This window comes from Oscillospiraceae bacterium (assembly GCA_034925865.1).
Classification (GTDB): Bacteria; Bacillota; Clostridia; order Oscillospirales; family SIG627; genus SIG704.
In genome coordinates, this window is record JAYFRN010000024.1 from 1 (window position 1) to 49,161 (window position 49,161).

The window sequence follows — 49,161 nt, forward strand, 5'->3', positions numbered from 1 at the left end:
GCTGTATTTATACATCTCGTCGCCCCCAAGTGCAAGCTTTTTAACATGTTTCGGCCATTTTCCTTGCACTTATTATACCATAATTCTTGCGATTTGTCTTGCCTTGCTGTATATTTTCTTTTGTTCAGCGGGCATTAAGTAGCAATTGCTCTGCATAAACTGTGAAAACCGGCGTCCGTTTGGGCGCCGGTTTTCTGCATGCTATGAATTCTTTATTTATTCTCTATATGGCTCAATGTAAGCTCGACTATGCTTTCTATATCAACAATATCAACACCGAAAATCGTCGTTTTAAGCTTTCCGCCTATCGGCTTTGTCCATACATCCGGAATCGCGTCGCATCCCTTAAGCATACCTAATATCGACCCTGCAGTGGCGCCGTTGCAGTCAGTGTCAAAGCCTTGCTGAACTGCCAAACACACTGTTTTACCGTAATCGCCTCCGCCGTATAAAAGCGATGAAACCACGATTTCTGCATTTGATATCGTATGACACCAGTCATGCATTTTATAATTGTCATATCGATTTGCAATATCCGTAAATCTTTCGTCGACGCTCATGCCGTTTTCATATGCGCACAATATCTCATTTAATCGAGCGTATAACCTGGATGTCGATGGAATCTGAGACAAACCACACCGTATAACATCCTTAATGTCATCATATACAGCCGCGCCGGCAATTGAAGCCGCCACGAACATCTCGCCATAAATACCGTTTTTAACATGAGATATACTGGCGTCGCGCCAAGCCATATCAGAGGCGTTCTGCGGATCTCCCGGATTAATATAACCGAAATAATCTCCTCTTATCTGCGCTCCTATCCATTCGCGGCATGGATTCTTATAAGATGCGGAATCAGGCGGCATATAGCCGTTTATAAAATTTCGGAAAGCAATGCGTTCCGCCGTACAATATGAATTTCTTGATTGACGTTCGATCCAAAATGCCGCCACATCACGCGGTGAAAAGCTACGTCCCTTTGATTTGATTAGCTCCGAGGCAAGAACGGTATAATTTGTATCATCATCGACAGGAGCCACGTTTATATTGTCGTAAAAGCAATTCGGACGGTTTTTAAAGCCATGTCTTTCATATTCTTCTGGTGAAATATCAGTGGATTTTACGTATCTTTGCATAGGATAATTTCCGGATCTCTTCAGCATTGATATGAGTTCGTCTGTTTTAAAGCCCTCAACGCATTTTCCGGCGAGACAGCCGCATATACGTCCAAGCCATGCTCCTTTAATTTTTCTTCGTAAATCCGTTTTATCGGCAACAGAGGGAATTTGAGATAAGTCTCGGGCACACAGCAAACGAATTTTTTCGAGAGAAGACGGTTCATTGTATAAAAATTCGTCTGAAACGGGAGCCTGTTGTGTTAAGGAAAAAATGATATTTGATAATGCGGCCTTTTCTTTGGACGGATTCATGGCGGATACAGCTTTCATGAGATCAGCGTATTTCAATATGTCTCTGCCCTCTTCAAGACACTGAGTGTATTCTATATCGAGAAGCTCCTGATACGATTCCCACTCGGAAAGCGAACTGAAATCCGGTATAAAATCACGTTCAGTACAATGCTCCTCGCGGTTTTTACCATATATTATAGTATCAATAGTTATATTGAAACGTTTTGCTATGGCTTTCATTTTTTCAATATCGGGCAGAGAAGCGCCTGATTCCCATTTCTGCACAGCCTGGCGAGAAACGCCGAAGGTTTCGGCGAATTGATCCTGCGTCATGTTAGCTGATTTTCTAAGCGATGAAAATATAGATTCGGATGTCATATATCCTCCAGCATTAATTTATTAACATTGTATTTTAATTACCAATTAAATAGAGATAAGGCCCTGGTGTATTGGCTCTCCTTTTTTATAAAACATGGTTATATAAATACCATTTTAATAATAGTATGATCATTATAGCCTTGACAATATCATAAATCAACCAACCAGAGGATGCTGATACGCAACCGCAGGTTGCATATACCGGAGGATGGGAATCATTTAGCTTTATTTAACGATATTACAAAAATACCTGAGGTTAATCCGACAGATATCAAACTGCTTGAAGAATCGGTCGCCTCATAAAGATAAACGGTTACACCAAACAGTTTTTGGTCGGTGAGCTTCTGTTCGCTTGTAAAGCCCTTGGATTTGATTTTTTCAACGTAGGCTTTGGCGTCATCAAGGCTTACACCTGTGTATGTGGCGGTAAATTCTGCACTCGAAGTATTAGCGGCGGTAAGAGTGCCGAAATCGGGTTTCGGAAGCAACTTTGTGAGGTTGTTGGACGGCCATGCGCCACCGATTTGGCTGATCGAGCCATCGCCATTTTTTTCAGTCCATGATCCATCGGCATTCTGTGTGGCTTCATCACCGTTTTCGCTTATGAAAACGGTGGATCCATTGCTGTTGAATATAACATTGACCCCTTCTTTTTTGCCTTCATCAATGATTTTTTGCTTATCATTGTCAGAAAGAGAAGAAAGCTTTGTTGCTATGCTGCCTGCGAATACCGATTTGAAATCAACCTCGCCATTTGCGGTATCAAATATTGATACGCATTGTGATACAGAGCCGGTGCTTTGCGCGGCAGTGCTTTTTTTGCCGAAAATACCGCCAATATCTCCGATCTTGTCAAGAATTCCACAGGATACCATGGAAAGAGAAACAGCCGCAGCAAAAAACAAACAAATGATTTTTTTCATGAGTATATCCCCTTAACAGAATAGTATGAATTCTAAGATCGGCGCATGCATCAAGCCCTGATAAGTTTATTTTACCATAAACAAGAAGAAAAATCAGCATAATATAAAAAATATTTATGTATTTGCAGACAATTTTAATATTTAATGTGAAGTTTTTTGAAAAGGCGAAAAGAGCTGCTTTCTGGGCTTTCTTACTTCATATAACGAGAAACGAATTATTTCCGCTATTTTAATTTACTATATGCATCAGCTATATGTTTCCAGATATATGAATTGGCTCCTTACCGCTCATTCTTTTACAGTAAGATATCGTTAACTCAAAAATATATATTATTCGGTTTATGATAAAAAAGGAAGAAGCTCGGCTGCGGGTTACCTTAAGTTACCAAACGCACGCTTCTTCTCACAATAATTGACAAATATATGAGCAAGTGTTAGAATATTGACAATTCAATCAAATATTTTACAGGGTATAATATGGAATTTCAGCAATTATTGAGCTATGTACGCCGTGCTGTACAGGATTATGATATGATCTCCGACGGTGATCGCATTCTCGTGGGAGTATCGGGTGGCAAGGATTCGCTTGCTCTTGTCAGAGCATTGCGTGCTTTATCGGATTTTTATCCTAAGAAATTCACGATCTGTGCCGCCACGATCGATATGGGATTTGAAAACACCGATTTTGAAGCCGTGAATAAATACTGTGCCGAAATCGGCGTCGAACACAGCATAATTAAAACTGAACTCGGAAAGCTTATTTTTGATGTGAGAAAAGAACATAACCCGTGTGCGTTATGCTCTAATATGAGACGCGGCGCGCTTGTCAACGCATGTAAAGCGTCCGGAGCGAATAAGCTGGCGCTTGGTCATCATATGGACGATATAGTCGACACGTTTTTATTGAATCTTTTATATATAGGTAAAATAGAGACATTCCAGCCGGTGACGTTTCTCGACCGCAGCGGAGTCACAGTAATCCGTCCTCTTATTTATGTACAGGAAAAAAAGCTCAATGGGTATATCAATAAATATTCTGTTCCTGTTATGAAAAGTCCCTGCCCGGCAGATAAAAAAACCTCACGCGAGGATGTAAAACGCGCTTTAAACCTGTTGTCAGAATCCGTTCCCGGAATGTCGTCAGTGAAAGTAAAAATATTCGGAGCGATTAAAAAATCCGGAATTAACGGATATCACGAATAATCTCAATAATATGATATAAATATTGTGTACAATGCTATTGACAGAAAGCAAAAAATCATATATTATATATGAGTACTTTATCAAGATAAAGCGATAAAGCAATGAATCAATGAAGTAATTTAGAAACGGATTATGATATATGTCTGATAATAATATAAACGCAAAAAGCAAGCTTCTTTTACTCCCCGACGGCATGAGAGATATTGTTTATGACGAAGCTTTGCTTTACGACGGAATAACAGGAGGGCTTTCCGCTCTGTATGAAAAAAGCGGATACAAAAGGATTATCACACCGTCAATCGAATATTATGATGCGTTCGGCGCGGCATGCCATATCGCAAGCGAAAGCATGTATAAATTCACCGAAAACAATGGAAATCTCGTTGTGCTGAGAGCCGACAACACGACACCGATAGCGCGTGTTGCCGCCACAAAACTTGCCTCGGCCGCCGAAATCAGTCCGCAGAGGCTGTGCTATTCTCAAAGCATCTTCCGCGCAAACTCTGATTATACCGGCCGACGCAGCGAAATGCTCCAAAGCGGCGTGGAGATAATCGGTGAAAGCGGAATGAAAGCCGACCTTTTATGCATTTCGACCGCGCTTGATGCTCTTGCTTCTCTCGGACTTGATTATAAGCTTGAAATAGGACATGTCGGATTGTATAACGCACTTGTCGAAAATCTTGCTCTTTCCGAAGAAGAAAAAAGAGTAATCAGAAAATATGTCGAAAGAAAAAATTTTGTTTCACTTAATTTTACAGCTGATGAAAAGCTGAAAAGCACGTATGAAATAATTAAGCGGATTCCGCTTTTGTTTGGCACGTCCGAAGTGTTCGAAGAGGCTGCCGCTGTTGCCGGAGATAATATAAAAGCTGTATCAGCGATTGATTATGCGAGAGACATGTACGATATTCTTTGTGCCGCAGGATATGCCGATAATATACTGCTTGATTTCGGAATCGTCCACGAGATAGATTATTACAGCGGAATTGTTTTCCGCGGATATGTCGAGGGCGCCGCGGAAGCGGTATTGCGCGGTGGCAGATATGACGGCTTTATAAAAAATTTCGACCGAGATCTGTGCGCTACCGGCTTTGCTGTAAATGTATGCCTTGTCGCGGATGCCATGAAAAAGCTAGGCAGAACGCCGAAATATGCGCCATGCGATGTGATATTACATTTTGACGCCTCTGGCTTTTTCGAAGCCAAAAAGCTTTTTGAAAAATTGACATCGGAGGGCAGACATCCGGAATATTCAAAATTTGACGATGTAAAATCGACAGCCGAATACGCATTGCTTAACGGAATACCAGATGTTGCCGTCATATCCGGGGGAAAGGTAAGTTATTTATGATAAGAGTCGCGCTTACAAAGGGACGTATAGAGGAACAGGCGGTTGATCTGTTTGAAAAGGCCGGTTATGACGTTTCACAGCTTCGTTCAAAGGGTCGCCGGCTGCTTTTTACACTCGGGGATGAGCATGTTGAGGTGGTTCTGGCGAAGGCGGCAGACGTGCTGACATATTTAGAGCACGGTGCGTGCGATGTGGGCATAGTCGGCGAAGACACGATAATGGAATATAACAAGCCTTTATATGAGTTGATGGATCTCGGCTTCGGAAAATGCCATTTTGCTCTGGCAGGTCTGAAGGGGCATAATTTCTATGAAGGATACGAGCATAAAAAAATAGCAACCAAATATCCCAATGTCGCGAAAGCGTATTTCGCAGAGAAGGGTATGAACGTTGAGATTGTTAAAATCGAAGGAAGTGTCGAACTTGCTCCTATTCTGAAGCTTTCCGACGCTATAGTCGATATAGTTGAAACTGGAAAAACGCTGAGAGAAAACGGACTCGAGGTATATGAAGAAATTGCGCCGGTTTCGGCACGGCTTGCGGTAAACACCGCGAGCATAAAGCTTAAAAAAGCGGAAATTGACTCTCTTGTCTCCCGTGTTTCCGCGGTTGTCGGAGAAAATAAATAAGTTAATTATTTGGAGTGATATTCAATGTTAAAGATATGCGGAAATGAAAATGAGCTTTTTGACAGGCTTGCTCTGCGCACCGCCGAATCTGATTCGGCTGTTTCATCTGTTTCAGAAATAATTGAAAACATAAGGCGCGGCGGAGACACGGCTCTGAGCGAATATTCGTTTAAATTCGACGGAATAAAGAGATCATCGCTGTTTCTTTCCGAAGAAGAAAAGGATGAAGCGCTTAATATGCTTCCGGAAGGATTTTACGGAGTATTGGAGAGGGCGGCTGAAAATATTAAATTTTTTCATGAAAAGCAAAAGCGGGTCGGCTTTTCCGAATTCAGGGACGGAAAGCTCATCGGACAGCGGATTCTTCCGCTCGGTCGTGTGGCGCTGTATGTGCCGGGCGGCACCGCGTCATATCCGTCAACCGTGCTGATGAATGCCATACCGGCTTCGGTCGCCGGAGTCCGCGATATAGTTATTGCGACCCCGCCGAAGGCTGTCGGAATAAACCCGGCTGTAATTGCCGCGGCAAAAATATGCGGAATTAAAGACATCCTCTGCGCTGGCGGAGCTCAGGCAATTGCCGCTCTTGCATACGGAACCGAAAGTGTAAAGCGTGTTGATAAAATTGTGGGTCCGGGAAACCTGTATGTCGCGACGGCAAAACGTCTTGTGTTCGGAACGGTGGATATCGATATGATAGCAGGTCCGAGCGAAGTGCTTGTGATCGCGGACGGTACAGCCGTTCCGGAATATGTCGCCGCCGATCTGTTGAGCCAGGCGGAGCATGATCCTATGGCGGCATCCGTTTTACTTACGGATTCCGAAAAGCTCGTAGAAGAGGTTTGCGCCGCATTGGAAGCACAGCTTGAGAAGCTTTCACGCCGCGATATTGCCGCACGTTCGATAAATTCCTATGGCTCAGCGCTCATATGTAAAAATATAACCGAGGCATGCCGGATATCCGATGCCGTCGCTCCTGAGCATCTGGAAATATGTACTGAAAATCCGTTTTCAGATTATGAAAACATTCATAACGCGGGTTCTGTTTTTCTTGGTCAATATTCACCCGAGCCGTTCGGTGATTACTGTGCCGGACCAAATCATGTGCTGCCGACAAACGGCACGGCGCGTTTTTCATCTCCACTCGGGGTGGACAGCTTCATAAAGCGACAGAGCTTTTTATACGCGTCAAAACAGGCGCTGACCGTTGCGCATGACGACATAGTCCGTTTCGCCGAATACGAGGGGCTCGGAGCTCACGCGAATGCCGTTAAAATCAGATTCGGAGGCTGATATGACACAATATATACCGGAAAATATCCGGAGCATGGAGGAATATAAACCAAATTCCGGAGTGTTCCGCATCAGGCTCGACGCAAACGAATCACCATTCCCGCTTTCTGGCGGGTTGAAAAAGAAAATAGAATCAGCAGTCGGCGGAATAATGTTCAACCGTTATCCGGATCCCGGTTCTGAAGCGTTGATATCGGCTTTTGCCGACAGATTCAATGTGGATAAATCGCTTGTCACCGCGGGCAACGGTTCGGATGAGCTTATTTCACTGGTGTTTCAGAGCTTTACAAAATATGACGATGCCGTATTGACGGCCATGCCGGATTTTTCAATGTATTCATTTTATCCCGAAGTACTGGGGCGCCGTGTGATCAGATACGAAAAAAAATACGACAGGATTGATTATGACGAGCTGTACGGACTGATCAGGCGTGAAAACATAAAGCTGATTATGTTCTCTAATCCCTGTAATCCGACCGGACAGCTTGAAAACGCCGGGGAAATTGCCGCTCTCGCGTCTGAATGCGGCTGTATTGTCGTATGCGATGAAGCATATATGGAATTTTCATCAAAAAACGAATCGCTTCTTGATCGTGTGAGCAAATTTGACAATCTCATAGTGCTTAAGACAATGTCAAAAGCATTCGGCATAGCATCACTCAGGGTCGGATTTGCCGTTACCAACAAGCTGTTTGCCGATACCTTGAAAAAGATAAAAAGCCCGTATAACGTCAATTCGCTTTCACAGGAAATCGCACGCATCATTCTCACCGACGGATACGGAGAGCTAAAAGCGGGATATATGGCTATTTCGAAAGAAAAGTTTTTATTGTCCTCAGAAATTGAAAAGCTCTGTCCCGCGCTTGACGCGAATCAATTGAAAACAGAGACAAACTTTGTTGTTATAGATACTCCTCGGGCGGCGAAAATATTTAACGGGCTTGCGGACGCGGGCATAGCCGTGCGGTATTTCGGAGGCGATTCGCCCAGATTAAGGATAACATGCGGCTCACCGGAAGAGAACAGAGAGCTTCTTTCGGCGCTGCGCAAAATCGGACTGAATAACAATGAAAGGACGGGATCAAAAAAATGATACAATCGTCTCCGGTAAGGCTTGAAAGAAACACGCGTGAAACGCGGATATCCGCCTCTCTCGGGATATCGGATTCCGGAAAAGGTAAATTTGAAGGCACATCCGGTATTGGATTCTTTGATCATATGCTCAATTCCTTCTGTGTTCATGGCGGATTCGAATTTATTGCGACGATAGAAGGAGACACGTTCGTCGATTGTCATCACACGGTGGAGGATACGGGAATAGTGCTTGGATCGCTTTTTGATATGCTTCTGGATGACAGATCCGGTATAGCTCGCTTTGGAAACGCGTTTGTGCCTATGGACGAAGCGCTCGCGTTTTGTGCCGCCGACATATCGGGAAGGCCGTTTCTCGTTTTTGATGACGGCGGTTATATAAAGGCTCATTCTGTCGGCGGTTACGATACGGAGATTTCTGAGGAATTCTTCCGCGCGTTTGCGTTCAACGCAAAGCTGACGCTGCATCTGCGTCTGCAATATGGCTCGAATGCGCATCATTGCATCGAAGCTTTATACAAAGCCGCCGCCCGCGCGATAAAACAAGCGTGTAATTTGGGTGCCGCCGGCATACTGTCAGCTAAGGGTGTTTTATGAAAACCATAGGTGTTATAGATTACGGAATGGGAAATCTCCACAGTGTGATAAACGCCTTGGAATTTATCGGCGTACCGGTATTCGTATCATCTGATAAGAATGAGCTGGAAAAGTCATCCGCATTAATTCTCCCGGGTGTCGGCGCGTTCGGTGACGCTTCAAAGATACTGTCAGATACGGGGCTTGACAGCTTCATCGTATCACAGGCGGAGAAAAAGCCCTTGCTTGGTATATGCCTCGGAATGCAGCTGTTGTTTGAATACAGCCAAGAATTCGGATATCACCGGGGGCTCGGGCTGATAAAAGGCGGCGTCATAAAGCTCGCCGCGAATGAAAAAAGCGTTGATTTCAGAATTCCGCACATGGGCTGGAACAAGCTCGTTATAACGCCAAACTCCGCTGGATGTCCGCTTTTACAAAATGTCGCGGACGGCTCATTTGTATATTTCGTGCATTCTTACAAAGCCTGTGCGGGCAAAGACAACCTTGTCGCCTATACGGAATACGGCGAAATTATATCCGCGGTTGTACAAAACAAAGCTGTATACGGTACTCAGTTTCACCCTGAAAAGAGTGAGGAAGTAGGGCTTGAGATACTGCGGAGCTTTTTCAAATCGGTATAAAATTTACGAAATTACATGTATGGGAAGATATAGAATGATAATATTACCGGCAATCGATATACTCGGCGGAGAATGCGTACGCCTATTAAAAGGAGAATACGGAACTGCGCACCGGGTGGCCATGGATATATTTTCGGCAGCGGATAACTTCGTATCACGCGGGGCTGAATATATTCATATGGTCGATCTGGACGGTGCGAAAAGCGGTAAACCGGAAAACAACGCAGTTATTATTGAAACGGCCCGGCGCAATAATGTGCCTGTGGAGGTGGGAGGCGGCATACGTGATTTTGATTCCGTACGTCTGTACGCCGAATCCGATGTAAATATAAAAAGAATAATTCTCGGCTCCGCCGCTCTCACCAATCCTGAATTTGTAAAACGCGCCGCGGGTATTTACGGAGACAGGATTGCCGTCGGAATCGACGCGAAAGACGGATATGTGAAAATTAACGGCTGGGCAAAGGAATCGACAACAGACTATATAACTCTTGCTCGGCTTATGGAACAGGCCGGAGTCGGCAATATCATATACACCGACATTAACCGTGACGGAACGCTGCTTGGTCCTGATTTGAACGGGCTTAAGGCTCTGTCCGAAGCGGTAAAAATAAAAATCACCGCCAGCGGAGGGATCCGCGACATATCCGATATTCTCGAATTGAAAAAACTCGGACTGTATGGCGCAATATGCGGAAAATCTCTTTACAGCGGTACGCTGTCGCTTGAAGAAGCTATAGCTATGTCAAAATAAGAAAACCCGGTTGCAGCAGCGGATGGCCGAATGAAAGGATAAACAATGCTTACCAAGAGAATTATTCCTTGCCTTGACGTAAAAGACGGCAGAGTAGTTAAGGGCGTCAATTTCGTGAATCTGCGCGACGCCGGAGATCCTGTTGAAACAGCGCGCTATTATAACACTCAGGGTGCAGACGAGCTTGTCTTTCTCGATATAACAGCCTCAAGCGATATGCGCAGAACGATTGTCAATGTGGTGGAGCGCACCGCACGCGAAATTTTTATGCCTCTGACCGTAGGAGGAGGAATCCGGACAGTAGACGATTTCAAGGAAATTCTACGAGCCGGAGCGGACAAGGTCGCAGTTAATTCGGCGGCCGTGCTCGACAAAGCGGTCATATCCCGTGCCGCTGACAAATTCGGAAGTCAATGCGTAGTCGCCGCAATAGACGCAAAGCGTGTCACGCTTCCCGGTGGAGAAACATCATACCGCGTTTTTATAAACGGCGGGCGAATCGAAACGGAGCTTGACGCCATAGAATGGGCTTGCGAGGTCGAAGCTCTCGGCGCAGGAGAAATACTTCTCACTTCCATGGATACAGATGGGACGAAGGACGGATTTGACATACCGCTGACCGCCATTATTTCGGAAAAGGTAAAAATTCCTGTAATAGCTTCCGGCGGCGGCGGTTCTTGCAGCCATTTTTATGACGTTTTTTTAAAGACGCGGGCTTCTGCCGCTCTCGCCGCGACTTTGTTTCACTACAGGGAGCTGACCATAGCCGAGGTTAAAAACTATTTGAATGAAAAGGGGGTTCCTGTAAGAATATGAATAAGAATACGAATGAAAATGAAAATAAAAATAAAAATGAAAATGAAGAATCAATTCCGGACGCATATATTGATAAAGGCGCCGGGCTTTCAAAGCTTTTCATTAAGTCAGAGCTTATACCGGCGATAATCCGCGAGCAAAGCACCGGTGATATTCTGATGCTCGCTTATATGAACGAAGAATCATTGAAAAAGACGCTTGAAACAGGAAAAACATGGTTTTACAGCCGCTCGCGTTCAAAGCTCTGGAACAAGGGCGAAACATCCGGACACTTTCAATATGTGCGTGAAATACGATATGACTGTGACTTCGATACGCTGCTTATCACAGTGAAGCAGATTGGCCCTGCGTGTCACACCGGTGAAAAAAGCTGCTTTTTCAACATACTATACAAATCGGAGGATGAAAATTTATGAAAGATACTCTCACATCGCTTTATTCCGTTGTTGAAAATAGGAAGACAAATCCCGAGGAAGGATCGTATACCTGCTATTTATTCGACAAAGGACTGGACAAAATACTTAAAAAGGTCGGGGAAGAAACGGCAGAAACGATTATTGCCGCAAAAAACGGCAGCAATGAGGAATTGAAAAACGAATTATGTGATCTTATATATCATCTCATGGTGCTTATGGTCGAACGCGGACTTCCGCTGACCGAAGTGCTCGGAGAGCTTGATGAACGAAGCGCGAAAATCGGCAATTTAAAAAAGATGAAAGCCGTTGATAAAAACACCTGAGTAACAATATTTAGTGAAGTAGCGGCAGAAAATTTAAACGAGATGGAATTGATCATTTTTATATCATTCATCCGTGTTTCTGCTTTCTGTACCTTTTATCATCTACACTTCAGCAGTCACTTTTAAATTTATTAAAAATATTCGTGATTACTCTGAAAATTTTCGCGAGAATTACAGCAAAAGAATTTTTGAAATAATTGAAATTACTATTGACAGAACTATGCAATCGTGCTATACTTAAATAAGTATTATAAAACAAAAAAGAGGAACCTTCGTTCTCACCTGTATCGGCGTCATGCCTGATAAGTATACGGGTAAATAATGCTTTTTATCCGATCTGATAATAGCAATTTATTGCAGTATCGGTCATAGGATAGCAAGTGTTTATTGCGGAGGATCTCCTCGCGCAATATTTTTTTATTTTTGGGGGTGTTTTAACATCGGCGCTAGAGATCACGCAATAAACGAACAAATCAAAACCGCTCAGGTTCGTCTTGTCGGACCGGAGGGTGAACAGCTCGGCATCGTTTCCGCAAAAGAGGCATTGAGGCAGGCATATGACAAAGGCTTTGACCTTGTCGAAATTGCTCCCACCGCAAAGCCGCCCGTATGCAAAATAATGGACTATGGAAAATTCTGCTTTGAAAGCGAGAAGAAAGAAAAAGAATCTCGCAAGAAGCAAATAATCGTAGACATAAAAGAAGTCAAGATGACCTGTCGCATCGGTCAGCATGACTTTGATACTAAAATTAACCATGCGAAACGATTCTTGGGCGACGGAGACAAGGTGAAATTTACCGTTGTGTTTTCCGGACGGGAAATGCACCACACGGATATCGGCTTTGATGTATTGAAAAACGTACAAGAGGCGTGTGCGGAATATGGCGCAGTTGAAAAACAGCCTTCGCTGGACGGGCGATATATGACCATGATAGTCGCACCGAAGCAAAAAGTATAATCAGCGTCAGCAAAGAGTTAAATATTTAAGGAGTATGAATCATATGGGCAAGATCAAATCGCATAAGGCAACAGCGAAAAGATTTACCGTAACTAAAAGCGGCAAAGTTAAACTGAGCCATCAGGGAAGACGCCATAAGCTTGGCAAAATGTCAACAAAACGCAAGAGAGCCCTCCGTAAGGCGGGATATATCAGCAGCACGAACGCGGCTACAATCAAAAAAATTATCCCGTACGCATAATATCGAATAACAGGAAGGTAATATAAAATGGCAAGAGTAAAAGGCGCGATGATGACGCGCAAAAGAAGAAATAAAACTTTAAAGCTCGCAAAAGGATATTGGGGCGCTAAGAGTAAACACTTTAAAATGGCCAAACAGGCCATAATGAAGAGCGGCAACTATGCATTTACCGGCAGAAAGCAGAAAAAGAGAGATTTCCGCGCTCTTTGGATCACGAGAATTTCCGCTCAGGCTAAAGTAAACGGAATGAATTATTCTACCCTGATGCATGGATTAAAGCTTGCCGGCATCGACCTCAACAGAAAGATGCTTGCCGAGCTCGCAGTTAACGACAAGGACACCTTCGCTGCTCTCTGCGTTAAATCAAAGGCGGCAAAGGCGTAATAAATTCTATTGCTTTAAAACAAAATATACATTATTAAACGGAGCCGCGAACAATCGCAGTGCTCCGTTTTTTCTTTTATTTTGATTTTACTATATGGGCCATTCGTAATGATTGCGTTGTGTAACAGATAAATATATTATTGACTTGGCAATAAAAATAATAACCGCATCAATAAGGATTACCGTTCTAATAATATAAAAAATATATATGAATTGGCAACAATGCCTTTACAAATAAAAAATATCATTATATAATATAAATTGTAGATGAAGTCAGTATTAAATCCAATATCGACTGTGAGAGAATATGGTAATCGAACGATATTGATTTTCGTGCCATCTTGTATGAAAATAAATGGGCAGCAGTCTAATATTCATACAAGCGACTTTACACTAACTCTAAATTTTAGAGCAGATAATAATACTTTTACAGTTCTTAAATCTTGTAAAAACGGAGGAAAACAATATTATTCAAAATAAGGATGAGAATAATATATGATGATAAATGAACTTAGGAATTATCGGAGGAGCGGACGGACCAACTGCAATTTTTATAACATCAGTATATAGCCGTCGCGTTTTGGCATTTATTGCAGCTGCTGTGGCAGCCATAATGACTATTATATTACTTATATCGATATCAATTAAAAAGCGTAAATAGATACAGATCTCTTCTTTTTTCTGACTTATTATTTACTCGGCAATAATAATGCCCGCATAAAGAAAAAGCTCTGGTAAATGGGATTTTCTTTCTGTTACTTTATATTTAACGAATAAAGCACGCCGGTCAAGCGTGCTTTATTCGTTTTCATACTTTATGCCATGGCTTTCTTAGGTTCCGGAATATCCGTCATATTTTGATTATCATGATTATCCTGAGTATCAAGCCGCTGTCTTGCGACAAGCTCCGCAAACTTACCGTTCTTTCGGATAAGGTCATCATATGTACCGTCTTCGGCAATCCGGCCTTTTTCCAGATAAATGATACGGTCACACTGCTTTATAGTAGAAAGCCGGTGAGCGATTACAATTCTTGTACATTTCAAGTTATTCAGCGACTCTGATACTTTCTTTTGAGTTAAATTATCAAGTGCCGATGTCGCCTCGTCAAACATCAGTATTTTTGGTTTTGGAGCAATCGCACGCGCAATCATCAGCCTCTGCCTTTGTCCGCCTGATATGCCGCCTGAGCCTTCTGAAATTATTGTGTTCATTCCCATAGGCATTCTGCGTATATCATCGGCAATGCCGGATAATTCCGCCGCTTTCCACGCTTCGTCCATTTTAAGCCATGGAGCGGAAATGGTAATGTTTGAATAGATATCGCCTGAAAAGAGCTTTCCGTTTTGCATAACAACGCCAACCATGCGTCGCAGCGATTTAAGATCAATAGAGTTTAGATCTTTACCGTCATAGTATACCGCTCCTTTTTGCGGTGTCTCAAAGCCAAGCATCAGGCGCATCAGCGTGGATTTGCCGCAGCCGGTCGCGCCTACGATTGCGACATACTGACCGGGACGAATCTTGAGTGAAAGATCATTGACAACAAGCGGCATATTTTCGCTGTAGCGGAAAGAAATATTACTCAGTTCAATACCGCCTGAAAGCTTTGTCACCACCTGCTTTCCTTCTGATACCTCAGGAACAGCGTCCATGATCGGCTTTGCCATTTCAATAATCGGCTTGAACTGCGCTGCCGTAAGCGCAATAGATGCGAGCGCGAGGAACGCTCCGGATATCATGCCGTAGGCAGTATTGAAAGCATAATAATCTGCAACCGATACATGGCTTTTAACTGCGGTGTAATACATTACAATGCTTCCTATAAGCGAAATAGCAGTGTTGATAACGCTGTTTATTTTAATGAATGTCGGCGGATTATATGAAAGCTGCGTTCCCTGCGCGTAGAGATTTCCCCATTTTGCAAAAGCTCTTTTTTCCGCACCGGAAAGCTTAATTTTTTGTACACCGGTAATAAGTGCATAACTCATGCCGCTTTCTTTTGCGTTGAGTTCCATCGACTTTTTACTGATTTTCATCTGTACAAATGCAGAAATTATGGAGAATACTACAGATATTAGAATAATTACGAGTGCCGGAACCACCAGAGCCGGAGCATATATAAAAATCTGCGATATATAGATAAGAGAGAATAAGGATGTAAGCCCTGTGGATAAAAATGTAGAGAACAACATATTGCATAATGTGTTTATATACTGTGCACGACGGGAAAGCTCGCCGGAACTGTAATTTTTGAAAAAGCCGGCGGGCAGTGACAGTATTCGTGCCATAACCGCCGCCTGTACCGAAATGTCCATTTTGGTGTTGATTCGCGTCATGAGAAGCGACTTGACTGAATTTATAAGCAAAGTGCTGAATGAAACACAAATCATAAAGGCGGTAATAGCAAAGAACAGTCTCATACTTCCGCTTCCGATTACATCAGAAAATATAAGGTTGTTCAGCTTTGGCGATAACAAACCGATAAGTATTATTGCAAGTGTTGCGAAACCGAACAGAACGAAATCTGAAATCGACAGCGTGTTGACAATATATTTCATCAGTACCGAAACATTTATCTTTTTTAATGGAAATGGTTTATAAAATGCTATTGCTTCGGATTCGAACAAATTCTCGTTTTTATGATTGATTTTAACTCGTTTGCCGCTGCCTGTTTCAAAAAAGCTGTAACCTGATAAGCCCGTCGGTATCAGCGCGACTACGCTTCTGTCAGATTTGAGTATTGCGAGCATCCCGCCTATTGCGTCCTTATACCAGCCATTTTCAAGATTTACCGTACGGCGCATTATGCCGTAAGGACGCATCAGATATTCAAGTTGATCATTCATATCCCGAATCGTATCGGGAATCTCATGTGTCTTGACATTATAATACTTCAAGATTTCGTCAATAGCGTTTTTTGTTATCTTGCAGTTATCACCAAGCGCCGCTGATATTTTTGTTCCCATGACTGCGTCGGCAATTCCGATAAAGGAATCAGAAAAAACACTGTTATCGTTTTCTTTTCTTTGCTTTATCTGTTCATTAAACCATCCCATGTATTATGTCCCCCTCACTCATTCGATACAAGCTGTGTATACATGCCGTTTTTCGCATATAATTCGTCATGTGTACCGCGCTCGATGACTTCGCCATGATCAAGTACAATTATTTCATCACAATCACGGATAGTTGAAAGCCGATGCGCAACCACAATGCATGTGATGCCTCTGTCCTTAATGGATTTTATAACTTCATATTCGGTTTTGGCATCAAGCGCCGATGTAGCCTCGTCTAGTATTATTATTGTAGGATCCTGCGCAAGAACGCGGGCGATTTCCATCCGCTGCCTCTGACCGCCGGAAAAATCCTTGCCCCCCTCGGTGATTTTATAATTATAGCCGCCGTCACGCTGCATGATATCCTCATGGAGCTGAGCATCCCGCGCGGCCATTATCATTTCAAAATCTTCGATAGAGTTATCCCACATTTTGATATTATTTGAAATTGTATCCTCGAAAAGGATGATATCCTGATCGACAACCGCCAGAGAACCGGTGAATACGCTTCTGTCAATTTCAGGTATGGATTTTCCGTCAAATAATATTTCGCCGCTCCACGGCTGATAAAGCCCTGAAATAAGCTTTGACAAAGTGGATTTGCCGCAGCCGGAAGAACCGACAAAAGCTACGCGGCTGCCGGGTTTTAGCACTAAGTTAAAATTTTCTATCAACGGTTTGTCAAACTTGGAATAACCAAAGGTTATATCCTTTATTTCAACCGCTCCGGAAAGCTTGTCATATTCCATGTTATCGTCAATCTCGTCATGACCATAGTTCACATCGGTCGGATATTCCATTACATCCTCGACGCGTTCCATTTCCGTACGCATTTCCTGAAGCTTCTGTCCTGAAGAAATTAGAGTGGTTGCCGGGGAAGTAAAAGACGACAAAAACCCCTGAAATGCCATAATCATACCAACTGTAAACTGACCTTTAATCGTCAGCAACACGCCGATCATAAGAATTGCAGTGTTTGTCAGTGAAGAAACAAGACTCGGAAGCATCCCGAGATATTGATTCAACTTTGCAAATTTGACTTTTTGCGTATTAACACTGGCCTGATATCCTGACCATTTTTCAAAAAAACCGTTTTCCGCGCCGCTGGCTTTTATTGTTTCGATCATTTCTATCCCCGCGACAGTCGCACCGGCAAGCTTTCCGGAATCTCGCATCTGTACACGGGTAAGATTGACACGTTTTTGCGAAATCATGCGAGAGATAAACAAATTCAAAAGAACTGATACCACTCCCACAATTGTCATAACATAGCTGTATCGTATCATTACGACCAGATAAAATACCATCATGAGTGAATTAAGCGCCAACGGAGCAAAAATATTTACCAGATTATTTGCGACAGACGCATTTGTTTCTTTACGCGATTGGATATCGCCTGCCATACGCTGTGAGAAAAACGCCATAGGCATACGCAGAATTTTCCACATAAAACTCGTATTGCCGATCACGGCCAGTTTACCGTTGATCCGAAGCGAATATACGGTCTGTACCCACGAAACTACAATTTGTATGAGAGATAATGCCGATAAGCCTATGATAAATGGTATAAACCAGTCGGGATTCCGTCCTGTCAGAAGACGGTCAAGAAATATACGGGAAAACACAGGTTGAATAATGCCGATTAACGAAGTGACAGCGGTGGTCAGCACCACAAAGATAATAGCCGCGCTTGCGCCCTTCAGGCGGGTCTTTGCATAAGCGAGCATACTTTTTGGTGTACCGCTCGGTTCAAAGCTTTCATCCGGTTCAAATATAAGACAGATTCCGGTAAAGGACTTATCAAAGGCTTCCATTGAAACGCTGTAATTGCCTTTTGCGGGATCATTCAGATAAGCCTTGTCTCCCCTGAAGCCGTCAAGCACCACAAAGTGATTAAAATTCCAATGAATAATGCACGGAAATTTACCTTTGCTTTTTAAATCATCAGGTTCATAACGGTATCCGTTTGCCGTAAGTCCATAATTTCTTGCTGCTTTCAGAATATTTTTTGCGTTAGAGCCATCACGTGATACGCCGCAATCAGCACGAACCTGTTCCAGAGGAATCCATTTACTATAATAAGCGAGTATCATTGCGAGGGATGCCGCACCGCATTCCAATGCTTCCATCTGCATTACTACCGGAACCTTGGCAACACCCTTCGAAATGGGATGTCTGATTTTTGCTTTTTTCTCCATACCGCACCTCAATTCATTATAAATGAGATCGGTGAAACGCTGTCAATTATTATTTCTGCTTTGTAAATTCCGTCGGGAAGCGCGGTTGAAAACGATGCTTCATATACCCATTCGCCGATCTGAAGGTCTCCGATATGTAAGGCGTATGATTCAAAATCGCTGTTTACAGAAACGGGAGAGGAGGGAAGAGCGGTAAATGTATATTCCTGATCATTTATTCTAATAATTTGTCCTTCTGTCAAGGATGTCATATCCGATTCTTTGATATAAACCGTGACGTTTCTATCCTGTGCGATCGCCGCCGCCGTGAGTTTAGTATCGAGACGTCCGTAAATACCCCATATACAAACACCTGCAAGTAAAATAATCACGGCCGCAAGTATCATCCAAACGCTGGGATTTGATACTCTCACATAATCATTTAATTGCTCCGGAGAGGACACCCTATCCATACTTTTTTTTCTGAATATCTGATTTTCCATATTGACCGTCCTAAATGTTTTTTTTAATGGTCAGAATGTTTTGACCGTTTTTATATTCGTAGGATATCTCATCCATGCTCTTTTTTACCATATAAATTCCGAGGCCGCCGATCTCGCGGTCTTCCGCCGAGAGTGAAACATCCGGATCGGCTTTTATAAGCGGATCATATGGTATGCCATTATCTATAAATGTGATCAGAACGGAAAGCGGGTTTTCGATTACTTCAACACGTACAGTCGCGGGACCTATATCGGGATTATAGGCGTATTGAGCAATGTTTCCGAAAAGCTCATCTATAGCTATGTCAATCTGCATTTGAGCTTTTAGAGGGCAATCAAAGGTTTCGAGATTCTCGTCTACAAAAGCTGTAACCTGTGCGATATTATCAACGGTTGCGTCGATAGTAAGTTCTTTCATATGCTTTGCTCCATATCCTGCATTTTTGTATTGTATCTGATGCATAACATAGTAATATCGTCAAACTGCGGAGCATCTCCGACAAATTTATCAACATCTGCTTTTATTATTTTACAGAGAGCCTCCGCGGTCTCGTCTTTGTGAGAATTCAAAGTTTTTAAAAGCCTTTCCTCGCCATATAGTTGATTTTCTGCATTAGTTGCTTCCGTTACACCGTCTGTATATAAAAATATCTGATCATCCTCGTTTAATTGCAGCTCATTTTTATGATATTTTGTTCCTTCCATTCCCGCCAGGACAAAGCTTCCGCGGGTTTTCAGATATTCAAAGCTGCCGTTCTTATGACGAACAAGCGGCGGGTTGTGTCCGGCGTTCGCGTAGCTGACGAGTCCGGTTTTCAAATCAAGAAAACCCATCCATGCTGTAACAAACATTCCAGCATCATTGTTTTCACAGAGCTTTTCATTTGTATGAGTAAAAACTTCGTTTACATCCATGCCTGTTTCGGCAAGGCTTTTGATAAGTGTTTTCGAGGTCATCATAAACATAGCCGCCGGAATCCCTTTTCCCGATACATCCGCAATAAGAAAAGCCAATCGGTCTTTGCCAAGCATATAGAAATCATAAAAATCTCCGCCGACTTCCTTTGCCGTGATCATCTCTGCAAAAATGTCAAAATCCGTTCTGTCCGGATAAGGCGGAAATACATTCGGTAACGCTGAATATTGAATAGCTTTCGCAAACTCCAGTTCCTTGTCGATCCGAGCCGCCGCCTCTGTAATATACCGTTTGAGTGTGACAACCGTTGAGTTGATATCATCCGACAGCGATGAAAATTCTTCATTGGTTCGTACATTTACCGATACATTGAGATTACCGTCGGTGATTTCAGCCAGACTTTTGTTTATTTTTTGAATGTTTTCTATAACAAGTATTTTTATCAGAAAATAAATCATGACAAACACGGCGGCAAAGACAATAATTTCCATGAATACCGTCACATACACCGATATATCGCGGGAGAAGTTAGCTTCGTTCTGCGGTATTGCGGCTATGATATAATAACCTTCGGATACAACATACATACAATAACACGTTTCACCGTGAACCTTCGCGGTAAAACATTCACCCTGTGCCATGGTATCAGTATCAATTAGTATTCCGGTTGATATAAGCTCCTGATCTTCGTATCCTTGTCGATCACTTACAACAATGTTACTTTCATTTGCTATGATGATACAACCCTCTGACCCGACATGTCTGTTTCTGGTGGTGCCAATGACTTGTGTGTCAATATCTGTATGAAAGCTTTCGGCGTCATATCCGACTTGTACGAACCCTCCGCCGTCCAACAATACACCTGCATATTTCCGTGAGATTCTTTTATCGTAAGAAATCGGCCGATAACTCTGTACATATTCGGTCGTGTCTTTTAACAGTACGAGAAAATCATCGGATTGTTCTCCGCTTGCCATATCATAATTGATAAATTTACTGTTTGTGCTTGCGATTATAATACCGCTTTCATTAATAATATTAATCTCGGCAATATTATACTTATTTGCCAGCTCAGTTAAATAATCACTGTTGATATTTTTATTTACTTGTATTTCTTTCGCAACTGTATGTGTGAGAGCCAAAAGGTTTTCATCTGATGCATCCGAAATCTCTGCTTTCACATCTTTTATATTTAAAGCAAGCAATTTCTCTGTGTCGTTTTGGGAGAATTGCGTTTGAAGAACAATAGTAAAGATGCTGGTAACGCAAAAAGCAACGGCAACACACACGAGCAGCCACCGTTGAAAAGTCTGCGAAATTTTCTTCTGTTCATGTGTGATACGGATCTTTTCTTTGCCTATTATTGATACTGCCAGTACCGCAAGCATGACGGCAATACCGTTTAAGGTAATCATCGGCAGGGAACAGAGCTTTACAAAGATAAACGCAGTATGCACATCCGACATATTGGTAATAAAAATCATCAACATATGCAGAATTTCAGTCACTGTGCCGATGGCAAGACCATAGTACCACATCGGTTTTTTGTCGTCAAACATGTATTTACGGAGTGTCGCGCCGATAAACCCGGCCAGGACGGTTGATATCGAACAAGCGAGCCTTGTATAAATCCCCGCGCCCCACAGCACCGCAAACCACCGTTCAACGCCCCCGATGATACCTGCGAGAATTCCCGCGGGCGCGCCGAATATTAGCCCTGCGGAAAGCACAGCCGCATCACGGACATTTACTGTCGCGCCGTTGACGGATACTCCGAATTCGGTTCCGCATACGGCAACTATACCAAACACTGATCCTATGATTAACTGCTTTATCCAGAAATTCAATTTTTTGAAATTTGTCTTTTTTTCCAGGAAATAAATTGTAATTGAAACAATAATCGGTACTATCGCCGTAAATGACAATTTAATAAAAGTTTCCGCCATGTCAATCTCCATTAGCTGCTTTGCGTTTGATCCATAAAGATATGAAAAGGTATGCTTCGCGAAGGGCAGAATAACCTTTTCTTGTATGAAAATTTCTTTCGGGATATTATTTCGAAATTTGCACAAGCTTAAAAACAAATATCATTAAGCTATCCATGTAAATAATCTATTCTATTGTCAGAATATCGCCAAAGCCCGTAATTTCAAAAACTTCCGAAATAGTATCATTTACATTACGAATCACCATTTTACCCTGTTTGTTCATGACTTTTTGAGCGGCAAGCAATACACGTAATCCGGCGGATGAAAGGTATTCCAGGTTTTTAAAATCAAGAATAAGACAGTCCACACCGTCGATGCTTTTTTTGAATTCCGCTTCAAGCTGAGGAGAGGTGGTTGTGTCCAATCTGCCTGTCAGAGCAACAATCATTTCACTTCCGTTTATGTTCTTTTCGATAGTCATTCTTTTTCTCCTGAAATATAGTAGTTATTTCTTTAGTAATAAGGCTGTTTTATTTTCAATCTTGTTCATCATTTAAATTAAAATATGGACAAGACGTATAAACGGAACAAACATTTGTTCCGTTTTCAGAAGGCTGTTATTAAAACGGCAATTAAATAAGTCTTGTTTTACAAGAGAGAAAAGCTCATATACCAGAGTCTTTTCTCTCTTTAAGCGGTAATTATTTAATTGCCGAGTTAATAAATTAATCACTGGCATAAGCTACCATCAATTATAGCGTTGAAATTAATCTTCATCCTGAGCGTTATCTGCATAACTGACTTGACTGAAGTAACCTTTTGCGCAGGAAAACACATAGCTGTATGCTTTTTTTAAAAACCCGGCATTGCGGGATTGCTCGTCATTGATTATTAAATTTGGGCATTTGCCAAAATTTTTACAGCAATGGAAATAATTAAAGCTTTTCGGACATGTGTCAAGTATCGTAATATTCCAAAGTCCACCCGAAACATCCGAAAGCTCATCATCATTAACTGCATTGGCTTCGATAACCGGAGCCGGCTTTTTTGATACGGCCTTTTTCTCTTTATCCATTATGTATCACATTCTCTCTATGTGAAGATTTTACTCGTCACCTTCAGGTACATTAGTCATATATTTCAATTTTGCGAAACAACCTTTGGTGCAGGTAAAGCAATAAGTGTATTGATTTAATTCAGACAATGATTTGCTTTCAACAATAAGCTTTGGACATTGCCCCCAAATATTCGCAAAGCATTTGTCAGCAACAAATGCATTCTCACATGTATCCCAAATGGTTATGTTCCATAAACCTCCGGATACATTTTCCAGTTCACTTTCGTTTATTTCTTTACCTGGGTTATCTGGAGTCTGGCTATTCTTTGTTTCTTTTTTATCTTTCGTTTTTTCAGCTGCCATTTCATATCTCCTTTAAATAATATGTTTACACATCATATACTTCGAAAAATTCAAGCTTTGTAAAGATGCCTTTAGAACAAGTAACAACATATTCATATCCTAAGCTGGGGTAAGACGGATAACGAGGTTTTTTATCCTCGACAATTAATCTCGGACATCTTCCGAATGGAGACATCATGCAAGAAGTGAATTTAAATTCCCATGGGCATTCATCAATAAGTGTTATGCCGAAAAGGCCGCCGGATACATCCTCCAGTTCATTGTCTTTCAATTCCGAACTTGATTTTTGCTGATCTGAGTTTTCTACTTTCTTAGTATCTTTGTTCTGCTGCTCTGAATTTTCCTCTTTCTTTGCCTCTGACATTGTTTTCCCTCCCGTTAATTTGTTTACATTATATGTATTATTGCTTGTGTATATAAAAACACAGACAGCTATATAGCGCAAATATTCCTATAAGTTATAAAAACAATATTTGATTTTTGCCGTTTTGTTTTGCTTTATTAAGTGCCTTATCAGCACCGGCCAAAAGATTTTCCCAATGAGATCCTTTTTCCGGAACATAACCGGCAGCACCGATGCTGACCGTCAGCTTTTTAAATGGAGAATACGAATTTTCAATATTCAATTCTGATATATTGTTTTGAATGCTTTTTGTTATAACAATAACTTCTTCAATATCGGTATTAGGTAAAACCACGATAAATTCATCTCCGCCATAACGCGCAACCATATCATTTGGTCTGTACAACGAATTACCGAGTGCTTTAGAAACAGATGAAAGGCATTTATCGCCGATACCATGACCATAATTATCATTGATTTCTTTAAAATAATCTATATCAATCATGATAAAAGCGATCGGTTTTTGATCCTGAATTGCACTGTACCATTCCCGATTGCATGTATCATTAAAAAAGCGGCGGTTAGGCAAGCCGGTCAATTCATCCAAATAGGACAGCCTCTCCAACTTTTGGTTTAATACTTTTATCTTATCAAGCGCCGCCGCCGCATCGCGCAGTTCTCCTAATTCGGTTACATCACTGAACAACACCGTAACGCCAATGGGTTGAACTTCATTATCAATTTGAACTTTTAGAAACGATGTCGTCATAAACAGAGATTTATTTTGTTCGCCCGTGTAATAAGTACAAATTTTATGATGGCTCATCGAAGCGTCATATACCGCATCGAGTATGAGTTGAATAAAGTCATCGTTTTCCGGGTATACGAAAAAAACCTCGGATATTTTTTTACCCAAAATTTCATCTTTTTTCTTATTAAGAATTATTTCTGCAGCAGGATTGATCGTAGTTATAAACCCGGAATTGTCAATAGTAAGAACACCGTCATGCATATTTTCAATCACATGCTGGAATACAAGCGAACTATTAATTATTCTGTTTATTAGCATAATAATTACCTATTCTACATTTTGTGACATTTTATCCGAACATTATGTAAAGTACTTCTTATTAAGTATATATTACACATTTTGATAACCGCGGACTTGAGACCAACAGCCTAAATCACAACATATTTTGTAATGATTTTCATCCGGGGTGCAATCTGTTATTTGTCTATGAGGGCATAATGTCCATTCACACAAAACCATATTATATTCTCTTGGGCAATTAAAGATCGTAGTCCATCCACCGGCAATCCCCTCAAGATCGTTATCGTCCAATTTTCCGGTTTTGTTTATTTTGGAGTTTTCTTTAAGTTCACATATCACTTCAACCGGAAGCTCAATTTCTTTTTCTTTCAGTAGTTCCGTAAACTTTTCTAAAGATTCGGCGTTATGTAACTTTGCAGCCCATTCCTCGTCCTTACCGGCCTCGTTTATGCGTTGTTTTAATTCCATTGGCAGTTTCATGTTGTCCTCCCCAAATATTCTATTATTATTTATTTTCACAGCTTATGTGGTTAATGTAGAGACCAATAACCCCAATCACAATATTTTGTGCATTGAATTTCATCATAATGTTCATGAGGGCATGATGTCAATTCACACAAATAATAATTATATTTTCTTTGGCAGTTAAAGCTCGTAGTCCATCCGCCGGCAACTCCCTCAAGATTGTTATCGTCCAATTTTCCGGTTTTGTTTATTTTGGAGTTTTCTTTAAGTTCACATATCACTTCAACCGGAAGCTCAATTCCTTTTTCTTTCAGTAGTTCCGTAAACTTTTCTAAAGATTCGGCGTTATGTAACTTTGCAGCCCATTCCCCGTCCTTACCGGCTTCGTTTATGCGTTGTTTTAATTCCATTGGTAATTCTTTCATAATAAAATTCCTTAATATTGTTTGATAATTATAATTTACATCCAGCAAAATCTTCGTGTTATTAATAAAAAATTCTTTATGTTAACTAATGTGCTTAATCGAGATGCTCACGATATGAAATATTTGTGAAACAACCCTTATCGCAGCTAACCATATATTCAGCATAGGCGTTAAAATTACTGCACTTTCCGCCTGTTCGTGTTATAATCAAATGAGGACATGAGCCCCATATCGCGTCACAAATACCCGGAGACCAACGATTTTGAAATGTATCAAAAATGGTAAATCCTCCTGATACATTTTTAAAGGCGTTATCTTCAAGAGAATCCTTTGCGTCATGATCAGATTTACTTTTAAGTTATTCTGTATTTTACTCATATTGCTCTTTCCTTTCTGAAACAACAGCTGTTATTAAGTTGTCAGATCTGGGTCAGAATCAAAATACTCTAATTCATCTTTTAGTGTGCCGATACAGCCCAGCGATTTATGGAAATCAGTCAAATAAATCTGCTCAGCTTTTTTGGGATTCCACCAGCTTACTAATCTGCATTGGTCGCAGACAAGACGGAAGTATAGCTTGCCGTTATTGTTTGTACCGCCGCATGCGCTCTCAAGTTCATCATCCGACAACTGGCATATCATTTTATCGTCAATAGAAATCTCTTTTCCGTCTACCATCAGCTTTTTCATGATATATTTCCTTTCCAATATATTATATCGAATAAGTTTTTCAAAAAATAAGATTATACTTCAATAAAAATGAAAAAAACTTAATATAAAAATTATGTATAAGAGACACCAATTCATGTGTCTTCCAGCTCTCATCAGACAAATGCTGTATTACTTATATTTGGATACAGTCATCAGCTTTTCGATGACATATTCTAATAAAAACTCCTATCTACAAATTACGACTTTATTGTTGATACTATAACATATTTACCGAAATTGTTCAACACTATTTCATACAATGTTAAAAATTATGGCTAAATTATCCGTATTACAATATAATATACGCAAAATATACAAGCCTCTTAAAATTCAATGTATTCGATGTAAACATTATGCGAATAGTTGTCAACCGCACGTAAACTGAATAAAAGAATGTATCTCTTATATCCCACTTATCCGCAAGTAGAAAAAACAAATAAAAAAAATACACCACCCATGAAAAAGGTGATGTATTTATCTTTAAATTATCATCTGCATGCTTTCCGGAAAAACGAATTTTGCGGTCACATATTTATCAGGTTGTTAATATTATTATACGATACATCGAAACAGACGCGTTGAGCGTTTTCTATATCGGGAAATTCGCCGCTGTCTACAAGCTTTGCTACGTAATTGCAGAGAATTCTGCGGAAAAAATCATGGCGCGACAGAGACAGAAAGCTGCGTGAATCTGTGAGCATACCCAAAAACGATCCGAGAGAGGAAATTTCCGAAATTGAAGAAAGCACGTTTTCTATACCGCGGCGGTTGTCACAAAACCACCACGCCGCGCCAAAACGCACATTGGGAAAGCTTCCGCATGCGGAAACCACGGCAGGAATGTGAGCGGAATCCAGCATATATACAATGGTTTTCGGCATATCTCCAACGGCGTTGAACAGATTGATAAGGCTTTGAACTTTGAAATCATCCGCGATACAGTCAGTGCCGATGTCAGGACCGAGATTGTCATACATTTTATGATTGGCGTTGCGCTTTACCGAAACATGTAGTTGAGAAATGATATTTTCTTTTGCATAAAGCCGGTTAAGCCACGCGAGAAGATTTCCGGAAAAGCCGTTTATTTCGTTATATGTACATTTTTTGCCGAAAAGAGCTTTTGTAAAAACAGATTCGGCTAAGTCGTCGGAAAAAACTGTTTCCGGGAAATATTCTATTCCGATATCGGCAAATCTGGCGCCGGCGGTTTTAAAAAACGAAAGCCTTGATGATATAGCTGACTTTAATGAAGCGAGATCGCAAATTTCCATTCCGGTTATATGTTCGAGAGTTTTAATGTATTCGCGGTAAACGGGCGTGTTGATAAAAAACAGTTTGTCCGTGCGAAAGGTCGGAAGAAGCTTTGGCTTCATTCCGGAGTCGGCCAGAAGCTTGTGATATTTCAGAGGATCGCATATGTCGTCGGTGGTGCACAGCGTCTTGACATTTGATATTTGGAGTATTTTACGAGGCGAGAGCAAGCCGGAAGCTATCCTTTCGGCTACTGAGTCCCAGATAAGGCGTGCATTATTTTCATTTATTGCAAGTTCAATTCCGAAATATGAAGAAAGCTCGGCGCTTGACCAGTAATATAACGGATTTCCGGGAGATAAGGAAAGCGCTTTGACAAAATGCGTGAATTTATCATACCAGGAGGCGTCGCCGGTTATATACTTTTCGTCTATGCCGCAGGCGCGCATAAGCCGCCATTTGTAATGATCGGATCTAAGCCAGATTTCACCTATGCTTCCGAAAGTCAGATCCTCATATATTTCTTTCGGATCAAGATGGCAGTGGTAATCAATTACCGGAAGTTGCCTGATTGAATCATAAAGCGAATATGCAGTTTCAGTTTCGAGAAGTATATTGTTTTTCATTATAAACTCCCGCTAAAATGGCTTAACTCCGCCAAAGCCGTAAATTTTTTCACCTTTAAGATATTTCTGCTTAATCGATCGTTGAAGGCTTGTTTTCTCAGGCAGCTCGGAATAATCTTTAAACGGAGCGGGGAAAACAAAGGAAAAGACCTCTCTGCCGGCGCTTTGATATGGAAAACGTGAAAATTCCTTTTGAAAGCCTAGTATATTTGAATCCGGTTTTAATATTGTGCCGAGTGCTGGGTCGAGAAGCCACGAGAAGCATATAAATGACTTCGGATGAAAATCATCATATAATTCATCAAAAATTATACGTGCTGAATCAAATGACTTTTTGCTGTTTACTGAATCGATTTTGGCGCCGCGTGGAATATGAACATTAATATAATCATCCCCGGATTTGATAACAAGCTCCCAGATGGTTTTCGAAAGAGTAATCGGAGTATCTGAGCAGAGACATTTTTCGTCGATTGGATATCCTGTTATTTCTGTGTCTGATTCGTCAAAAGTGGCGGTAAATGAACCGTTTCCGTCATCATACAGCGAAGAACCGAGAACCATTCCGCTTTTATGAATGCGTACATTGTTATAAAACACACATACCGACCCATCAAGCTTGTTCCGATATGCGGAAAAGGATAACCGGGTGCCACGCTTTATTTCAAAGCTCAGTTCTTCGATCCTGATTATTGTAGCATGGCAAAATCTTAATAACCAGCCAAAATGACCTTTCGCACATACAGGACGTCCGTATTGAAGCGCATCAACAAATATTTTATCATTATACTCTCTGAATGAAAGCGATTTGATCTCCTGAGGCATGTTGTGGCGGGTGAGCTCCGCATCTTGAATATCAATAAGCGGCAGAAGAGCGAATAAATACAGAAAATCTATCGTATCGTCCGCGCCGCCTACATCAGGGCCGGAGAATTCGGAAAGGCGTTCAAAAAAATTTGAGGGATCTGAATATGAATCGGTAAGAAGATTTATATATGTAATAAGCTCGCCTCTTTCGCGAATGGCTGCGGCGCTTTTCAATATAAGAGGAATCAGTGATTCGTCGAATAAGCAGTATTTTTTATGCTGAGATAATATATATTCGTTTGTCAGACGAAATGTGTCAAAAAGAGTGCCTTCACATAACTTTTTTTCGTAAATATCGGAAAAGAAAGAAGGAAGGGAATTTACGCCGAGTGACTCGCAGAGCGCTTTCAAAGAAATTTCTGTTTGTTCGGACATATTATGCCATGCCTTTCAGATTTAACGTATTTAAATTTTTATGAACGTCAATAGTATGTAGGGCTGCCAGAATCGGCAGCCCGCAAATTGATTATCTCTTGACTCTTGCGTTTCCGCCCCAAATGCTCCAGATCTGTTCTTCATCAGCAGGCTGAGCATAGTCGGTTAGGAAAGTTGTGGCAAGCGCTCCGCTCGCCCATCCGAATTGTATCTGCTTTTCGGCATTCCAACCTTTGAGTATGGCATAAAGAAGTCCGCCGACAAATCCGTCGCCGCCGCCGATTCGGTCGAGAACGCGGATCTCACGCGGCTCGACGACCTGCCATTCGCCGCCCTGAAGCATTATGGCGCCCCAGAGATGGCTGTTTACGTTTATCACCTGACGAAGGGTTGTCGCATATATGGAGGTATTCGGGAATGCTTCTTTGACTTTGCCAATCATGACTTTAAAGCTGTCAATTTTCGAGGCGAGGTCTTTCCCTCCTGCCTCGGGTCCCTGAATACCAAGGCAAAGCTGAAAGTCTTCTTCATTTCCGACGAGAATATCCGAAATTCCTGCTATTTCGGTGAATATATCATGAAGCTCCTGCTCACGACCCTTCCAGAAGGAAGCGCGGTAATTAAGGTCAAAGGAAATGAGCGTGCCGTATTTTTTTGCGGCTCTGGCGAGTTCAAGACAGAATATGCTGGTTTCATGTGAAAGAGCTCCGATTAGTCCGGAAAGATGAAGTATCTGAACACCCTCTTTTCCGAACAGGCGGTCGAGGTTAAAATCATTAATATTAAGTGTCCTGCCAACTTCGCCGGCGCGGTCATTCTGAACGCGCGGACCTCTGGAGCCGTATCCGCTGTCAGCGATATTGAACTGATGACGGTATCCCCAGGGACCGCCCTGTTCCACATCCTTTCCTTCATAATTCATATTGCGGCTTCTTAAATTGCTCTTGATGAAGGCGGCAATCGGGCTGTCCTTTACAAAAGTTGTAAGCACTTTTACAGGAAGACCGAGGTAACTCGATATGCTAGCTACGTTGGTCTCTGCGCTGGTTGCCTGCATAAAAAACATATTGCTTGTCTGAACGGGCTGTCCGTCCGGAGGGCAAATTCTGACTCCCATACTTGTAGGCACGACGAGAGACCATATGCAGTCTTTTTTCAATTCTTTCATTTTTATAAATTTCCTCCGAATAATATAAATGCCGAGACATTATTTTCTTATTATTATATCATATGCGAAATCGGTTTTCAAGAACTATTACGCAAGCATTTTGTAAATGTTTGTTGATATAAGGTGATTTACATATCAGTTTACAGGAATTTCAAACACATAGGTTATTATTAAGGATTATTCAATTATCGTTTTAATAATTACTGTGTTATTAAAATGGTATTTAAATAAGCTTTGTCTTATAAGAGAGAAAAGCCCATATACTAGAGCCTTTTCTCTCTTATAGCGGTAGTTATTTAAATGCCGAGTTAATAATATGAAATATTTTTATTTTGGATTTACTTAATAGCGAAAATGATGTAATATATAAATAGGTTACACAGCGGTAAATTCTAAACTATTCTAAAATACCTGAACGATTCATCAATAAAAATATTGAATTGAAAGCAGCATTTTTAATGCGAGAAACGGAGCATATGGATTATGAAATCCTACATATCAACGCAAGAAGAAATCGACAGAATGTACAATTGGTTTGAAAGCAATTTCCTGGGTTCGGCAGAACCACCTTTTTCATTTAATTACTCGGGTAAAAGACTAGCATTATCTGATAAAAATGTTAAAAAAGTAATTTCACTGCGAATATTGGATTCCATGCGAACCGAGTATAATGTTTCATATAATACGGATTTCGGTCTTTGTATAAAATGTGTTGCCGTATTGAACAAAAAATATGCCGAATGTGAATGGAAGCTTTATCTGAAGAACGTTTCAGACTGCGATTCGGATATTATTTCCGAGCTTAACGCTATTGATACCGTATTGTTTGCGGAAGATAAGGAAATGCCAGTTTTGTACCACTTTGATGGTGATAACGATGTCAGAACAGGTTACCGTCCGTCAGAGCAGATTTTTTATAAGCGATGCGAAAAAACATATTGTAATTACGGCGGAAGACCTACTAATTTAGAGTTCCCGTATTACAGGTTTCAAAATAATATAAAGGGCTGTTATTTTATACTGAGCTGGCAGGGTCAGTGGGAAACGACCTTCTCGCCTATTCCGACGGATTTTGCCACACAGGGTGTCAGAATCAGAGGAAAACAGCAAAACCTTACCTGCAGGCTACATCCGGATGAAACGATTGTATCGCCTATGGCTGTTTTATATTTCTATGACGGTTGTGACGATTTTAGGACTGTAAATTTATGGCGTCATTGGTTCATCGAGTGCAATATGCCACATCCTGAAGGAAAGCTGATCCCTCCATTTTTTATCAACTATTCCGGAAAGATTTTTTATGAAATGATTTATGCAACGGAACAGAAAATATTTGACTATATTGATAAGTATGCAGACAACGGCATTAACTTTGATTATCTGTGGCTTGACGCAGGCTGGTACGATATGGCTCCTATCGACTGGTGGCACTGCACAGGCACATGGAAGGTAGACAAAAAGCGTTTTCCGAACGGGATCAGAGCGCTTTCAGTTTATGCACGTAAAAGAGTCGGAGCAAAGACAATGTTATGGTTCGAGCCGGAGCGGGCAAACCCGGGCACAGAAATTTATGAAGAGCATCCTGAGTGGTGCCTTAAATGCGCAGAATACGAAGATATTTATAAAAAGGATCCGGGATATATGCGTGCCGGTTCCCGGCTTGTAAATATCGGCATAAAAGAGGCTCAGGATTTTATAGTAAACAGAATAGACTCGCTTATAAAGAGCGAGGGATTAAGTATATACAGAGAAGATTTCAACTTTGAACCGTATAACTGCTGGGCGGAAAACGAAGAACCTGAAAGAACAGGAATACTTGAAAACCATTACTGCACAGGCTTTCTCGAATTTTATGACAGACTGCTGGAGGACAACCCGGGACTGTTTATAGATAATTGCGCCTCCGGCGGAAGGCGCAACGATCTTGAAACGATGCGCCGCAGCATTCCGCTTCATAAGACCGATTATGATTACAGTGATACAACTGTAAAGCACGGATTTCATCATTCGCTTTTTCAATGGTTTCCATTTTTCGGTTCCTTTGATATGCCTGCTGACCAAAAAGATATTTATTATCACAGAAGCTGCCTCCTTCTTTCTTTCAGCGGCTGTGATAATGTATTCAGAGAAGGATTTGATTTCGAACTCTTAAAAAAATGGATGGAAGAATGGAAAGAGAATGCCTACTGCCTCTACGGCGATTATTATCCGGTAACCCCTTACAGCATAGATGATCAGAGCTGGATAGGCTGGCAGTTTGACCTTCCTGTAAACGATGACCTTCAATATTTAAAAGGAGAAGGAGATTATAATAAAAACGGTGAAGGAATGCTTCAGCTGTTCATGAGAAAAGACTCTCCGTATAAAACTGCAAAAATCAAACTTCACGGATTGCAGCCGCGTGGTATATATTCTGTTAAAAACTACAACACCGGTATTATAAGCGAATATACCGGAAATTATCTGATGAATGATGGATTGGAAGTTGAAATGACCAAATCACCCGATTCGGCATTGTATCATTATACTTTGATAAAATAGAGTTGAATAACGAAAAAGGCGGAGACACAAATTGTATCTCCGCTTTTCATTTTTACACAATTTAACCATGATTATATGGTATATGATCGGAACCCAAATATAGAGGGGCATCGTTATTAATAATATTCAATATGTTGTCACCCACAGCTTTAGGCAGCAGACAGGCATTTTCCAGCTGTCCAATTTCAATCCACTCGCTTTTTATCTGCGTAGAGTCAATCTCCGTCGGTTGCACTCTATGTTCATTTTGTAATCTGCAAATAAAAATGTGATATATTTTGTGCGCATAGTCGGGATCGTTTTTACGAAAAGCTTCATTGTCGCAGATTTCCTCGTATAAGGCTGCATATTTATCGGGGAAAACTGAATAACCAGTTTCTTCGAGGCATTCTCTAATAATTGCTTCGCAGAGAGATTCATATACTTTTTGTCCCCCGCCAGGCAATGTAAAATAATTACCATTACGTTCATCGAAGCATTTATTGAGGAGAATTTTGCCTTCGTTAATTATGATTGCTTTCGCTGAGTTTCGAATGCTCATTATTATCCTCCTATTCGTGTTTACCAAATTATTAGAAAATAATTCTTGAAGTTATGATGCAATTAAATTTCTATTCATTATAAAGTACATGCTCACTTATCCAATGAGCTACACCATCATCGTTATTACTGCTACAAATGTAATCAGCTACCTGTTTGGCGGAGGCTATAGCGTTATCAACTGCTACGCCAATACCACAATGTTTAATTATTTCTACATCATTATAATCATCGCCAAAAGCAACTATATGGCTGATATTAATCCTCAGATATTCAGAGATAAATCGGACTGCATTTATTTTTGTTGCATTTCTATGCATAATTTGCTTCCATGATTCGCCGCTGTTTTCATAAAGATGTAATTCTGGATACCTCGTAAGAATACTTCGAATAATTTCAACATTTAGACACTCGGTAGATATCTTAACAATTTCGCCCTCAGGTATTGTGGAAAAATTATGATAAACCGGATTCCATCCTTCCTCCCAAGGAGGCCCATTATAATTTGTATAGAGACAATGTCCGACCTCCGCAGTCATCAACATAATTTGTTTTTCCTCATAGAAATTATGTAAAAGCGAACTTATTATGTTCGGCGATATTACTTTATTGTAAAGTAATACACCTTCTTGTGAAATAGTTGCACCGTTGTTGGAAATTATAAAATTGGGCGCCACCGCTGAAATAAACCGTGAAACGGCTCGCTCAGGTCTAGCAGTAGCAAAGGCAATTTGAATGCCCTTGGCTTTACACTTATTTAGTACATCAGCAGTATACATTGATATAGCTTTATCTGAGGTTAATAAAGTATTATCTAAATCTGTCACAATCAACTTTACATCAAACATAGTTACACCCCTTTACATATTAATTGCCAAATATGATATCGGCTCAGATGCTAAATTGTGATATTGAATGGAACACTGTTATGCATTATTCGCTACACCATCAGTTTTAATGGTCTACTTTGCTAATACAGGCCAGCATGTTTTTAGTACGGCAAAAGTCAAATCACAATTGACAGCAGTTTTATTTTTCCAATATGGTTCAATTCCCAATAAATGCCTAAATCCTTCTTTGGTATTATCCGGTATAATCTTCATCAATTTATCTTCTTCCAATAATTCAGCCAAAAACTCATAAGATTGAGTCGTTTGTAAAACCCATTCAGGATGCTCGATTAAGTTTCTGAGCCAAAAACCAAAGGCAAAATGGTATTGATTGTTTACGATGTTTTGAAAATCTGTCATATCAATATTGTTTAAAGAATTCCAGTCATAATTAAACGGTCCCACATAACTACCGCCGTATTCCTTCGGCTTGCGGAACATGATATACCCGACATCTTTCATGAGTGAATAGCAATGCGTCATCGCAGCTTTTGCTGTTTGTAGGCTTTCGGCAGTCTGCCAGTTATGTGTATTTGCTAATATGTAAATATGATTTCCACCGGGGAATTTTACACAAGGTTTGTAATAACGGTATTTAGCTCCTTTTTTCGTAAAATCTTCTATGCTTTTATGTTCGAGTGCGCCGGAGAGATGATTGAACGCAATCTGAATTTCTTCAGCCAAAAGCGGCGTACTCTCTGGTACATGCGCTTTGACTAAAATACCAGCGGTAACCGACCTATTTCCACCGCGGCCATCAAAGTCTAGCGCATCGCCCCCGGCAAAATAATTTTTGTGTTTTTCGGCAATTTCTGGAGTGAGCAAGGCCTTTATAGCTTTTTGAATATAAGGACTATCCGCTTCCACACCATACATGAGCAAAGAGCCGATAATACTATCCATTCCGTTGCCACCATGCAGCTCATCACCAAACCAACCGTCGGAATGCTGCTTTGACAAATACTTTTGCACCGTTTTTTGTTGTAGAATTTCCGTCTGCATATTTTGCATCATCGGATCGTTAATCGAGGTTTTCAGCATGTCCCAATTAACCAAATACCGAATGCTTACACAGGCGTTTTCTAATAAAAAATTAATGGTTTTTTCAAACAATTTATCTTGTCCTCCGGTCTATAAATAATTAGAATTTCATTTACCATTCTACCATAAACAACAAAAGAAGTCGATCATTAAAATCGACTTCTTTTGCTGATTTTTGGTGCGGAAAACGGGACTTGAACCCGTACGGTGTAAACCACACGCCCCTCAAACGTGCGCGTCTGCCAGTTCCGCCACTTCCGCATATCGCTGCGGGTCACACCCGCAACGTTGTCTATTATACTCGATTTTTAGGATTTGTCAATAGTAAAGATAAAAAATGTTGATTATTTTCTTCGATGTAAATTCCCAAAGAAAAATTCACATTGTAGGGCGCGGAGAGGAATCCGGTATAGAAAGAAAGCTACGGCAGAACAGTAAACTACGCTTCGCTTTTTATTGCGTAATGTTTTTTTACCTCATACATTTTTTTATCTGCTTCAAGTATCAAGTCGTCCACAGATGGTTTACCGCATTCTCCGTATGCGTATCCGATGCTCAAAGACAGTTTGTATCCATTATTAGATCGGATGTTCACATCGTCTATTTTATAGTTTATCTGTTCTATGAATTCGGCCGGTTCATCTTTTCCGGCATGAATATAAATTATAACAAATTCGTCTCCGCCGACTCTGGCGAGAAAAGCCTTTTTTTCATTACAAGCCTGTTTTAACAAGCTTGCGATTGTGACAAGCGCAGCATCGCCGGCGCAATGTCCGTATGTATCGTTTATGAACTTGAATCTGTCAATATCAATCATCATCGCGGTTACATATTTATCATGGTCGTGGTACTTGCTAAGTTGTTCGAGATATCGATTCATCTGGCGGCGGTTGTTTATTCCGGTCAGCTCATCGGTAGATATCCTGTCATTCTGCACATTGATAAAAATCATCAAAATCGATATCGCGGTACAGCTCCATAAAAGTGCGAGCCCGTAATACATTGATTGAATTATAGCTCCAATTACTGGAGGCAACATGAAAAGCGATAGAAAAAAATACTCACGCCTTTTCGAAGTAACGACTGATACAGCTTTCTTCACACTTATAAAGGCGGCATATAAAGGATAAATCAAAGCTGCTGCCATATATATATAAAAGCATGCCCCGCGATGATAAATGTTATTGGCATCTATATAAAATAAGAAATTATATTTCAGCGAAGCGATAGTGAATACAGAATTTACGAAAAGCGGAATGGAATAAAGCGGCATGATTTTCATCAGCCTTTTTCTCGACCTTACATATATTGCGTTGTCGCAGTATAAAAGCCAAAAAAAGCAGACGAAAGGAGTTCCTAAAAAATACAGAAAAGTAACAGCGGTGTTCCAAAAAAGCGCACCTTCAAACTGCTTACCGTCCAAAAGCCACATTGCGGTGTCGGTAAACAGCATGAATATATTAGAAAATATAAGTGCGTCAAAGAGGTTCTGGTCACGATAGAAGCTGCGTGAATGCTTTTTGCTGAAAAATATAAGCATCAAGACAGTGACTGCGAATAAATTAAGTTCAAGATATACAATTGCCATTACATATCTCCGGTTTATTTAAAATATGAAACACCGGAAGCAAATATTTTTTGGTCCTTTTCGCCGGGAACATTTTTGTAAACATTAATTCCCGCTCTTTCACTGTGTCCCATTTTTCCGAATACTCTGCCGTCCGGACTGAATATGCCCTCAATTGCCGCGTCGCTGCAATTGGGATTATACCGTATATTCATGGTGGGATTGCTGGAAGCATCAACATATTGAGTGGCAATTTGTCCGTTTTGCTCAAGCTTTGTTATTAATTCTTTCGCCGCGGTAAAGCGTCCTTCGCCGTGAGATATGGCGACCGTATGAATATCGCCTATATTTACTTTGGAAAGCCATGGCGATTTAACCGAAGCGACTCTTGTCCTCACGAGTATTGACTGATGTCGTCCTATACTGTTGAAGGTCAGGGTTGCGTCGTCGGACGAAAGTTGTCTTATTTCACCGTACGGCAGCAATCCGAGCTTTATCAAAGCCTGGAATCCGTTGCATATCCCAAGCACGAGACCGTCGCGCTTATCAAGCAGCTTCATAAGAGAATCGGCGATTTTTGAGTTGCGCATTACGGCGGTTATGAATTTACCGCTTCCGTCAGGCTCGTCGCCGCCGGAAAATCCGCCGGGGATCATCAGAATCTGCGCTTCATCGATTAGCTTTGCAAGCTCGTCAATGGATTCGTCAAGAAGTCTTGGAGTTATATTTTTAAATACGAAAATATCAGGATCAGCTCCGGCGGAGCGGAATGCGCGAGCTGTGTCATATTCGCAGTTTGTACCCGGGAAAACAGGTATTATTACACGCGGACGAGGTGTTCTGACCAGCGGACGGGCACAGTTGCGTTCAAGGTAGCTGATTATAGGAACATCCTCTGTTTTACGTATCGTCTGTTCTTTTGAATTAATAGGGAAGACACCTTCAAGCCGTGATTCCCATGCGTCGACAAGTGTGTTTATGGCAATGGATTCGCTGTTGAGATTGATTTCCGGAGTAGGCTTTGTGAATCCCAGAAGTTGTCCGTTCTTTATTTCGCCACGTGTTTCAACTATAACCGCGCCGTAAACAGTGCGGAAAAGCTCAGATATATCAGTGAAATATAGATCAACGCCTATCTTGTTTCCAAAGGACATTTTGCAGATTCCCTCAAAGGCGCCGCCGGCACCCACAGACCACGCGGAGAGAACTTGACCGGATTTGATCAATGAATGAACATAATCAAAATGATGTTTTAAATCTGTAAAGTCCGGCTCTGCGTTTTCTTTATACTTCGGTTTTATCAGATACAGCCTCGAATTAGTTTCCTTGAGTTCCGGAGTTATAATACTGTCCGCATTGAGATAAGAAACGGCAAAGCTTACTAGAGTTGGCGGAACATCAATATTTTCAAATGTGCCGCTCATGCTGTCTTTCCCGCCGATTGAAGCGATTTCAAGCTCAATCTGCGCTTTATAGGCGCCGAGAAGTGCGGAGGCCGGCATTCCCCAGCGTAAAGGATCTCCGAGCGTTTTCGCGAAATATTCCTGAAGTGTCAGATATATATTTTTATATGATACTCCGGCGCATACGAGCTTTGTGACTGATTCCACAATGGCATACATTGCGCCGTGATAAGGACTCTTTTCCGATATCATCGGATTGAAGCCGTGAGCCATGATTGAAGCTGTTTTCGCTTCGGCATTAAGAGAAGGGAACTTTGCCGCCATAAACTGCGTTGGGGTAAGTTGATATTTTCCGCCAAAGGGCATAACAACCGTAGAAGCTCCGATTGTTGAATCGAATCTTTCGACGAGCCCCTTCTGTGAACATATGTTGAGGTCGGAAATATAAGCGAGTATGCTTTCTCGCAAGGCTCCGGCATTTATTTTATCGGAATATCCTTTGTTTAAAGAAGATATATCCGGAGTGGGGATGGCGACGTTTGTATGTTTTTCGGCGCCGTTCGAATTTAAAAATGATCTGTCAAGATCGACGATAAGATGCCCGTTCCAAATCATTTTCAAACGCTTTTCAAGAGTGATGCCCGCCACGGGTGTCGCTTCAAGATTTTCTGCTTCGGCAAGTGAAATGAACTTCGTTACGTCAAGCGCCGCGACTACGACCGCCATGCGTTCCTGACTTTCGGAAATTGCAAGCTCGGTTCCGTCAAGACCTTCATATTTTTTTGTAACCTTTGATAAATCGATAAATATACCGTCGGCGAGCTCGCCGATGGCGACGGAAACTCCGCCGGCTCCAAAATCGTTGCAGCGTTTGATGAGTCTTGTGACTTCGGGATTGCGGAACAGCCTCTGCAGCTTGCGTTCTTCCGGAGGATTGCCCTTTTGAACTTCAGCGCCGCAGGTTGAAAGAGATGACTCCGTGTGCGCTTTGGAGGATCCCGTGGCGCCGCCGCAGCCGTCACGCCCCGTGCGTCCGCCTAAGAGTATGACCACATCGCCGGGCAAAGGAACCTCTCTGCGTACATTGGCGGCGGGAGTGGCACCTATGACGGCGCCTATTTCCATCCGCTTTGCTGTATATCCCGGATGATAATATTCATATACGCCGCCCGTTGCGAGCCCGATCTGGTTGCCGTATGCACTGTATCCGGCTGCTGCTGTTTTTGTAATTTTTGACTGCGGCAGCTTGCCGGGCATAGTCGCGCTGACTGGCGCGGTGACATCGCCGGCACCGGTGACTCTCATGGCCTGATATACATATGATCTGCCTGAGAGCGGGTCGCGTATCGCACCACCGAGACAAGTTGCGGCACCGCCGAACGGCTCTATTTCTGTCGGATGGTTATGTGTTTCGTTTTTAAACATTAAAAGCCAGTCTTCGGTATCCTTGTCAGTTTCAAGCTTGACTTTTACCGAGCAGGCGTTAATTTCTTCCGATTCATCAAGGCCGACGAGCTTTCCGGTACGTTTCAGATACTTTGTGGAAATTGTCGCCATGTCCATCAAAGTTACCGGCTTTTTTCGTGCGCCGTGAATAATATCACGTTTTTTAAGATAATCCAGGAATGTTTCGTATATATAATCTTCGTTTATGAACATTTCGTCGATGCCGGTGAGGAAGGTTGTATGGCGGCAGTGATCAGACCAATAAGAGTCAATAAGGCGAATTTCGGTCATTGTGGGATCGCGTGATTCTTTTTGTTTAAAATACTGACGGCAGAATTTAATATCGTCGAGATCCATCGCCAGCGAATAATTAAAGATCATGTCGGAAAGTTCATTGTCGGTCATATCGATAAAGCCGACGATAGTTTCGACCTTCGATGGAATTTCAAAGGCTTCCTCAAGAGTTGTAAATTCACCGAGAGAAGCAAAACGGGATTCAACAGGGTTGATTATATATTTTTCAATTCGTTCGGCATCCTCGTCGGAAACTGAGCCTGTAATTATATAAATGCGTGCGGTGCGAACCTTCGGACGCGCTGCCTGTGAAATAATTTGTATGCATTGGGCGCATGAATCCGCTCGTTGATCGTATTGACCGGGAAGAAATTCCGTGGCGAATACGCGCTCTCCTTCTGCTCCCGTAAGTGGAATGCTGTCATATACATTATCTGTCTGAGGCTCGGAAAAAACGGTATTTACGGCTTTTGAGTATGTGATTTCGTCAATTCCTTCAACATCATATCTGTTTACGAGTCGGAGAGACTTCAGCTCCGAAATTCCGAGATTTATTCTGAGGTCGTCAAAGAGCTTTGACGCTTCAACTGCATGAATGCCTCTTTTTTCGACATACAGTCTGTATACCATATTAATTCAACCTGTTCCTTATTATTATATATTTATTATATATCTCAGGGCTGTGTTTGTCAATACAACCGGAAACGGCTTGTATTATGTCGCGTAGGCATTTAAATAAAACTTTTTTAAGTGTAAAACGCCCATATACCGGAGTTTTTCTCTCATTAAGCGGTTACTATTAAAATGCCCAATTAATATATTTATTGCTTTTATAAACAGAGATAGCAATATGCATTTATATAAATAAAAAATAATATCGAAAAAAGACAGGCTGATACCTGTCTGAATCGTTTTAAAATCAAATGAAATAGGATAAAATGGGGTGGATGATCGGATTCGAACCGACGGCCTTCAGGGCCACAACCTGACGCTCTAACCAAGCTGAGCTACACCCACCGAATAATGGCGTGCTTGAAGGGATTCGAACCCCCGGCCTACTGCTTAGAAGGCAGTTGCTCTATCCAACTGAGCTACAAGCACATGAAAAAATAAAACCGCAGCGACGGCGGTTTTTGGAGCGGGTGATGGGAATCGAACCCACGCAATCAGCTTGGAAGGCTGATGTTCTACCATTGAACTACACCCGCATAACGGCGCCTGTTTTTTGCCGCTTGTATATAATAACATAACGTATTTAACTTGTCAAGCATTATATAAAAAAAAGTTATATAATCCCGAATTCTCTTTTGTGACTAATATTTGGCTTTCTTATTTGCAAATTTTGTACAATATTTTTGGATGAAATTCGCTGTTCCAGTTGACACAATATCGGCATTAGTTTATGATTTGTATTATGTCAGTCACAAGTCTTTACAGAAAAAACAACGGAGGATGCCATGAAAAAGCGTGCGACTCTCTGCACCGAGCAGAGCATAAATAACGCAAGACATAACATAGAAAATTATGAGTGGGCAAAAAAACATGCCGCGAGCGTTATTTCCGCGGCAGACAAATATCTGAATAAATATACATTGACGGAGCTATGGGAGCTTATTCCAAATCAAGCCGTGTTTCGTTCATATGGCGTCAATCAAAAGCTCGGATGTCTCAACTGCGGCCATATGATAGACGCCTTCGGAAATTATCCATATCGCGGCAGCGCGTTCGACGCTCCGTGGAAGGTGACCTGCCCGTCATGCGGTATGACGTTTCCCTCAAATGACTTCGGAGCTTATTACCGATCCGCACTTGATGAAAACGGTTTGTTTGATCCGGCTCGCGGTGACCGCAGCCTTCTTATTAATACGATGTATCCGGAAAAGGACGCCGATTACGGAGTCGATGACGGATATGGTTATATTACTCCGGATGGAAATAAATACACCTTTATCGCGTACTACACGCACTGGATGCTATGGAGCAGCCATTTAATAGACGGTGTGAACCTTCTCTCTCTGGCTTACGCATACACCGGCGAGCAGAAATATGCCGATGCCGGAATTGTAATGCTTGACAGGATAGCGGATATATATCCTGACATGAGTGGAAAGGGTCACGGCCACGATATAGGATTCAAGCAGAGTGACGGGTCAAGCGGCCGCAGTAAAATACTCGGTTGTATATGGGAAACAGGAACAGCTTTAAAATTTGCCAATTCGATCGATCGTCTTTTCGGCGGACTGTATTCGCTGGGAGAAGAAGCAAAGAGCGTTATTTTTGAAAAATCTCACGGCAAAAAGAGCTCCTGCGGAGACATTCTCGCAAACCTCGAAAAAGGAATACTGCATGAGATATTCGACGCCGTACGCAGACGCGAAATTGACGGCAATAATGGAATGCACCAGGAGGCGCTTTGCGCAGCCGCTGTCGTGCTTGACGACGAAAAGCTTACGAAAAAATGGCTTGATTTCGTGTTCGAACCGTATGGTATTAAGGATGGTCTCATGACCGGCGCGAATACCTCCGTCACCTTTGTAAACGATATAGACAGAGATGGCTTCGGAGGCGAAGCTTCGCCGGGCTATAACAGCATATGGCTAAGCTGCTATCTCGGAGCGGCTGAAATACTCAAAAATATTTCACACAGCCCGTCTGATAAATTTGAATATAACCTTTACAAGAACCCGAAATTTAAAAAAATGTTTTATTCTTTTACAAGGCTTATTATGTCCGTTAATTTCACGCCTCAGATAGGCGATACCGGAGCGACGGGTAGTCCGGGCGTCATAGTGAATAAAAACGCTCTTTTACGCGGGTATATGGTATATCGGGATCCGTATCTTGCTCGCGCCGTATATACATACAACGGCAACTCGGTAAAGGGACTCAATCTCGGCATATTCGACGAGGATGCACAGGAGCTTAGAGCGGAAATCGAAAGCATAATTAAAAAAGACGGACCGCTCGAAGAGGACGATGTAAATTTGACCGGTTACGGATTTACTTCATTGAAATTTATAAACAATGATTGCGATAATCCGGAAAATTCATTTGCGCTTTATTACGGAAGTAATGTCGGGCATGGGCATCCGGACACGCTCAATTACTATCTGTACGCTTACAATATAAATATAATGCCTGATCTGGGCTATCCGGAATTCTGTGATAATGCCGATATGCACAGGCTATATTGGGTCGACAATACGATATCGCATAATACAGTCATTGTTGATAACCGCCGCCAATTCAGAAACAGGGTAGGGAAGCCCGAGGAATTCGCCGCTTTCGATACCGTAAAGCTTACGAGTGCTTCCGCTCCCGCGCCGTATCCCATAACCGAAATTTACAATAGAACCTCGTCGCTTGTCAAAACAGGCTCGGACGCGTATCTCGTGGACTTTTTCCGTGTTAAAGGCGGGAAAAAGCACATGCTGAGTTTCCATCCCGCCGAAAGCGAATCTCTGACAACATCCGGCGTATCTCTCGTTCCGCAGACTGACGATAACGGTTATTTCGTCGGTACTATGCTCGGAAAGGATACGGAGCTGGGCTCGGTCAACGATGAAAGCGGCTTACAATGGCTTGGCGAAGTACAGCATGATACTGCGCAGCATGTCCCCGGAGATGTGGCCTCGTTTGATTTTACCATCACGGACACATGGAAAACGGCATCGAAAAAAGATATACATTTGAAATATACTCTTGTCGGAGAATTAGGGAATTTAACGCTTGCCGCCGGGATCCCTCCGCGCAACAAGGTGGGCAATCCGAAAAAGCTTGACTATATATTATCGGAAAGAGAAAACGAATCAGGTTCACTCGACAGCCTTTTCTGCTCGGTTGTCGAACCTTATTCCGTAAAGTCGAATATTCTGAATGTCAGATTGCTCCGGGCTTTCCGTAATGGTGAACCTGTGCTTGACAACAGCGCAAAAGCGGTCAAGGTTTCACTTTCAGACGGGCGTTCGGATGTGTTTATAATTTCATATGACAGAAGTTGCCTGATAAACATAGACGGACTGTTTGATTTCAAAGGCTTTTTTGCCTGCGTCAGATACGCTGCGGATGGCAGCGTGGTTTCGGTGAACGCAGTTGATGCCGATGAGGTGTGCGGGATTAAGGGAACGGCTAGATTCGAGGGAAGAGTTTGTGGTTTTACAAAGGAGCTTTGCGATAAGAATCATATAGATGTCGTCTTTACCGGCGAGCTTCACACAGATATTTCCGGGCTTGCGGGTAAGGTTGTATATGTTGAAAACGACGGCGCATTAAACGGCGCGTATAATATCCTTTCAGCTGAACCAATTAGTAACAATACAGTAAGGCTTGACATCGGCGATGTGACTCTGATACGATCCTATCGAAACGCGAACGAAGGAGATCTTGGATATATATATAATATCTCCGAAGGCGCCGATGTTCATATACCGATGACGATCAGGGTATAGATATAAAAATTTTATTATTGTTAACAATAATATGAACAGGCGCGGTTTACAAATCGCATTTTCTGCGTTATAATACCTAAGTTGGCATATAATCTTTTTTATATATTTGGAGATGAAAAAACAATGGAAAAGAAAATCATTGTCGAAACAAGTGCGAGACATGTCCATATGACCGAAGAACAAATCGGCATACTTTTCGGCACCGGACATCAGCTTACGAAAAAAAAAGACCTTTCTCAGCCCGGGCAATTTGCCTGTGAAGAAAAAGTAGATGTCGTAGGCCCGAAAGGCACAATTAAAAATATCAGTATTCTCGGACCGGCAAGAAAATCGGCTCAGGTTGAGGTTTCGCTTTCCGATGCCCGTACCCTCGGCATATCCGCTCCGATAAAAGAATCCGGGGATATCGCCGGAACGCCGGGCTGTAAAATTGTCGGACCTTGCGGCGAAATAACTATATCCGAAGGTTTGATTGCCGCGAAGCGCCATATACATTTCACGCCTGCCCAGGCGAAAGAATTCGGCGTTAGCGACAAACAGATCGTATCGGTCAGAATTGAAGGTCCGCGTTCATTGGTTTTCGGAGAGGTTGTTGTACGCGTCAACGAAAAATTTGACGCGGCGATGCACATAGACACCGACGAATCAAACGCCGCAAGCGCCGTCCCGGGAACTATGGGCATAATTTTATAAAAGCATATTAAACATTACGGAAGGAAGCAAAAATTATGAGCAATTTTTCACATGAAGTCGAAAATATGTGCATCGTTGCGAAAGGTCCTAAACACGGACCGGCGCCCATCCCCGAAGAAGGCAAATGGGTAAAGGCAACACAGATTACAGATATATCCGGACTTTCTCACGGAATCGGCTGGTGCGCGCCCCAGCAGGGTATGTGCAAGTTGACGTTAAATGTTAAAAACGGAATAATCGAGGAATCCCTTGTTGAAACCACAGGATGCTCAGGTATGACACACTCCGCGGCTATGGCTGCCGAGATACTCCAGGGCAAGACAATTCTCGAAGCTCTGAATACCGACCTCGTATGCGACGCGATAAATGTCGCTATGCGCGAAATTTTCAAACAGCTCGTTTACGGACGCACCCAGACTGCGTTTTCCGAAAACGGTCTTCCGATAGGCGCTTCTCTTGAAGATCTGGGCAAGGGTCTTCGCAGCCAGGTAGGAACGATATTTGCCACTCATGCAAAGGGCGTCCGTTATCTGGAAATTGCCGAAGGATATATCCTTTCCCTCGGACTTGATGAAAACAGCGAGGTCATCGGATATAAATTCGTCAACCTCGGAAAAATGATGGATATGATCCGTCACGGCAAGGATCCGAAGGAAGCATATGAGTCGAATATTAAATCCTACGGCAGATATTCCGAAGCAGTCAAATACATCGACCCGCGCGAAGAATAAGGGGGATTACGTAATGGTTAAATTCGAAGGCTACGAAAGAAGAATAGATTCAATAAAAAAGACTCTTGCCGAATACGGGATAAAGAGCCTTGAGGAAGCAAACGATATATGCAAGGCAAAAGGAATCAATGTTGATTCCATAGTCAAGGGCGTTCAGCCGATAGCGTTTGAAAACGCATCATGGGCATATACGCTCGGTGTCGCGATAGCAATAAATAAAAACTGCAAGAACGCGGCTGACGCGGCCGAAGTCATCGGCATCGGACTTCAGGCATTCTGCATTCCCGGCTCCGTCGCGGAATCGAGAAAGGTTGGTCTCGGACACGGAAATCTTGCTGCGATGCTCCTCCGCGAGGATACAAAGTGCTTCTGCTTCCTTGCCGGACATGAATCCTTTGCCGCCGCCGAAGGCGCGATAGGTATAGCGAGAACCGCAAACAAGGTCAGAAAAGAACCGCTTAAAGTCATTCTCAACGGTCTAGGAAAAGACGCCGCCTATATTATCTCCAGGATCAACGGCTTCACATATGTTCAGACTGATTACGATTTCTATACAAACGAACTTAAAATCGTCCGCAGCATTCCGTATTCGACGGGAGACAAGGCAAAAGTGCTGTGCTACGGAGCAAACGACGTTCTAGAAGGCGTCGCAATAATGAAATACGAAAATGTCGACGTTTCAATAACCGGCAACTCGACAAATCCCGTCCGTTTCCAGCACCTCGTTGCGGGCACATATAAAAAATGGGCGTTTGAGAACGGCAAGAAATATTTCTCCGTCGCTTCCGGAGGAGGCACGGGCAGAACTCTTCACCCCGACAATGTTGCGGCGGGTCCGGCTTCCTACGGTCTTACCGACTCTATGGGCAGAATGCACGGAGACGCTCAGTTTGCCGGCAGCTCCAGCGTTCCGGCGCATGTCGAAATGATGGGCTTGATCGGCATGGGCAACAACCCGATGGTCGGTGCAACTGTCGCTTGTGCAGTGGCGGTTGAAGAGGCTTTAAAGGCTTAAAGATGATTGTGCTGCAATATAAATTGAGTTGGCGAAAGAAAAGTCATTAATATCATAGTTAGCAATATAACAAAAAAAGTTGGATTTGTTACCGCTTTGTCACCCTAAATTATACCGCGGTGACAAAAAAATGTAAAAAATAGTAATAGTTGAAAGCTGTCATCGCATAGAAATTTGTAGTTCCTGTAAAATACGGCATAGTCGTGAATTGCGGCTATGCCACTTTTTTGTCCATTTTCAGAAAATTTATTGCTCCGATATAATTGTAAATAATTTAATATATTTTCAACGGCGCATATCTCACAAAGAAAAGACAGACCGGTATCCTTGACGCGGACGGCTCTTTGGCCGGCGGGACGGGCATCATTGAGGAAAGCTATGTCTATGACATAATGGGCAGAGCGACAAAAACGACCGACGGAAACGGCAACGAATCCAAGATAACCTATGACTCGCTCGGCCGTGTGACAAGCGCGACAAACGCCCTCAATATCCAGACGGCATACCAGTATGACGACATAAACAACAAGCTCAATACAGCATTGCAGAAGATAAGCTATGATACAAACGGAAACATAGTAATTGATTCTGTCTACACAAGCGCAGAATACGGATACGATGCTTTCGGCAACGAAACCTATGAAAAAGACACTGTCGGAAACATTGTTACAAAGACGATAACATATAACTCCCACATGAAGCCTTCGGGCGAAATGAACTATCAGGGAATAAGCACGGGCAATACAAAGACTTATACCTATGATATTTACGGAAGGCCTACCGGAACAAACGTAAAGAATTCTTCCAACACAACCGTGTATAACGAAAGCATAGCATATGTCGATGTGACAAGCGACGGTTTATCAAGCATCACAAAGACAGTGCTGGGAGAAACAGGCGCGCCTTCTGTGGTGTCAAGAGAATACACGAATAAGCACGGCGAAAAGGTTCAGGAAGGCGTCGTCGAATCATCAAGCGATACTCTTACAAGCAAATATTATACCTATAATCATATAGGCAATCCTATTACAGTAAAAGTAAAGATGCCAACTGAGGGCGGCGGCTCCGTTGACAGAATTATCGCAAGCTATATTTACGATTATGCGGGTAATGTAACGAGGGAAACCGACACTAATAGTAAATATGTTTCCTATGCTTACGATGCTGCCGGCAGAAAGATATCTGCAACCGACAAAAAAGGCACAACGTCAAGCTTTACATATGACGACGCGGGAAGATTGTTAAAAGAAGAAATTCCGATAACATCGGTTGACACGTCGGTCAAAAAGTATTATTATGATAACAATGGAAATATTATCCGTCAGACGCAGTCGGACGGCGCAGATAACGAACATACCTATGACGCCGGCGGAAGACTGACTCTGATCAAGCAGAAAAACGGCACGGAATACGAATATACAAAATATGTATACGATATCGCGGGGAAAATGAGCTCGATGTATACCGGTATACTGCATTTGTCAGGGAGAATTAGTAATAACAAAAAAAGAATTTAAATTCAATTTATATTATAATTAATGGAGGCAGTGGTTCATCGGCAATATCATATAATGAAACCAAATAAATAACCATGAGATATTTAAGTTTAATAATACTATTACTAAATATAATATTTTTACAATCTTGCTGGATATATTCAAGCGAATATGGCCCAACAGTTGGTGAAGAAGAAGCGGAGTATTACAAAGACATAATTAAAAAACACACAAATTTAAAAGAATTGGACGAAAACATTTTTTATTATGTTTATATTTCTAATGGTGACATAGAGCAATTTGCTCTATGTCACGATAAAATTAAAATTTGCGGAGAAAGAAGCTATGGTGACATTATAAATGAAACATATTATTTAA

Annotated in this window: 44 protein-coding genes and 4 tRNA genes; 21 read left to right on the forward strand and 27 right to left on the reverse strand. The window is 41.9% G+C overall.

Going from position 1 to position 49,161, the window contains the following annotated elements; all coding sequences use genetic code 11:
• Positions 1–212: 212 nt before the first annotated feature.
• Positions 213–1,790: an ADP-ribosylglycohydrolase family protein gene (locus VB118_08765; protein MEA4832693.1), complete on the reverse strand. Its 1,578-nt coding sequence runs from the start codon at positions 1,788–1,790 to the stop codon at positions 213–215.
• A 215-nt stretch (positions 1,791–2,005) separates the two neighbouring features.
• Positions 2,006–2,713 (reverse strand): DUF6591 domain-containing protein, encoded by a 708-nt coding sequence (locus tag VB118_08770; protein MEA4832694.1) that lies wholly within the window; start codon positions 2,711–2,713, stop codon positions 2,006–2,008.
• 477 nt (positions 2,714–3,190) lie between these two features.
• Between VB118_08770 and VB118_08775 the strand changes: the two genes are divergently transcribed.
• The 14 genes from VB118_08775 to rplT all read left to right on the forward strand — a co-directional run bounded on the left by VB118_08775 (position 3,191) and on the right by rplT (position 13,396).
• Positions 3,191–3,916 (forward strand): ATP-binding protein, encoded by a 726-nt coding sequence (locus VB118_08775; protein MEA4832695.1) that lies wholly within the window; start codon positions 3,191–3,193, stop codon positions 3,914–3,916.
• 139 nt (positions 3,917–4,055) lie between these two features.
• On the forward strand, positions 4,056–5,270 hold the full coding sequence (gene hisZ / locus VB118_08780; GenBank protein MEA4832696.1) for an ATP phosphoribosyltransferase regulatory subunit: 1,215 nt from the start codon (positions 4,056–4,058) through the stop codon (positions 5,268–5,270).
• A complete protein-coding gene (gene hisG / locus VB118_08785; protein ID MEA4832697.1) occupies positions 5,267–5,899 on the forward strand; it encodes an ATP phosphoribosyltransferase in 633 nt (210 codons plus the stop codon). Before hisZ ends, hisG begins: the two co-directional genes overlap by 4 nt.
• A gap of 24 nt (positions 5,900–5,923) precedes the next feature.
• Entirely contained in the window at positions 5,924–7,192 is a 1,269-nt protein-coding gene (hisD, locus tag VB118_08790; GenBank protein ID MEA4832698.1) for a histidinol dehydrogenase, read from the forward strand.
• A 1-nt stretch (position 7,193) separates the two neighbouring features.
• Positions 7,194–8,285, forward strand: coding sequence for a histidinol-phosphate transaminase (locus tag VB118_08795; protein MEA4832699.1), 1,092 nt, complete (start codon positions 7,194–7,196; stop codon positions 8,283–8,285).
• On the forward strand, positions 8,282–8,881 hold the full coding sequence (gene hisB / locus VB118_08800; protein MEA4832700.1) for an imidazoleglycerol-phosphate dehydratase HisB: 600 nt from the start codon (positions 8,282–8,284) through the stop codon (positions 8,879–8,881). The genes VB118_08795 and hisB overlap by 4 nt, the downstream gene beginning before the upstream one ends.
• Positions 8,878–9,504, forward strand: a complete 627-nt coding sequence (hisH, locus tag VB118_08805; GenBank protein MEA4832701.1) for an imidazole glycerol phosphate synthase subunit HisH — start codon at positions 8,878–8,880, stop codon at positions 9,502–9,504. The genes hisB and hisH overlap by 4 nt, the downstream gene beginning before the upstream one ends.
• Before the next feature lie 34 nt (positions 9,505–9,538).
• A complete protein-coding gene (gene hisA, locus VB118_08810) occupies positions 9,539–10,258 on the forward strand; it encodes a 1-(5-phosphoribosyl)-5-[(5-phosphoribosylamino)methylideneamino]imidazole-4-carboxamide isomerase (GenBank protein ID MEA4832702.1) in 720 nt (239 codons plus the stop codon).
• 45 nt (positions 10,259–10,303) lie between these two features.
• A complete protein-coding gene (gene hisF / locus VB118_08815) occupies positions 10,304–11,074 on the forward strand; it encodes an imidazole glycerol phosphate synthase subunit HisF (protein MEA4832703.1) in 771 nt (256 codons plus the stop codon).
• Positions 11,071–11,490, forward strand: coding sequence for a phosphoribosyl-AMP cyclohydrolase (gene hisI / locus VB118_08820; GenBank protein ID MEA4832704.1), 420 nt, complete (start codon positions 11,071–11,073; stop codon positions 11,488–11,490). Before hisF ends, hisI begins: the two co-directional genes overlap by 4 nt.
• Positions 11,487–11,813, forward strand: a complete 327-nt coding sequence (hisE, locus tag VB118_08825; protein MEA4832705.1) for a phosphoribosyl-ATP diphosphatase — start codon at positions 11,487–11,489, stop codon at positions 11,811–11,813. The genes hisI and hisE overlap by 4 nt, the downstream gene beginning before the upstream one ends.
• 460 nt (positions 11,814–12,273) lie before the next feature.
• Complete coding sequence (infC, locus tag VB118_08830) at positions 12,274–12,771, forward strand: translation initiation factor IF-3 (GenBank protein ID MEA4832706.1); 498 nt, start codon at positions 12,274–12,276, stop codon at positions 12,769–12,771.
• A 43-nt stretch (positions 12,772–12,814) separates the two neighbouring features.
• A complete protein-coding gene (gene rpmI / locus VB118_08835; protein ID MEA4832707.1) occupies positions 12,815–13,012 on the forward strand; it encodes a 50S ribosomal protein L35 in 198 nt (65 codons plus the stop codon).
• 27 nt (positions 13,013–13,039) lie between these two features.
• Positions 13,040–13,396 (forward strand): 50S ribosomal protein L20, encoded by a 357-nt coding sequence (gene rplT, locus VB118_08840; protein MEA4832708.1) that lies wholly within the window; start codon positions 13,040–13,042, stop codon positions 13,394–13,396.
• An 815-nt stretch (positions 13,397–14,211) separates the two neighbouring features.
• On the opposite strand, the gene VB118_08845 is transcribed toward rplT, so the two are convergent.
• The 16 genes from VB118_08845 to VB118_08920 form a co-directional block, all read right to left on the reverse strand.
• Complete coding sequence (locus tag VB118_08845; GenBank protein ID MEA4832709.1) at positions 14,212–16,455, reverse strand: NHLP bacteriocin export ABC transporter permease/ATPase subunit; 2,244 nt, start codon at positions 16,453–16,455, stop codon at positions 14,212–14,214.
• Positions 16,456–16,469: 14 nt separating this feature from the next.
• Positions 16,470–18,653 (reverse strand): NHLP family bacteriocin export ABC transporter peptidase/permease/ATPase subunit, encoded by a 2,184-nt coding sequence (locus tag VB118_08850; protein ID MEA4832710.1) that lies wholly within the window; start codon positions 18,651–18,653, stop codon positions 16,470–16,472.
• An 8-nt stretch (positions 18,654–18,661) separates the two neighbouring features.
• Positions 18,662–19,135: a hypothetical protein gene (locus VB118_08855; GenBank protein MEA4832711.1), complete on the reverse strand. Its 474-nt coding sequence runs from the start codon at positions 19,133–19,135 to the stop codon at positions 18,662–18,664.
• Positions 19,136–19,145: 10 nt separating this feature from the next.
• Positions 19,146–19,553 carry an ATP-binding protein gene (locus VB118_08860; protein ID MEA4832712.1) on the reverse strand — a complete coding sequence of 136 codons (408 nt, stop codon included), beginning with the start codon at positions 19,551–19,553 and terminating at the stop codon, positions 19,146–19,148.
• Positions 19,550–22,009: a SpoIIE family protein phosphatase gene (locus VB118_08865; GenBank protein ID MEA4832713.1), complete on the reverse strand. Its 2,460-nt coding sequence runs from the start codon at positions 22,007–22,009 to the stop codon at positions 19,550–19,552. Before VB118_08865 ends, VB118_08860 begins: the two co-directional genes overlap by 4 nt.
• A gap of 154 nt (positions 22,010–22,163) precedes the next feature.
• Positions 22,164–22,460: an STAS domain-containing protein gene (locus tag VB118_08870; GenBank protein MEA4832714.1), complete on the reverse strand. Its 297-nt coding sequence runs from the start codon at positions 22,458–22,460 to the stop codon at positions 22,164–22,166.
• A gap of 285 nt (positions 22,461–22,745) precedes the next feature.
• Positions 22,746–23,054 carry a hypothetical protein gene (locus VB118_08875; protein ID MEA4832715.1) on the reverse strand — a complete coding sequence of 103 codons (309 nt, stop codon included), beginning with the start codon at positions 23,052–23,054 and terminating at the stop codon, positions 22,746–22,748.
• A 30-nt stretch (positions 23,055–23,084) separates the two neighbouring features.
• On the reverse strand, positions 23,085–23,399 hold the full coding sequence (locus VB118_08880) for a hypothetical protein (GenBank protein MEA4832716.1): 315 nt from the start codon (positions 23,397–23,399) through the stop codon (positions 23,085–23,087).
• A 25-nt stretch (positions 23,400–23,424) separates the two neighbouring features.
• Positions 23,425–23,763 carry a hypothetical protein gene (locus VB118_08885; protein MEA4832717.1) on the reverse strand — a complete coding sequence of 113 codons (339 nt, stop codon included), beginning with the start codon at positions 23,761–23,763 and terminating at the stop codon, positions 23,425–23,427.
• Between the two features lie 94 nt (positions 23,764–23,857).
• Entirely contained in the window at positions 23,858–24,811 is a 954-nt protein-coding gene (locus tag VB118_08890; protein ID MEA4832718.1) for a diguanylate cyclase, read from the reverse strand.
• 72 nt (positions 24,812–24,883) lie between these two features.
• Positions 24,884–25,273 (reverse strand): hypothetical protein, encoded by a 390-nt coding sequence (locus VB118_08895; protein ID MEA4832719.1) that lies wholly within the window; start codon positions 25,271–25,273, stop codon positions 24,884–24,886.
• Between the two features lie 50 nt (positions 25,274–25,323).
• Positions 25,324–25,683 (reverse strand): hypothetical protein, encoded by a 360-nt coding sequence (locus VB118_08900; GenBank protein MEA4832720.1) that lies wholly within the window; start codon positions 25,681–25,683, stop codon positions 25,324–25,326.
• A 411-nt stretch (positions 25,684–26,094) separates the two neighbouring features.
• Positions 26,095–26,373, reverse strand: a complete 279-nt coding sequence (locus VB118_08905; protein ID MEA4832721.1) for a hypothetical protein — start codon at positions 26,371–26,373, stop codon at positions 26,095–26,097.
• Between the two features lie 545 nt (positions 26,374–26,918).
• Positions 26,919–28,271 carry a glucuronate isomerase gene (gene uxaC, locus VB118_08910; protein ID MEA4832722.1) on the reverse strand — a complete coding sequence of 451 codons (1,353 nt, stop codon included), beginning with the start codon at positions 28,269–28,271 and terminating at the stop codon, positions 26,919–26,921.
• A 12-nt stretch (positions 28,272–28,283) separates the two neighbouring features.
• Positions 28,284–29,510 carry a hypothetical protein gene (locus tag VB118_08915; GenBank protein MEA4832723.1) on the reverse strand — a complete coding sequence of 409 codons (1,227 nt, stop codon included), beginning with the start codon at positions 29,508–29,510 and terminating at the stop codon, positions 28,284–28,286.
• A gap of 91 nt (positions 29,511–29,601) precedes the next feature.
• A complete protein-coding gene (locus VB118_08920; protein ID MEA4832724.1) occupies positions 29,602–30,678 on the reverse strand; it encodes a PfkB family carbohydrate kinase in 1,077 nt (358 codons plus the stop codon).
• Between the two features lie 483 nt (positions 30,679–31,161).
• Here VB118_08920 and VB118_08925 point away from each other — a divergent pair, with 483 nt between their 5' ends.
• On the forward strand, positions 31,162–33,219 hold the full coding sequence (locus VB118_08925; protein ID MEA4832725.1) for an alpha-galactosidase: 2,058 nt from the start codon (positions 31,162–31,164) through the stop codon (positions 33,217–33,219).
• 61 nt (positions 33,220–33,280) lie between these two features.
• Here the strand turns inward: VB118_08925 and VB118_08930 are convergent, their stop codons facing one another.
• The 9 genes from VB118_08930 to VB118_08970 form a co-directional block, all read right to left on the reverse strand.
• The gene (locus tag VB118_08930; protein ID MEA4832726.1) at positions 33,281–33,760 is read right to left on the reverse strand and encodes an NUDIX domain-containing protein; all 480 of its coding nucleotides are present in this window, start codon (positions 33,758–33,760) and stop codon (positions 33,281–33,283) included.
• Positions 33,761–33,830: 70 nt separating this feature from the next.
• A complete protein-coding gene (locus VB118_08935) occupies positions 33,831–34,607 on the reverse strand; it encodes an HAD family hydrolase (GenBank protein MEA4832727.1) in 777 nt (258 codons plus the stop codon).
• A 114-nt stretch (positions 34,608–34,721) separates the two neighbouring features.
• The gene (locus tag VB118_08940) at positions 34,722–35,762 is read right to left on the reverse strand and encodes a hypothetical protein (protein MEA4832728.1); all 1,041 of its coding nucleotides are present in this window, start codon (positions 35,760–35,762) and stop codon (positions 34,722–34,724) included.
• Between the two features lie 104 nt (positions 35,763–35,866).
• Positions 35,867–35,951: transfer RNA gene (locus VB118_08945), tRNA-Leu, on the reverse strand.
• A gap of 178 nt (positions 35,952–36,129) precedes the next feature.
• Positions 36,130–37,278 carry a diguanylate cyclase gene (locus VB118_08950; protein ID MEA4832729.1) on the reverse strand — a complete coding sequence of 383 codons (1,149 nt, stop codon included), beginning with the start codon at positions 37,276–37,278 and terminating at the stop codon, positions 36,130–36,132.
• 14 nt (positions 37,279–37,292) lie between these two features.
• On the reverse strand, positions 37,293–41,030 hold the full coding sequence (locus tag VB118_08955) for a phosphoribosylformylglycinamidine synthase (GenBank protein ID MEA4832730.1): 3,738 nt from the start codon (positions 41,028–41,030) through the stop codon (positions 37,293–37,295).
• A gap of 309 nt (positions 41,031–41,339) precedes the next feature.
• Positions 41,340–41,417: transfer RNA gene (locus tag VB118_08960), tRNA-His, on the reverse strand.
• 7 nt (positions 41,418–41,424) lie between these two features.
• Positions 41,425–41,501, reverse strand: a tRNA-Arg gene (locus tag VB118_08965).
• 33 nt (positions 41,502–41,534) lie between these two features.
• A tRNA-Gly gene (locus VB118_08970) sits at positions 41,535–41,608 on the reverse strand.
• 249 nt (positions 41,609–41,857) lie between these two features.
• On the opposite strand from VB118_08970, the gene VB118_08975 reads away from it, so the two are divergent.
• The 6 genes from VB118_08975 to VB118_09000 all read left to right on the forward strand — a co-directional run.
• Positions 41,858–44,848: a heparinase II/III family protein gene (locus tag VB118_08975; GenBank protein ID MEA4832731.1), complete on the forward strand. Its 2,991-nt coding sequence runs from the start codon at positions 41,858–41,860 to the stop codon at positions 44,846–44,848.
• 123 nt (positions 44,849–44,971) lie between these two features.
• The gene (locus VB118_08980; protein MEA4832732.1) at positions 44,972–45,541 is read left to right on the forward strand and encodes a phosphate propanoyltransferase; all 570 of its coding nucleotides are present in this window, start codon (positions 44,972–44,974) and stop codon (positions 45,539–45,541) included.
• A 35-nt stretch (positions 45,542–45,576) separates the two neighbouring features.
• A complete protein-coding gene (locus VB118_08985; protein MEA4832733.1) occupies positions 45,577–46,272 on the forward strand; it encodes a hypothetical protein in 696 nt (231 codons plus the stop codon).
• A gap of 13 nt (positions 46,273–46,285) precedes the next feature.
• Positions 46,286–47,287: a GGGtGRT protein gene (locus tag VB118_08990; protein ID MEA4832734.1), complete on the forward strand. Its 1,002-nt coding sequence runs from the start codon at positions 46,286–46,288 to the stop codon at positions 47,285–47,287.
• A 344-nt stretch (positions 47,288–47,631) separates the two neighbouring features.
• Positions 47,632–48,804: a hypothetical protein gene (locus VB118_08995; protein MEA4832735.1), complete on the forward strand. Its 1,173-nt coding sequence runs from the start codon at positions 47,632–47,634 to the stop codon at positions 48,802–48,804.
• Between the two features lie 74 nt (positions 48,805–48,878).
• Positions 48,879–49,161, forward strand: a 283-nt coding sequence (locus tag VB118_09000) for a hypothetical protein (protein MEA4832736.1), incomplete at its 3' end; no start/stop codon positions are given.

Coding starts and splice junctions, on each gene's coding strand:
- VB118_08765 (MEA4832693.1), bottom strand. CDS start 1,790: ATGACATCCGAATCTATATTTTCATCGCTTAGAAAATCAGCTAACATG.
- VB118_08770 (MEA4832694.1), bottom strand. CDS start 2,713: ATGAAAAAAATCATTTGTTTGTTTTTTGCTGCGGCTGTTTCTCTTTCC.
- VB118_08775 (MEA4832695.1), top strand. CDS start 3,191: ATGGAATTTCAGCAATTATTGAGCTATGTACGCCGTGCTGTACAGGAT.
- hisZ (MEA4832696.1), top strand. CDS start 4,056: ATGTCTGATAATAATATAAACGCAAAAAGCAAGCTTCTTTTACTCCCC.
- hisG (MEA4832697.1), top strand. CDS start 5,267: ATGATAAGAGTCGCGCTTACAAAGGGACGTATAGAGGAACAGGCGGTT.
- hisD (MEA4832698.1), top strand. CDS start 5,924: ATGTTAAAGATATGCGGAAATGAAAATGAGCTTTTTGACAGGCTTGCT.
- VB118_08795 (MEA4832699.1), top strand. CDS start 7,194: ATGACACAATATATACCGGAAAATATCCGGAGCATGGAGGAATATAAA.
- hisB (MEA4832700.1), top strand. CDS start 8,282: ATGATACAATCGTCTCCGGTAAGGCTTGAAAGAAACACGCGTGAAACG.
- hisH (MEA4832701.1), top strand. CDS start 8,878: ATGAAAACCATAGGTGTTATAGATTACGGAATGGGAAATCTCCACAGT.
- hisA (MEA4832702.1), top strand. CDS start 9,539: ATGATAATATTACCGGCAATCGATATACTCGGCGGAGAATGCGTACGC.
- hisF (MEA4832703.1), top strand. CDS start 10,304: ATGCTTACCAAGAGAATTATTCCTTGCCTTGACGTAAAAGACGGCAGA.
- hisI (MEA4832704.1), top strand. CDS start 11,071: ATGAATAAGAATACGAATGAAAATGAAAATAAAAATAAAAATGAAAAT.
- hisE (MEA4832705.1), top strand. CDS start 11,487: ATGAAAGATACTCTCACATCGCTTTATTCCGTTGTTGAAAATAGGAAG.
- rpmI (MEA4832707.1), top strand. CDS start 12,815: ATGGGCAAGATCAAATCGCATAAGGCAACAGCGAAAAGATTTACCGTA.
- rplT (MEA4832708.1), top strand. CDS start 13,040: ATGGCAAGAGTAAAAGGCGCGATGATGACGCGCAAAAGAAGAAATAAA.
- VB118_08845 (MEA4832709.1), bottom strand. CDS start 16,455: ATGGGATGGTTTAATGAACAGATAAAGCAAAGAAAAGAAAACGATAAC.
- VB118_08850 (MEA4832710.1), bottom strand. CDS start 18,653: ATGGAGAAAAAAGCAAAAATCAGACATCCCATTTCGAAGGGTGTTGCC.
- VB118_08855 (MEA4832711.1), bottom strand. CDS start 19,135: ATGGAAAATCAGATATTCAGAAAAAAAAGTATGGATAGGGTGTCCTCT.
- VB118_08860 (MEA4832712.1), bottom strand. CDS start 19,553: ATGAAAGAACTTACTATCGACGCAACCGTTGATAATATCGCACAGGTT.
- VB118_08865 (MEA4832713.1), bottom strand. CDS start 22,009: ATGGAGATTGACATGGCGGAAACTTTTATTAAATTGTCATTTACGGCG.
- VB118_08870 (MEA4832714.1), bottom strand. CDS start 22,460: ATGACTATCGAAAAGAACATAAACGGAAGTGAAATGATTGTTGCTCTG.
- VB118_08875 (MEA4832715.1), bottom strand. CDS start 23,054: ATGGATAAAGAGAAAAAGGCCGTATCAAAAAAGCCGGCTCCGGTTATC.
- VB118_08880 (MEA4832716.1), bottom strand. CDS start 23,399: ATGGCAGCTGAAAAAACGAAAGATAAAAAAGAAACAAAGAATAGCCAG.
- VB118_08885 (MEA4832717.1), bottom strand. CDS start 23,763: ATGTCAGAGGCAAAGAAAGAGGAAAATTCAGAGCAGCAGAACAAAGAT.
- VB118_08890 (MEA4832718.1), bottom strand. CDS start 24,811: ATGCTAATAAACAGAATAATTAATAGTTCGCTTGTATTCCAGCATGTG.
- VB118_08895 (MEA4832719.1), bottom strand. CDS start 25,273: ATGAAACTGCCAATGGAATTAAAACAACGCATAAACGAGGCCGGTAAG.
- VB118_08900 (MEA4832720.1), bottom strand. CDS start 25,683: ATGAAAGAATTACCAATGGAATTAAAACAACGCATAAACGAAGCCGGT.
- VB118_08905 (MEA4832721.1), bottom strand. CDS start 26,373: ATGAAAAAGCTGATGGTAGACGGAAAAGAGATTTCTATTGACGATAAA.
- uxaC (MEA4832722.1), bottom strand. CDS start 28,271: ATGAAAAACAATATACTTCTCGAAACTGAAACTGCATATTCGCTTTAT.
- VB118_08915 (MEA4832723.1), bottom strand. CDS start 29,510: ATGTCCGAACAAACAGAAATTTCTTTGAAAGCGCTCTGCGAGTCACTC.
- VB118_08920 (MEA4832724.1), bottom strand. CDS start 30,678: ATGAAAGAATTGAAAAAAGACTGCATATGGTCTCTCGTCGTGCCTACA.
- VB118_08925 (MEA4832725.1), top strand. CDS start 31,162: ATGAAATCCTACATATCAACGCAAGAAGAAATCGACAGAATGTACAAT.
- VB118_08930 (MEA4832726.1), bottom strand. CDS start 33,760: ATGAGCATTCGAAACTCAGCGAAAGCAATCATAATTAACGAAGGCAAA.
- VB118_08935 (MEA4832727.1), bottom strand. CDS start 34,607: ATGTTTGATGTAAAGTTGATTGTGACAGATTTAGATAATACTTTATTA.
- VB118_08950 (MEA4832729.1), bottom strand. CDS start 37,278: ATGGCAATTGTATATCTTGAACTTAATTTATTCGCAGTCACTGTCTTG.
- VB118_08955 (MEA4832730.1), bottom strand. CDS start 41,030: ATGGTATACAGACTGTATGTCGAAAAAAGAGGCATTCATGCAGTTGAA.
- VB118_08975 (MEA4832731.1), top strand. CDS start 41,858: ATGAAAAAGCGTGCGACTCTCTGCACCGAGCAGAGCATAAATAACGCA.
- VB118_08980 (MEA4832732.1), top strand. CDS start 44,972: ATGGAAAAGAAAATCATTGTCGAAACAAGTGCGAGACATGTCCATATG.
- VB118_08985 (MEA4832733.1), top strand. CDS start 45,577: ATGAGCAATTTTTCACATGAAGTCGAAAATATGTGCATCGTTGCGAAA.
- VB118_08990 (MEA4832734.1), top strand. CDS start 46,286: ATGGTTAAATTCGAAGGCTACGAAAGAAGAATAGATTCAATAAAAAAG.